The 57,671-nt window shown below is 69.1% G+C and carries 47 protein-coding genes, 1 tRNA gene and 1 pseudogene (1 of these 49 running past the window's edge); 22 read left to right on the forward strand and 27 right to left on the reverse strand.

Features of this window, described 5'->3' with window-relative positions; genetic code table 11:
* The 3 genes and pseudogenes from ACFU5V_RS37560 to prfB form a co-directional block, all read right to left on the reverse strand.
* Positions 1-266, reverse strand: a pseudogene (locus tag ACFU5V_RS37560) (hypothetical protein); the annotation flags it as partial.
* Positions 263-1,159 carry a mechanosensitive ion channel family protein gene (locus ACFU5V_RS37565; protein WP_378430568.1) on the reverse strand — a complete coding sequence of 299 codons (897 nt, stop codon included), beginning with the start codon at positions 1,157-1,159 and terminating at the stop codon, positions 263-265. The pseudogene ACFU5V_RS37560 and the gene ACFU5V_RS37565, both read right to left, overlap by 4 nt.
* A 5-nt stretch (positions 1,160-1,164) precedes the next feature.
* Complete coding sequence (gene prfB, locus ACFU5V_RS37570) at positions 1,165-2,271, reverse strand: peptide chain release factor 2 (protein WP_378430557.1); 1,107 nt, start codon at positions 2,269-2,271, stop codon at positions 1,165-1,167.
* Between the two features lie 166 nt (positions 2,272-2,437).
* Here prfB and ACFU5V_RS37575 point away from each other — a divergent pair, with 166 nt between their 5' ends.
* The 4 genes from ACFU5V_RS37575 (at position 2,438) to ACFU5V_RS37590 (ending at position 6,613) form a co-directional block, all read left to right on the forward strand.
* Complete coding sequence (locus ACFU5V_RS37575; protein ID WP_378705907.1) at positions 2,438-2,932, forward strand: beta-class carbonic anhydrase; 495 nt, start codon at positions 2,438-2,440, stop codon at positions 2,930-2,932.
* Between the two features lie 36 nt (positions 2,933-2,968).
* Entirely contained in the window at positions 2,969-3,751 is a 783-nt protein-coding gene (hisN, locus tag ACFU5V_RS37580) for a histidinol-phosphatase (protein ID WP_378430559.1), read from the forward strand.
* A 215-nt stretch (positions 3,752-3,966) separates the two neighbouring features.
* Complete coding sequence (locus tag ACFU5V_RS37585; protein ID WP_378430560.1) at positions 3,967-5,379, forward strand: acyl-CoA dehydrogenase family protein; 1,413 nt, start codon at positions 3,967-3,969, stop codon at positions 5,377-5,379.
* 28 nt (positions 5,380-5,407) lie between these two features.
* The gene (locus ACFU5V_RS37590; RefSeq protein WP_378430561.1) at positions 5,408-6,613 is read left to right on the forward strand and encodes an acyl-CoA dehydrogenase family protein; all 1,206 of its coding nucleotides are present in this window, start codon (positions 5,408-5,410) and stop codon (positions 6,611-6,613) included.
* 36 nt (positions 6,614-6,649) lie between these two features.
* On the opposite strand, the gene ACFU5V_RS37595 is transcribed toward ACFU5V_RS37590, so the two are convergent.
* Positions 6,650-8,641 (reverse strand): alkaline phosphatase family protein, encoded by a 1,992-nt coding sequence (locus ACFU5V_RS37595; protein ID WP_378705910.1) that lies wholly within the window; start codon positions 8,639-8,641, stop codon positions 6,650-6,652.
* Positions 8,642-8,738: 97 nt separating this feature from the next.
* Between ACFU5V_RS37595 and ACFU5V_RS37600 the strand changes: the two genes are divergently transcribed.
* Positions 8,739-9,500 carry an MBL fold metallo-hydrolase gene (locus tag ACFU5V_RS37600; RefSeq protein ID WP_378705912.1) on the forward strand — a complete coding sequence of 254 codons (762 nt, stop codon included), beginning with the start codon at positions 8,739-8,741 and terminating at the stop codon, positions 9,498-9,500.
* An 80-nt stretch (positions 9,501-9,580) separates the two neighbouring features.
* Positions 9,581-11,215 (forward strand): acyl-CoA synthetase, encoded by a 1,635-nt coding sequence (locus ACFU5V_RS37605; protein WP_378705914.1) that lies wholly within the window; start codon positions 9,581-9,583, stop codon positions 11,213-11,215.
* A gap of 103 nt (positions 11,216-11,318) precedes the next feature.
* Here ACFU5V_RS37605 and ACFU5V_RS37610 read toward each other — a convergent pair.
* Positions 11,319-11,395 (reverse strand) — tRNA-Met (locus ACFU5V_RS37610).
* A gap of 440 nt (positions 11,396-11,835) precedes the next feature.
* Here ACFU5V_RS37610 and ACFU5V_RS37615 point away from each other — a divergent pair.
* Entirely contained in the window at positions 11,836-12,168 is a 333-nt protein-coding gene (locus ACFU5V_RS37615) for a transglycosylase family protein (protein WP_378705916.1), read from the forward strand.
* Between the two features lie 478 nt (positions 12,169-12,646).
* A complete protein-coding gene (locus tag ACFU5V_RS37620; RefSeq protein WP_378705918.1) occupies positions 12,647-13,201 on the forward strand; it encodes a transglycosylase family protein in 555 nt (184 codons plus the stop codon).
* A 78-nt stretch (positions 13,202-13,279) separates the two neighbouring features.
* Here the strand turns inward: ACFU5V_RS37620 and ACFU5V_RS37625 are convergent, their stop codons facing one another.
* The gene (locus ACFU5V_RS37625) at positions 13,280-16,261 is read right to left on the reverse strand and encodes a UPF0182 family protein (protein ID WP_378705920.1); all 2,982 of its coding nucleotides are present in this window, start codon (positions 16,259-16,261) and stop codon (positions 13,280-13,282) included.
* A gap of 156 nt (positions 16,262-16,417) precedes the next feature.
* Between ACFU5V_RS37625 and ACFU5V_RS37630 the strand changes: the two genes are divergently transcribed.
* Complete coding sequence (locus tag ACFU5V_RS37630; RefSeq protein ID WP_015890149.1) at positions 16,418-17,029, forward strand: PPA1309 family protein; 612 nt, start codon at positions 16,418-16,420, stop codon at positions 17,027-17,029.
* A 30-nt stretch (positions 17,030-17,059) separates the two neighbouring features.
* Here ACFU5V_RS37630 and ACFU5V_RS37635 read toward each other — a convergent pair whose 3' ends face one another.
* Positions 17,060-18,082, reverse strand: a complete 1,023-nt coding sequence (locus ACFU5V_RS37635) for a PDZ domain-containing protein (RefSeq protein ID WP_378705922.1) — start codon at positions 18,080-18,082, stop codon at positions 17,060-17,062.
* 113 nt (positions 18,083-18,195) lie between these two features.
* Here ACFU5V_RS37635 and ACFU5V_RS37640 point away from each other — a divergent pair, with 113 nt between their 5' ends.
* The 3 genes from ACFU5V_RS37640 (at position 18,196) to ACFU5V_RS37650 (ending at position 21,970) form a co-directional block, all read left to right on the forward strand.
* A complete protein-coding gene (locus ACFU5V_RS37640) occupies positions 18,196-19,623 on the forward strand; it encodes a zinc-dependent metalloprotease (protein WP_378705924.1) in 1,428 nt (475 codons plus the stop codon).
* 119 nt (positions 19,624-19,742) lie between these two features.
* Positions 19,743-20,633 carry a hypothetical protein gene (locus tag ACFU5V_RS37645; RefSeq protein WP_378705926.1) on the forward strand — a complete coding sequence of 297 codons (891 nt, stop codon included), beginning with the start codon at positions 19,743-19,745 and terminating at the stop codon, positions 20,631-20,633.
* Positions 20,633-21,970 carry an ABC1 kinase family protein gene (locus tag ACFU5V_RS37650; RefSeq protein ID WP_378705978.1) on the forward strand — a complete coding sequence of 446 codons (1,338 nt, stop codon included), beginning with the start codon at positions 20,633-20,635 and terminating at the stop codon, positions 21,968-21,970. The genes ACFU5V_RS37645 and ACFU5V_RS37650 overlap by 1 nt, the downstream gene beginning before the upstream one ends.
* A 41-nt stretch (positions 21,971-22,011) precedes the next feature.
* Here the strand turns inward: ACFU5V_RS37650 and ACFU5V_RS37655 are convergent, their stop codons facing one another.
* Both ACFU5V_RS37655 and ACFU5V_RS37660 read right to left on the reverse strand, forming a co-directional pair.
* Entirely contained in the window at positions 22,012-22,353 is a 342-nt protein-coding gene (locus ACFU5V_RS37655; RefSeq protein ID WP_378430017.1) for a WhiB family transcriptional regulator, read from the reverse strand.
* Between the two features lie 451 nt (positions 22,354-22,804).
* A complete protein-coding gene (locus tag ACFU5V_RS37660; protein WP_378430065.1) occupies positions 22,805-24,943 on the reverse strand; it encodes an ATP-dependent DNA helicase UvrD2 in 2,139 nt (712 codons plus the stop codon).
* Between the two features lie 80 nt (positions 24,944-25,023).
* On the opposite strand from ACFU5V_RS37660, the gene ACFU5V_RS37665 reads away from it, so the two are divergent.
* Positions 25,024-25,278: a mycoredoxin gene (locus tag ACFU5V_RS37665; RefSeq protein WP_015890142.1), complete on the forward strand. Its 255-nt coding sequence runs from the start codon at positions 25,024-25,026 to the stop codon at positions 25,276-25,278.
* On the opposite strand, the gene nudC is transcribed toward ACFU5V_RS37665, so the two are convergent.
* Together nudC and ACFU5V_RS37675 are read right to left on the reverse strand one after the other, a co-directional pair.
* Positions 25,275-26,186, reverse strand: coding sequence for an NAD(+) diphosphatase (gene nudC, locus ACFU5V_RS37670; protein ID WP_378430018.1), 912 nt, complete (start codon positions 26,184-26,186; stop codon positions 25,275-25,277). The genes ACFU5V_RS37665 and nudC overlap by 4 nt on opposite strands.
* 20 nt (positions 26,187-26,206) lie before the next feature.
* Positions 26,207-27,274, reverse strand: coding sequence for a potassium channel family protein (locus ACFU5V_RS37675; RefSeq protein ID WP_378430019.1), 1,068 nt, complete (start codon positions 27,272-27,274; stop codon positions 26,207-26,209).
* Between the two features lie 121 nt (positions 27,275-27,395).
* Between ACFU5V_RS37675 and ACFU5V_RS37680 the strand changes: the two genes are divergently transcribed.
* Complete coding sequence (locus ACFU5V_RS37680; protein ID WP_378430020.1) at positions 27,396-27,794, forward strand: MauE/DoxX family redox-associated membrane protein; 399 nt, start codon at positions 27,396-27,398, stop codon at positions 27,792-27,794.
* On the opposite strand, the gene ACFU5V_RS37685 is transcribed toward ACFU5V_RS37680, so the two are convergent.
* A complete protein-coding gene (locus ACFU5V_RS37685; protein WP_378705928.1) occupies positions 27,772-31,134 on the reverse strand; it encodes an ATP-dependent helicase in 3,363 nt (1,120 codons plus the stop codon). The two genes, ACFU5V_RS37680 and ACFU5V_RS37685, sit on opposite strands and share 23 nt — an antisense overlap.
* On the reverse strand, positions 31,131-34,427 hold the full coding sequence (locus tag ACFU5V_RS37690; protein ID WP_378705930.1) for an ATP-dependent helicase: 3,297 nt from the start codon (positions 34,425-34,427) through the stop codon (positions 31,131-31,133). The genes ACFU5V_RS37685 and ACFU5V_RS37690 overlap by 4 nt, the downstream gene beginning before the upstream one ends.
* A 56-nt stretch (positions 34,428-34,483) precedes the next feature.
* Between ACFU5V_RS37690 and ACFU5V_RS37695 the strand changes: the two genes are divergently transcribed.
* Positions 34,484-35,269, forward strand: coding sequence for an alpha/beta fold hydrolase (locus tag ACFU5V_RS37695; protein ID WP_378430023.1), 786 nt, complete (start codon positions 34,484-34,486; stop codon positions 35,267-35,269).
* A complete protein-coding gene (locus ACFU5V_RS37700; protein WP_378430024.1) occupies positions 35,269-35,577 on the forward strand; it encodes an MGMT family protein in 309 nt (102 codons plus the stop codon). The genes ACFU5V_RS37695 and ACFU5V_RS37700 overlap by 1 nt, the downstream gene beginning before the upstream one ends.
* A 13-nt stretch (positions 35,578-35,590) precedes the next feature.
* On the opposite strand, the gene ACFU5V_RS37705 is transcribed toward ACFU5V_RS37700, so the two are convergent.
* Both ACFU5V_RS37705 and ACFU5V_RS37710 read right to left on the reverse strand, forming a co-directional pair.
* A complete protein-coding gene (locus ACFU5V_RS37705; RefSeq protein WP_378430025.1) occupies positions 35,591-36,850 on the reverse strand; it encodes a lipase family protein in 1,260 nt (419 codons plus the stop codon).
* 139 nt (positions 36,851-36,989) lie between these two features.
* Positions 36,990-38,435, reverse strand: a complete 1,446-nt coding sequence (locus tag ACFU5V_RS37710) for a PLP-dependent aminotransferase family protein (RefSeq protein WP_378430026.1) — start codon at positions 38,433-38,435, stop codon at positions 36,990-36,992.
* 61 nt (positions 38,436-38,496) lie between these two features.
* On the opposite strand from ACFU5V_RS37710, the gene ACFU5V_RS37715 reads away from it, so the two are divergent.
* Together ACFU5V_RS37715 and ACFU5V_RS37720 are read left to right on the forward strand one after the other, a co-directional pair.
* A complete protein-coding gene (locus tag ACFU5V_RS37715) occupies positions 38,497-38,622 on the forward strand; it encodes a hypothetical protein (RefSeq protein ID WP_257890675.1) in 126 nt (41 codons plus the stop codon).
* 22 nt (positions 38,623-38,644) lie between these two features.
* Positions 38,645-40,393 (forward strand): NTP transferase domain-containing protein, encoded by a 1,749-nt coding sequence (locus ACFU5V_RS37720; RefSeq protein WP_378430027.1) that lies wholly within the window; start codon positions 38,645-38,647, stop codon positions 40,391-40,393.
* A gap of 9 nt (positions 40,394-40,402) precedes the next feature.
* On the opposite strand, the gene ACFU5V_RS37725 is transcribed toward ACFU5V_RS37720, so the two are convergent.
* The 6 genes from ACFU5V_RS37725 to ACFU5V_RS37750 form a co-directional block, all read right to left on the reverse strand.
* A complete protein-coding gene (locus ACFU5V_RS37725; RefSeq protein ID WP_378430066.1) occupies positions 40,403-41,107 on the reverse strand; it encodes a sirohydrochlorin chelatase in 705 nt (234 codons plus the stop codon).
* Positions 41,104-42,261, reverse strand: a complete 1,158-nt coding sequence (locus ACFU5V_RS37730; protein ID WP_378705932.1) for a uroporphyrinogen-III synthase — start codon at positions 42,259-42,261, stop codon at positions 41,104-41,106. The genes ACFU5V_RS37725 and ACFU5V_RS37730 overlap by 4 nt, the downstream gene beginning before the upstream one ends.
* Positions 42,258-42,659, reverse strand: a complete 402-nt coding sequence (nirD, locus tag ACFU5V_RS37735; RefSeq protein WP_043825757.1) for a nitrite reductase small subunit NirD — start codon at positions 42,657-42,659, stop codon at positions 42,258-42,260. The genes ACFU5V_RS37730 and nirD overlap by 4 nt, the downstream gene beginning before the upstream one ends.
* Positions 42,660-42,740: 81 nt before the next feature.
* Positions 42,741-45,251 carry a nitrite reductase large subunit NirB gene (nirB, locus tag ACFU5V_RS37740; RefSeq protein WP_378430028.1) on the reverse strand — a complete coding sequence of 837 codons (2,511 nt, stop codon included), beginning with the start codon at positions 45,249-45,251 and terminating at the stop codon, positions 42,741-42,743.
* Positions 45,252-45,303: 52 nt separating this feature from the next.
* Positions 45,304-46,716 carry an MFS transporter gene (locus ACFU5V_RS37745; protein WP_378430029.1) on the reverse strand — a complete coding sequence of 471 codons (1,413 nt, stop codon included), beginning with the start codon at positions 46,714-46,716 and terminating at the stop codon, positions 45,304-45,306.
* Positions 46,717-46,847: 131 nt separating this feature from the next.
* Positions 46,848-48,098 carry a CynX/NimT family MFS transporter gene (locus ACFU5V_RS37750; protein WP_378430030.1) on the reverse strand — a complete coding sequence of 417 codons (1,251 nt, stop codon included), beginning with the start codon at positions 48,096-48,098 and terminating at the stop codon, positions 46,848-46,850.
* Positions 48,099-48,109: 11 nt separating this feature from the next.
* Here ACFU5V_RS37750 and ACFU5V_RS37755 point away from each other — a divergent pair, with 11 nt between their 5' ends.
* On the forward strand, positions 48,110-48,778 hold the full coding sequence (locus ACFU5V_RS37755; protein WP_378430031.1) for a FadR/GntR family transcriptional regulator: 669 nt from the start codon (positions 48,110-48,112) through the stop codon (positions 48,776-48,778).
* Here the strand turns inward: ACFU5V_RS37755 and ACFU5V_RS37760 are convergent.
* From ACFU5V_RS37760 to ACFU5V_RS37770, 3 genes are all read right to left on the reverse strand, one after another.
* The gene (locus ACFU5V_RS37760) at positions 48,775-49,629 is read right to left on the reverse strand and encodes a TIGR02569 family protein (RefSeq protein ID WP_378430032.1); all 855 of its coding nucleotides are present in this window, start codon (positions 49,627-49,629) and stop codon (positions 48,775-48,777) included. The genes ACFU5V_RS37755 and ACFU5V_RS37760 overlap by 4 nt on opposite strands.
* Positions 49,630-49,727: 98 nt before the next feature.
* Entirely contained in the window at positions 49,728-50,912 is a 1,185-nt protein-coding gene (gene moeZ, locus ACFU5V_RS37765; protein WP_378430067.1) for an adenylyltransferase/sulfurtransferase MoeZ, read from the reverse strand.
* Positions 50,913-51,047: 135 nt separating this feature from the next.
* Positions 51,048-52,184, reverse strand: a complete 1,137-nt coding sequence (locus ACFU5V_RS37770) for a DUF3152 domain-containing protein (protein ID WP_378705934.1) — start codon at positions 52,182-52,184, stop codon at positions 51,048-51,050.
* A gap of 224 nt (positions 52,185-52,408) precedes the next feature.
* On the opposite strand from ACFU5V_RS37770, the gene ACFU5V_RS37775 reads away from it, so the two are divergent.
* Positions 52,409-53,080, forward strand: a complete 672-nt coding sequence (locus ACFU5V_RS37775; protein WP_015890120.1) for a TetR/AcrR family transcriptional regulator — start codon at positions 52,409-52,411, stop codon at positions 53,078-53,080.
* Positions 53,081-53,164: 84 nt separating this feature from the next.
* Here ACFU5V_RS37775 and ACFU5V_RS37780 read toward each other — a convergent pair whose 3' ends face one another.
* Positions 53,165-53,395 carry a DUF3107 domain-containing protein gene (locus ACFU5V_RS37780; protein ID WP_276140738.1) on the reverse strand — a complete coding sequence of 77 codons (231 nt, stop codon included), beginning with the start codon at positions 53,393-53,395 and terminating at the stop codon, positions 53,165-53,167.
* A 145-nt stretch (positions 53,396-53,540) separates the two neighbouring features.
* Positions 53,541-54,221, reverse strand: a complete 681-nt coding sequence (locus tag ACFU5V_RS37785) for a ferritin-like fold-containing protein (protein ID WP_378430034.1) — start codon at positions 54,219-54,221, stop codon at positions 53,541-53,543.
* 322 nt (positions 54,222-54,543) lie between these two features.
* On the opposite strand from ACFU5V_RS37785, the gene ACFU5V_RS37790 reads away from it, so the two are divergent.
* Positions 54,544-56,151, forward strand: a complete 1,608-nt coding sequence (locus ACFU5V_RS37790) for a DEAD/DEAH box helicase (protein ID WP_378705935.1) — start codon at positions 54,544-54,546, stop codon at positions 56,149-56,151.
* 9 nt (positions 56,152-56,160) lie between these two features.
* Positions 56,161-57,375 (forward strand): hypothetical protein, encoded by a 1,215-nt coding sequence (locus tag ACFU5V_RS37795; RefSeq protein WP_378705937.1) that lies wholly within the window; start codon positions 56,161-56,163, stop codon positions 57,373-57,375.
* Positions 57,376-57,384: 9 nt separating this feature from the next.
* Here the strand turns inward: ACFU5V_RS37795 and ACFU5V_RS37800 are convergent, their stop codons facing one another.
* Positions 57,385-57,671 carry the 3' portion of a VOC family protein gene (locus ACFU5V_RS37800; RefSeq protein ID WP_378705939.1) on the reverse strand. 127 nt of this gene lie beyond the right edge of the window, so only the last 287 of its 414 coding nucleotides appear in the window; the start codon falls outside the window, past its right edge; its stop codon occupies positions 57,385-57,387.

Here is a 57,671-nt window from a genome sequence, read left to right on the forward strand (position 1 = left end):
GTCGTCGACTCGACCGTCGTCTCGTACTCCGACGTCGGCGGCGTGGTCTCCTGGATCGGCGCCTCCCGGGTGGGGACGACGGCTGGGGCGACCGGCCCCTGGACCATCTCTTCGGCGGGGTTGAGGTACGTGTACAGCGTGTACAGCACCACCCACAGGATGCACAGCACCAGCGTCGACGTCCGCACCCGGCCACCGAGGATCTTGGCGGGAAGGAACGAGGAGTTCAGAATCCGGTCCAGTCCGCGCCGGGGTTCGTCGGTCATCCCTCGCCCTCCGCTGCCCGGACCGTCTGGAGGTCCGGTTCGACGGTGATGCCCTGCCGTCTCATCGCGGTGGCGATGCGCACGCGCAGTGCGCGCCCGACCTGGAACTGTTTACCCGGCAAGGTCCGCGCCACGACGCGGACACTGACCTCGTCGACCGTCAGACTCTCCACTCCCATCACCGTCGGCTCGTCGAGCAGTAGCTTCTTCAGTCCCCGATCCGCGAAGGCCTCCACACCGACCTGGTGGAGCACCTCGTTGACACGGTTGATGTCGGAGGTGGCCGGGACGGGAACGTCGATCACGGCACGCGCCCAGTCCTTGGACAGGTTGATCGCCTTCACGATCTGGCCGTTGGGAACGGTGATGACCTCACCGTCCGAGTTCCGCATCCGGGTGACCCGGAGCGTGACGTCCTCGATCACACCCTCGGCGTCCTCCGAAGACCCCGTCACCGCGAGTTGCACCGTGTCACCGAACCCGTACTGGCGTTCGGTGATGATGAAGAAGCCGGCGAGAATGTCCTGCACGACGCGCTGCGCACCGAAACCGAGCGCCGCACCGAGCACGGTGGCCGGGGCCACCAGGCTGCCGATCGGCAGGCTCAGCTGGTCGAGAACCTTCATCGTCGCGATGACGTAGATGATGGTGATGATCACCCACGTGATCACCTGCGCCACGGAGTGCCGGTGCTTGGTCGCCTCGGACCGCACGAGGGCGTCGCCCTGCATGTAGTTGCTGTCGATCCGGTCGGTCACCTTGCGGCCGCCCCAATTGACGAACCGCGCCATCAGGATGGCTCCGAGGACGGTGAGGGACACCGCGAGCCCCGTCGACGAGAGCCAGTCGAGGAGGTTCTGGGTGGGAGCGAACACTGCCGCCGCCGCTTCCATGGAGATCAGGACGCCTGATTCTCGCGCATCCGCCACCGGATGCCGGATTCGAGGAAACCGTCGATGTCACCGTCGAGCACCGCCGACGGGTTGTTGACCTCGTACTCGGTGCGCAGATCCTTGACCATCTGGTACGGGTGCAGCACGTACGACCGCATCTGGTTGCCCCAGGAACTACCGCCGTCGCCCTTGAGCGCGTCCATCTCGGCGCGCTCCTCCTTGCGCTTGACCTCGAGCAGCTTGGCCTGCAGGACGCGCATCGCCGACACCTTGTTCTGCAGCTGCGACTTCTCGTTCTGACACGTCACGACGATGCCGGTCGGGATGTGCGTCAACCGGACCGCGGAGTCGGTGGTGTTCACGGACTGCCCGCCGGGACCCGACGAGCGGTACACGTCGACGCGGACGTCGTTCTCGTTGACGTCGATGTGGTCGGTGGTCTCGACCACGGGCAGGACCTCGACCTCGGCGAACGACGTCTGGCGGCGACCCTGGTTGTCGAACGGGCTGATCCGGACCAGCCGGTGTGTGCCCATCTCGACGGAGAGCGTCCCGTAGCTGTACGGCGCCTTGACCGCGAACGTCGCGCTCTTGATGCCGGCCTCTTCCGCGTAGGACGTGTCGTAGACCTCGACGCCGTAACCGTGCTTCTCGGCCCAGCGGATGTACATGCGCATCAGCATCTCGGCCCAGTCGGCGGCGTCGATGCCACCGGCGCCGGAGCGGATGTTGACCAGCGCGTCACGCTCGTCGTATTCACCGGAGAGCATCGTCTTGACTTCCATCGCCGCGATGTCCTCGCGCAGGCTGTGCCGCTCGGCGTCGGCGTCCGCGACGGCCTCCGCGCCCTCGTCCTCGGCGAGTTCGTAGAGCACCGGCATGTCGTCGAGCCGCGAGCGCAGTTCCTCGACGCGGCGCAGTTCGGCCTGGGAGTGCGACAGCTGGCTGGTGACCTGCTGGGCGTGCTCCTGGTCGTTCCACAGCTCCGGATCGGCGGCCTGGTGTTCGAGCTCGTCGATGCGGCGGCGCAACTCCTCCACGTCCAGCACCGATTCGACGGTGCGGAGGGTGGTGTCGAGCTCGCTGAGGTCTGCGGATACGTCGGGATGCACGGTTCCCAAGGTTACCGGGTGCGGACAGGTGCCCTGTCACCCCTTCGTTCCGGCCGAAGTCACCCCTTCCGATCACGGGGCGTGAAAGCCTTGCGGACCCCGGAAGCACCTTGTTGCATGCACGGGTACGCACTTGTTCGTGCCGCCATCCCGGACGGAGTCGACGATGACCGTGACCGACCAGTACCTGAAGAACAACGAGGAGTACGCCGCCGGATTCACCGGGCCGCTCCCGCTGCCCCCGAGCAAGCACGTCGCGGTCCTCGCCTGCATGGACGCCCGTCTGGACGTCTACCGGATCCTCGGCCTCCAGGACGGTGAGGCGCACGTCATCCGCAACGCGGGCGGGGTGGTGACGGACGACGAGATCCGCTCGCTCGCGATCAGCCAGCGGCTGCTCGGCACCACCGAGATCATCCTCATCCACCACACGGACTGCGGGATGCTCACGTTCACCGACGACGATTTCAAGAAGTCCATCCAGGACGAGGTCGGAATCAAACCGGCCTGGTCGGCCGAGGCGTTCCCCGATCTCGACGAGGACGTCCGGCAGTCGCTGCGCCGCATCCAGGCCAGTCCCTTCGTCGCGGCGACCACGTCCCTGCGTGGGTTCGTCTTCGACGTCGCCACCGGCAAGCTCGCCGAGGTGAAGATCGACTGACCTCGGGCCGGCGCGGTACGAGTAATCTGTGCGACCGTGACCGACCTCGACGCCGACCTGCAGCTTGCCCTCCGAATCGCCGACGAGGCGGACGCGATCACGAAGGCCCGTTTCGGGGCACTCGACCTGTCGGTGGACGACAAACCCGACCTCACCCCGGTCACGGACGCGGATCTCGCGGTGGAACGGGCGGTCCGGGCGACGCTGGAATCCGAGCGGCCCGCCGACGCCGTCCTCGGTGAGGAGTTCGGCGGCGACGCGCAGTTCTCGGGACGGCAGTGGGTGGTCGACCCGATCGACGGCACCAAGAACTTCGTGCGGGGCGTCCCCGTCTGGGCCACGCTGATCGCGCTGCTCGAGGACGGCGTTCCCACCGTCGGCGTCGTGAGCGCCCCGGCACTCGCGCGCCGCTGGTGGGCGGCATCGGGTCACGGCGCCTGGTCGACGTTCGACGGCTCCGAGCCCACTCGGATCACCGTCTCGGCCGTAGACCGGCTGGGTTCGGCCAGCCTCACGTTCTCGAGCCTGTCCGGGTGGAAGGAACTCGGTATCCGCGAGCAGTTCCTCGCCCTCACCGATGATGTGTGGCGGGTCCGCGGATTCGGTGACTTCTTCTCCTACTGCCTGCTCGCCGAGGGCGCCGTCGACATCGCCGCCGAGCCCGAGGTGTCGTTGTGGGATCTCGCACCTCTCGACGTCCTGGTGCGCGAGGCCGGTGGCCGGTTCACCAACCTCGCCGGCGCCGACGGCCCGCACGGCGGTAGCGCGCTGGCCACCAACACCCTTCTGCACGACGAGGCGCTGTCCCGACTGCGCTGACGCAGTACTACAGGCAGCAGTCCTCATACACCCCCGCCCTCCTCGGCTCCCGAGGAGGGCGGTTCTCGCATGCCTGCTGCCTGCACCTCCCGAGAATCGGGCTCGAACCCGATCGGTGGGAGCTCGCGGGCACCGGAACTTACTCGATAGTAGACACTCACCTTACTGCTGAGTAAGATACTTGGTGTCCACGCCCGAACACCGAGAAACAGCTGGTGATCATGAGCAAGCAAGACACTGTTGCCCCCAACGGCAGAGCGAAGCGGAACCCCCGCGACACGTCCGCCGTCGGACTGAATCCCGTCAAGCGCGACGCCATGGGTGCCGCGATGCGCGTGCTGACCAAGATCACCGGATCCGATCTGGCCGAGAAGTACAACCTGCGCCAGACGATCGACCGGGTGACCTACGAAGGCACCAAGACCGGCTTCAAGACACTCGGCGCCGCGACCCGCGGATTCCAGAAGGTGTCCGGCGGCGGCACACCGAAACGCCTCCCCGACAACCCGACCGCCAAAGCCGGCTACTTCGACCTCACGCCGAGCGACGAGCAGCAGATGATCGTCGAGACCGTGCGCGAGTTCGCCGCCGAGATCCTGCGGCCCGCCGGGCACGACGCCGACGCTGCCGCCTCCGCACCGGCGGATCTCGTGAAGCGCGCCGCCGAACTCGGCATCACCCTCATCAACGTCCCCGAGGAACTCGACGGGGCCGCCAGCGAGCGCGGCGCCGTCACCAACTCCCTCGTCGCCGAGGCCCTCGCCCACGGCGACATGGGGCTCGCACTGCCGATCCTCGCGCCGAGCGGCGTCGCCGTCGCCCTCACCCAATGGGGCACCGACTCCCAGCAGAAGACCTACCTGCCGTCGTTCACGGGCGAGCAGGTCCCGAATGCGGCCGTCGTCGTCAACGAGCCCCGCGCACTGTTCGATCCGTTCGCGTTGCAGACCAAGGCGGTCCGCTCCCCCAGCGGCTACAAGCTCAACGGCGTCAAGAGCCTCGTTCCCGCCGCCGCCTCGTCGGAACTGTTCATCGTGGCGGCCGAACTCGACGGCAAGCCGTCCTTCTTCATCATCGAGGCCGACACCAAGGGACTCGTCGTGGAGGCGGACCCGAGCATGGGCCTGCGCGCCGCGGGGCTCGGCCGGCTCAACCTCACCGACGTCGCCGTGCCCGAGTCGGGTCTGCTCGGCGCCGCCGACGCCGACGCGCGGAAGGCCGAGTACGCCGACGCGATCCGGCTGGCCCGCCTCGGCTGGGCGTCACTCGCGGTCGGCACCGGGCAAGCCGTTCTCGACTACGTGATCCCCTACGTCAACGAGCGGGTCGCGTTCGGTGAGCCGATCAGCAACCGTCAGGCGGTCGCGTTCATGGTCGCGAACATCGGCATCGAACTCGACGGCCTGCGCCTGGTCACGTTGCGCGGCGCCTCCCGCGCCGAGCAGGGGCTCTCCTTCGCACGCGAATCGGCCCTCGCCCGAAAGCTGGCGTCCGAGAAGGGCATGCAGATCGGTCTCGACGGCGTCCAGCTGCTCGGTGGCCACGGTTACACCAAGGAACATCCCGTGGAGCGCTGGTACCGCGATCTGCGCGCCATCGGCGTCGCCGAGGGCATCGTCCTGATCTGAGCGGCCGGATTCGAACTAAGGAAAAGTCATGATCAACCTCGAACTTCCCAAGAAGCTCAAAGCCTCCGCGAACCAGGCGCACCAGGTTGCGGCAGAAATCTTCCGGCCGATCTCCCGCAAGTACGATCTCGCGGAGCACGCCTACCCCAAGGAACTCGACACCATGGCCGCCATGGTGGAGGGCCTCAACGACTCCGGAAAGGGGGCGGCGGGAGCCGCCCTCGGACGCGGCGACGAACCGAAGGTCATCGGGAACGTCAACGGCGGCAACATGTCGTCGCTGATGAATGTCATCGAAACCTGCTGGGGCGACGTGGGTCTCACACTGGCGATCCCGTACCAGGGTCTCGGCAACTCGGCGATCGCGGCGGTCGCCACCGACGAGCAGCTCGAGCGTTTCGGCAAGGTGTGGGCGTCGATGGCGATCACCGAACCCGGTTTCGGTTCCGACTCCGCCGCCGTCACCACCACCGCGGTCCTCGACGGCGACGAATACGTCCTCAACGGTGAGAAAATCTTCGTCACCGCCGGCGAGCGTTCCACCCACATCGTCGTGTGGGCCACCGTCGACAAGACCAAGGGCCGCGCCGCGATCAAGTCGTTCGTCGTCCCGCGCGACGCCCCGGGCCTGAGCGTCGCCCGCCTCGAGCACAAGCTGGGCGTCAAGGCGTCGGACACCGCAGTGCTGCTGCTGCAGGATTGCCGGATCCCGAAGGACAACCTGCTCGGCACGCCGGAGGTCAACGTCGAGAAGGGCTTTGCCGGCGTCATGCAGACGTTCGACAACACCCGTCCGATCGTCGCCGGCATGGCGGTCGGCCTGGGCCGCGCCGCGCTCGAGGAACTGCGCAGCATCCTCTCCGACGCCGGTGTGGAGATCTCGTACGACACCCCCGCGTACAACCAGCACGCCGCCGCCGCCGAGTTCCTGCAACTCGAGGCCGACTGGGAAGCCGCCTACCTGCTCGCTCTGCGGGCAACGTGGATGGCGGACAACAAGAAGCCGAACTCACTCGAGGCGTCGATGTCGAAGGCGAAGGCCGGCCGCACCGGAACCGCCATCTCCCTCAAGGCCGTCGAGCTCGCCGGCACGTTGGGATACTCGGAGCGCCCGCTGCTCGAGAAGTGGGCACGCGACTCGAAGATCCTCGACATCTTCGAGGGCACACAGCAGATCCAGCAGCTGATCGTGGCCCGCCGTCTGCTCGGGAAGTCGTCGGCCGAGCTGAAGTAGCACCCGCGCACGGCCCATCCCGTCCGGGAACGGGATTCACTCGAGGTCGCGCCACCGGACCAGTACCTCGTGCACCGCTTCGGCGCCCTGCAGAGGGTTCGGTGGCGCGGGCAGGTCCGCGGGATACAGCAGGAACGGCGTGTTCTGAGGTCCACCGAGCCCGCCGTGCGATCCGACCTGGTCTTCGAATGCGGCGACCTCCCGGGTGTCCGGCCAGTACCGCCCGCCCACCATCAGGTCGGCGACGTTGTCGAACGTGTCCGTGCGGCGGACGCGGTCGAGGGCGCCGGGCCCGAAATCGGTGAGCGGATCGACACCGTCGACCGCACCGGTGGCGACGTCGATGCTGCCGCCAGGCCCGAGCACGACCGAGCCGCCGTCGTCGCGGGCCACGAGCACGAACCCGATGCCGGGATGTGTGACGAGCGCCGGAATCAGGTCCGGGTAACGGGCGTCGATCCATTCGCGGGTGGCCCGGCCCGGCAGCTGCGGGAAGCTGACCAGACCGAGATTGCCCGACGCGAGGACCACCGGATTCTCGCCCGGGGTGACGGCGACGTCGGGAGCCGCTTCCGACCTGAGGCTGGCCTCGGCATAGCCGAGGCCCTCGGCGCCGCGCCCACGGCTGCCGAGCGTGACGGAGGCACCCCCGCGGCGACCCGGTGCATGGCAGGCGTCGAGCACGATGTCCTCGACGCCCTTGCCGTAGCGGTCGCGGAACGTGGCCCCCTGACTCTGCCCGTGATCCGACAGCACGACGATGCGGTAGGGCCTGCCCGCCTGGGCGGCGACAGCGGCGATCAACCCGATCTCGGCGTCGAGTGTGCGCAGGACCTTACGCGTCTCGGGGCGTTCGACACCGGAGTGGTGGGCGACCTCGTCGTACCCGACCAGGTCGACGTACACGGGGCTGCGGCCCGCGATGAGATCGCCGACGACCGCGGCGACGACGACGTCCGTCTCGACGACCGTCGTGAACGCACGGACCAGCGGATACAGCCCACCCCGCCGGACGCGCGGGACGACGTCGGCGCGGCGTTGCCGGTACGCCTGCACGTTTTCCCGCAGCACCTCGGCGACGAGCCGGACCGCGGTGCGCACGGCGCTCGCCGGGTCGACGAAGTAGTCGGCGTATCCGGTTGCCCTGCCCCCCATCCGGGCGCCTCGCATCCGGCTGACCACGAGGACGTTGTCGTCGGCGCCGCCGGTGACCAGGTTGCCGCGGCTGGCTCCCCCGGTGAGAAGACCGGGCAGGTGCGCGCGCTCGAGTTCGCGGGCGGCGTTGTCGGCGGGATTGCTGAAGACGGCGACGGTGCCGCGGGTCTTGTCGTACCACCGGAACGCGGGCACGTTGTGGTTGTCACCGTGCAGGATCCCGAGCTGGCTCGCACCGGTCTGACTGCTCCAATCCGTGTGCCAGGACGCCAGGACGTGGGAGCCCCGGTGCACGAGCCCGGCGAGGTGCGGCGTGACGCCGTCGCGGATCGCGCGTTGCAGCACCGCGTGGCCGAGTCCGTCGATCTGGATGCAGAGCAGCCCGGGCTCCCCCGGCGCCGCGTCCGCACCCCCGCGACGTCGCAGCCGGGACCGGTTGCGGCGCACCAGCATCAAACGGTACGTGTCGTCACGCCTGGCCGCGATGGCTCCGGCGACACCGGAACCGACGACGGACATCACCAGGGCCAGCACCAGCACGTCGGCGACCCGTTCCGTGGTGGCGACCGGGACGACCCGCACGGCGAGCACCATGATCAGCCAGTTCCCGGCGAACACGCCCAGGAACAGCAGCGCGGGACCGACCCACAGCATCGCGCGCACGAGCAACGGCCACAGGGTGACCGACAGCAGTCCGTACACGAGGGCGAGGAACAATGCTGCCGGGATGGTGTCGAAGGGACCGCCCGCAGGTGTCGGCTGCAGCCGGACCCCCGGCAGGATCAGGTCGGTCAGGACCAGTGCGACGGCGGAGACGAGCCACAGCACGAGAAATTCGGTGATCGTCCTGGCCGCCGAGCCCAGAGAGCGCATCGCAGACCTCCCTTTTGGGGGATCGTAAGGTCTGACAGGGAGTGGCGCGGCGGAACTCACCGCAGCAGCGTCACCGCGACGAGCGAACGGGACCGCCATGACCGAGAACGCAGGGGTGCTCATCCGGTGGCGAGGGCATGCGACGGTCGAGATCACGGACACCGGCACGACGATCCTGACGGACCCGGTGCTGACGGCACGGGTGGCTCACCTGCGGCGTCGCCGCGGCCCCGACCCGATGGCCGACCCGGTGCGGCCCGACGCCGTGCTGCTGTCCCATCTGCACGCCGACCACACCCACCTGCCCTCGCTCACCCTGATCGGCAACGACGTTCCGATCGTCGTTCCCCGCGGCGCGGTGAACGCGTTTGCGGGACTGCGGGCGTTCGGCGACCGGCTGATCGAGTTGTCGCCCGGTCAGGACGTGCGACTCGGTTCGGTGACGGTGCGCGCGGTACCCGCCGTGCACGACGGCAGGCGGTGGCGCCGGGGCCCGCAGCGGGCGCAGGCGCTGGGTTACGTCGTCGACGGCGCGGCGTCCACGTATTTCGCCGGGGACACCGCGTTCGACCCCGCGATGGCGGAGTGGGTTCCGCGCTGCGACGTCGCACTGCTGCCGGTCGGAGGGTGGGGGCCGAATCTCGGACCGGGACACATGGATCCGGAATCGGCCGCCGCCGCGGCGAGGTCCGTGGCCGCCGCGGTGTCGATCCCGATCCACTTCGGCACGCTGTGGCCGATCGGAATGGACGCGGTCCGGCCCCGCCGATTCCACGGCCCCGGTGGCGAGTTCGTCCGTCACGCGGACGCGGACGGCCTGAAGGCAGTCGAACTGGAGCCGGGCGAGACATTGCGGTGACTGTCGGTTACGACCGGCACCGGTGCCGCTGTCCTCTACCCTGACTGGTGACACGGTCCCGCCTATCCGAAGGGTTCGACATGTCAGTGCAGCACGTGCTCACCAAGCTGACGGACGCCGTGGGAGCTGTGCGGGTGATGAACCGCGCAGGCCTCGTCCCGTTTCCCCGAGTCGACCAGGGCGTCCGATCGATTCTGGCGGTGCGGAAGTACGGTCCGTTCGCAGGACCCGTCCACGCGAACGCCGAGGCAGGCCTGGACGCGGTGGCCATCGTCGACGAGCGCGGCCCCCTCACCTACGCCGACATCGAGGAACAGTCCAACGCCCTGGTGCGTGCGTGGCAGGCCGACGGCATCACTGCGGGTTCCGTCATGGGATGCATGTGCCGCAATCATCGTGGCCTGGTGCTCACGATGCTCGCCGCCGCCAAGAACGGCACCAAGCTGGTGCTGATGAACACCGGTTTCGCCCGGCCGCAACTCGTCGACGTCGCTGCCCGCGAGCAGGTGCAGGCCTTCGTGTACGACGACGAATTCCACCAGGTCGCCGAGGCCCTCCCGGACGAGGTGCTCGTCTATCGTTCGTGGGCGGACGAGAATTCGTCGTCCCGGGTCCGCACGCTCGACGAGGCGATGCAGGGCCGGGACCGCGCTCCACTGCCCGCACCGTCCGCGCTGGGCGGATTCGTCCTCCTCACCAGTGGCACCACCGGCACGCCGAAGGGCGCTCCCCGCGGACACACGTCGCCGCTCGCGTCGGCACAGTTCCTCGACCGGGTTCCACTGCGGCGCGGCCAGACGATGATGATGGCTGCCCCCGCCTTCCACGGCACGGGAGTTTCCCAGTTCGCGCTCGCGCTGGCGCTGGGACAGACCGTGGTGATGCATCGGAAGTTCGATCCGGAGAACACGATTCGCCTGGTCGAGAAGCACCGGTGCGACACGCTCGTCGTCGTCCCCACCATGTTGCAGCGCATCATCGATCTCGGACCGGAGACCTTGGCGAAGTACGACACGTCGAGCCTGAAGATCATCTTCGCGGCCGGGTCCGCGCTCTCCCCCGACCTCTGCAAGCGCACCACCGCCGCGTTCGGCACGGTGCTCCACAACCTGTACGGCTCCACCGAGGTCGCCGTCGCCACCGTCGCGACACCCGCCGACCTCGAACTGGCGCCGGGTACCGCGGGCCGGGCTCCCGTCACGTGCCACGTGGAGCTGTACGACGAGTCGAGTCGACGGATCACCGAACCCGACACCGTCGGACGCATCTTCGTCGCCAATGGTCTCAGCTTCTCCGGATACACCGACGGTCGCGACAAGGAGCGCATCAACGGTCTGCTGTCGACCGGCGACGTCGGGCACTTCGACCGCAACGGCCTGCTCTTCGTGGACGGCCGCGACGACGACATGATCGTCTCCGGCGGCGAGAACGTCTACCCGCTCGAAGTCGAGAACCTGCTCGCCGACCGCGAGGACGTGCTCGAGGCCGCGGTGATCGGCGTCGAGGACTCCGAGTTCGGCCATCGTCTCAGGGCTTTCGTCGTGCTCGCTCCCGGGGCCGCGAAGGACGCCGAGGAAATGAAGGCTCACGTCAAGGCGAACCTGGCGCGGTACAAAGTGCCCCGCGAGATCATCTTCATCGAGGAACTCCCCCGCAATGCGACCGGCAAGTTGCTGCGCCGCGTCCTGATCGAGATGGACGTCTCGGAAAGCTGATCGACGGCCTGCACCCCGCTCGGCGTTCCGGCGCCGGTCACGACACCGAATACGGAGACAAAAAAGAACCGGTGTCCTGGAATCCAGGACACCGGTTCTTCGGTGGTAGCGGGGACAGGATTTGAACCTGCGACCTCTGGGTTATGAGCCCAGCGAGCTACCGAGCTGCTCCACCCCGCGCTGCATGAACAAAGTTACACGAGCGAACGAACGGATTGCAAATCGCCCGAAAAGAGGCCGACTAGCAATCTTTCAGCACCACCCGAGTCACATCCGTTACCTAAAAGTTATGACCTGTGTCACACTTTCGGGAAAATCTGTAACGTTTTCGGAACCCGCAACTCGTGGGTCGACCTGCGGAAACGCGGTGCGTTCATCCCAGTATTTGGACGCCCGTCACAGAAAATCGACCCGTGACCATTCCGTGATCGCCGCGTACGTTCGTTGCCAGCCCGAAACCAACGGGCAACGCCGACCCGCCGCAGCTCGACCTGCCCCAGCGGGATCCGGAATCCCGACACCTCGAGGGGCAGGACGAGGACAGATCGATCACCGGGTCGGCACACCAGCCGTCACTCACACGACCACCTCGTCGGCAGGCGCGGAGAGGAACCAACCACATGTTCAATTCCAGCATCGTCAAGCGGACCATGGGCGCAGTCGCACTCACCGGAGCAGTCATCGGAGTGCCGCTCGGCCTGAGCACCGGCACCGCTTCGGCCGCTTCCGGAGACTGGGACGCTGTCGCGGCGTGCGAGAGCAGCGGAAACTGGGCCGCCGACACCGGAAACGGCTTCTCGGGCGGCCTGCAGTTCACCGACAGCACCTGGGCCGCGAACGGCGGCTCCGGCTCGCCGGCGAACGCCTCGCGCGAGGAGCAGATCCGCGTTGCCGAGAACGTCCTGGCAACCCAGGGACCCGGCGCCTGGCCGGTCTGCGGACAGTACCTCTGATCCGCACCCCACACATGCCCGAGTGCCCTGCGCGCAGCACGACCGCGCGCAGGGCACTCGCGCGTTGCAGGGCATCGGCATACATCATCACGAGCCGTTTCCCCGCCATTTCCGCGTGAGCCGCTCCACAAATTCGTCGTGATACCCGTCACATAACAGCAGTGTAACGAATCAACTCCGAAACGATATCGACAGCATTTGACCTGCAAAAACAGGCCGAATTCCCACTCGGTACCGGACAACTGTCCACCAATTTCGCCAGGTGAACTGCGGGCGAAGCTCCCGTACGGTCGCTCTCGGCCCGAAACAACCGGGCGAAAGCCGGCCCGCCGCTGCTAGCTCTGCCCCGCGGGTTCGGAATCCCCGAAACCTTCGAGGGGCAGGGACGCGGCACAGAAATCGCAGCCCGGTGCGACGACGCGAACGTCGTCGCCCGCAGGCCGGCCACGCCAGCAAGCGCGGAGAGGATTGACCCCGCATGACCCATCACAGCATCAGCAAGCGTGCCCTCGGCTGGATCGCCGTCACCGGAGCCGTCGTCGCCGTCCCGCTCGGACTGAGCGCCGGCACCGCCTCCGCCGCCTCCCACAACTGGGACGGCGTCGCAGCGTGCGAGAGCGGCGGCAACTGGGGAATCAACACCGGAAACGGCTACTACGGCGGCCTGCAGTTCTCGCAGAGCACCTGGGAGGCCAACGGCGGCAGCGGCTCGGCATCGAACGCCAGCAAGGCCGAGCAGGTCCGGGTGGCCGAGAATGTTCTCGCGACGCAGGGCCAGGGCGCCTGGCCCGTGTGCGGCCAGTACCTGACCACCGGTGGCGGCGACGTCGCCGAGGCCCCCGCGCCCGCGCCGGAGCCCACCCCGGCCCCCGCCCCCGCGGCACCGGCACAGGTCCAGGCGCCCGCCCCGGTCCAGCCCGCCGCGCAGCAGGCCCTGGACGCCGCACGTCAGGTCGCCGAGCAGAACGGCTACGGACAGCAGTTCCAGCAGCTGGTGGACGCCAACCCGCAGCTGGTCGACGCACTGCGCTGATCTTCCGCTCGCATACGACGAGGCCCTGTCATCCGGTTCGGATGACAGGGCCTCGTTCGCTTTCCCGGTGAAACGCCTCTACTTCGGGATCGCCTCGTACGCGGCGACCGCCTTCTGCACCCGGGCGAGGGCCGCGCCGTATGCCGCGAAGTCACCGCTGCGCTGCGCCGACGTCAACGCGTCGAGCGACGCGTCCAGCTCCGCCACCGCCGCCGAGACGTCCGTACCGGACGGCGGGGTCGCCGGTGCGGTGGGCGCCGGCTGTGCCGCACCCTGGTCGACGGGCGGCGTCGTACCAGTGTCCGGAGGTGTCCCCTCCTCGGCGCTGGGCGCCGTCGCCACCGAGCCCGTGCCGGCACCGAACACCTGGTCGAGCGCCTGTGCCAGAGTCGGGGCGTACCCGACGCGCACACTGTTACTCGGCGGCGGCTCGCGGTAGCTCACCAGCACTCGGGACAGCTGCGGGAACGTCGACGTGTTCGGGCCCGTCGAACTTCGCTCCGTATACATCGGTTCGACGTACAGGATTCCGCCGTTCGCGATCGGCAGTGTCAGCAGGTTGCCGTACTGAATCTTGTTCGATCTCTCGAGCAGCGTTCGCTCCGACGCCACGCGCGGATCCGAGATCATCGAGTTCTGCGTCTGCTGCGGACCCTGGGTCTGGGTGTCCGTCGGCAATTGGAGCACCGTGAACTTGCCGTAGTTCTCCGGGTCCGATTTCACCGACAGATAGGCGGACAGGAACTCGCGGCTGTACCCCACCATCGCACTGGTCAGGTTGAAGGACGGTTTCCCGGTCTCGGGATCACCGACCAGCACGTAATACGGCGGCTGGTTCGCGCTCGTGTCGATCGTGGGATCGCTCGGCACCGACCAGAACGCGTTGTTGGTGAAGAACTCCTTCGGATCGTCCACGTGGTACTTGGCGAGCATCTCGCGCTGCACCTTGAACAGGTCCTCGGGATAACGGAAGTGCGCGCGCAATTCGTCCGGAATCGAGTCCGCAGGCTGCACGGCGTCGGGGAACACACCCATCCACGCATCGAGCACGGGATCGTTCTGGTCCACCTGGTAGAGCTTCACGGTGCCGTCGTACGCGTCGACGGTGGCCTTCACCGAGTTGCGGATGTAGGACACCTCCTTGCGCGGCAGGAGGCGGCCGGTGTTCTGGTCGATGCTGTCCTCGACGAGTCCGTCGAGCGAACTGCGCTGCGCGTACGGGTAGTCCTGCAGTGTGGTGTAGGCGTCCACGATCCACACGACCTTGCCGTCGACGACGGCCGGGTACGAGTCGCCGTCCGCGGTCAGCCACGGTGCTACGTGGGTGACCCGGTCCCGCGGGTCCCGGTTGTAGATGATCTTCGAATCCGAACCGATCGCTCCGGAGAACAGGATGTTGCGTTCGGTGTACTTCGCCGCGAACGCCAGCCGGTTGAACCAGTTGCCGATCGGCACACCACCCGAACCGGTGTACGTGTAGCGCGAGGTGTCGGTGTCGTACTCCCGCGGATCCGAACCCTCGGAGCCGCCGACGATCGCGTAGTCGGCATCGGTGTCGGCGATGACCTCGCCGTAGTAGATGCGCGGCTGCTCGACCGGGATGACCTGGTTGCCCGCCGCCTGTGAGGCGATGTCGCTGACCATGTAGACGGGGTAACCGCTGTTGCTGTTCGCGGCTTCCTCCGCGGACTCGCCCGCGGCGGCGTTCACCCGGTTCGCGGGGGCCGCGACCAGTCCGTTGCCGTGCGTGTAGACGGTGTGCTTGTTGATCCAGTCCGTCTGGTTGCCTGTCAGGCTCTTCGACGACAACTCGCGGGCCGCGACGATGTAGTCACGCATCTCCCCGTCGATGTCGTAGCGGTCGATGTCGAGCGTCGGCGGGAAACCGTAGAAGTTCTTCAGCTGCTGCTGCTGGGTGAACGTCCGCGACAGGATGTTCGGGTCCAGCAGTCGCGTGTTCGCGATCGTCGTGACGTCGGCGGGCACGTCGCGCGGCGGCGTCGTCCCGTACCCCTGGTAGTCCTGGTACTCGACCTTGTCGTCGGTGATGCCGTACGCCTGCCGGGTGGCGGCGATGTTCCGCTCGATGTAGGCGCTCTCCTTGTCGGCGGCGTTGGGACGCACCGAGAACTGCTCCACGACGAGCGGCCACACCGCGCCGACCAGGATCGACGAGAGCACGAGAAGGGCTGTGGCCATTGCGGGAATCCGCAGATCTCGCAGGAAGATCGCCGCGAAGAACGCGCCCGCGCAGATGACCGCGATGGCCAGCAGGATCAGCTTCGCCTGCAGCACCGCGTTCATGTCGGTGTAGCTACCACCGGTGAACGTGGGCTCCTTGCGGCTGCTCGACAGCAGGGAATACCGGTCGAACCAGTACGCGACGGCCTTGAGGAGAATGAACGTTCCCGCCAGCACTGCCAACTGGACTCGCGCCGCGTTGGTCAGCGCGCCGCCCCGGCCTGCCAGCTTGAGTCCACCGAAGATGTAGTGCGTCACCAGGCTCGCGAAGAACGCCAGCAGCACCGCCACGAACAGCCAGTTGAGGACGAAACGGTAGAACGGCAGATCGAACGTGTAGAAGCCGACGTCGAGGCCGAATTCGGGATCGGCGACGCCGAACGCGCCGCCGTTGACGAACAGCTGCACCGTCACCCAACTGGACTGCGCGATCAGACCGGCCAGCAGTCCCACCGCGATCGGAATCGCGAGGCCGAACAGGCGCAGCCGGGTCATCACAGTGGTGCGGTACCGCGCCACCGGATCGTTGGGACCCGACACGGGCACGAACACCGGCCGCGAACGGTACGCGAGCAGCAGTGCCAGCCAGACGATTCCGCCGACCACCACCCCCACCACGAGGAAGAGCAGCAGACGGGTGATCAGGACCGTGGTGAAGACACCACGGAATCCGACCTCACCGAACCACAACCAGTCCGTGTACGTGCTGATCAGCCGAGGACCCACCAGCAGCAGGGCCGCGACGACAAGCGCCAGCACCAGCAGCACTCGACTGCGTTTGGACAACGACGGTAAACCTGCGGGGGGCCGCATGCCCACGTGCCACACTCCAAGAACTCGGCGACGCTCTCACGCCGCGGTCAACTGCACCGTTCGGTGGTCCACACCCCCAAACAGCGAGGGCGTGACCGTTTCGTCCCACTCTACGTAACAACCGAGAGTTGCCGCCGTCGGTCCTGTTCCGGGGGTGCGAAGATGGGTCCTGTGAGTGAAGAGAATGTGAACCGAGAGACGGACGCCCTCGCCCGCTGCGTGCGTGAGGTGGTCGAATTCGTCGATGCCGGAGGGTGGGATCAGCCGCCCCAGATGTTCGCACTCGTCCCGACCGAACTCCTCGCGGCCGCCGAACCGAGCCTGCTCGACCAACTCGCCGACGGTGCGGAATTGACCCCGGTGGAACAGGATCCGTTCCCCGGCGACATCGACGGCGGGTCACGCGCACTCGACGAATTCCTCGCCACCACCAGCTGGCCCGAGTCCGTGGTCGGATGCGCCCTCGTCCAGGAGATCGTCGTCCTGCCGCCCGAGGCGGAATCCGATCTCGACGACGCGCTCGTCCCCCTCCTGTCCGACCGCGACGCCGCCGACGACGCCGCACGGGCCGCGGCCGAGTCGCATCCCGACCGCCGGTCCGCCCGGCTCATCGCCGCCGTGCTGCGCGACGGACCGTCGCTGTGCCTGATGCAGTTGCGCCCCGACGAGGACGCCGACCCGTACGCCGGGATCGAACTGCTCACCTACGAGGACCTGGCACCGAATCTCGTCAGCGCGCTGTACGCCACCCTCGACGCGACCGAAGACGACTGACCGCGTCGACCGGAACCGGCCGCGCCGCAATCAGCAGTGCGGCGCGTCGGCTCCGGAGTTGACGGCCTCGAGTGCGTCGACGGCGCCGTCGAGGTTCTCGACCCTCACCAGCCGGAGCCCGTCGGGTGCGCCCTGGCGGGCCTCGTCGCAGTTCTTCGCCGGCACGAGGAACGTCTCGGCGCCCGCCTCGGACGCGGCGATCAACTTGTACTTGATCCCGCCGATGGGGCCGACGTCGCCGTCGGAGTCGATCGTGCCGGTGCCTGCGACGAACTTGCCACCGTTGAGTTCACCCGGGCTGAGTTTGTCGATCACCGCGAGCGTGAACATGAGTCCCGCCGAGGGGCCGCCCACGTCGGCGAGGTGGAAGTCGATCGTGAACGGGACGTCCGGGACCTCCTCCGGTGTGATCCCCAGGTAGCCCTTGGCCTCGTCGTCCGGGCGGGCACCGAGCACCACCCGCACCGTGGTCTCGGCGCCGTCACGCCGGATCACGATCGGCACCTCGGTGTTCGGGGGCACGTCGGCCACCGCCTCCTGCACGCCGCCGACCGTCGACACCGGCTTTCCGTCGACACTGACCAGCACGTCGCCTTCGCGCAGCAGCCCCTGGGAGGGGCCGTCCTCACCGACCTTGGCGATCCGCAGGTCCACCGGCTCGTCCAGGAAGTGCAGCGCCGCGAGTTCGGCGCTGTCCTCCGACTGCTGGAAGTCGGCGTCGTTCTCCTGCTTGACCTCGTCCTTCGACTTGTCCGGCGGGTAGACCTCCTCGCGGGGCACGATGCCCTGGCGTCCGCTGGCCCACAGTCCGAACGCTTCGAACACGTTGAGGTCGTCGCGCACGGCGACCGTCGTCATGTTGAGGTGGCCGGTGGTCTCGTCCACGTCCGTTCCCTCGATGGCGACGACCTGTTCACCACCGACTTCGCCGAGGGTGTTGAACGTGGGTCCCGGCCCGAGCGCCACGTACGGCACCTTGATCACCGTTCCGAGAATGCCGAGTACCACGATCGGGGCCAGCGCAGCCAGAAGCGTCACGATCCGTCGATTCACCTGGACCAGCGTAGAGCGCGAACCGGCGGGCACCGCTGTCGGCCGTCCGCGTGTTCGCCGTCAGCGTGACGCGGTCGGCAGCCACCGGACCATGCGCCTTGTACCGTTGAGTCATGAGCAATCCGCCCTTCGGCTTCTCCAAACCCGACGACGATCCCGATCGTGACAAGAACACGGGGGATCAGAACGGGCCCGACCGCGACAAGAACGCGGGCGGTTCCGGCGACTTCGGTTTCGGGGCGGGTGGTTTCCCCGCCGGGGGGTTCGACCCGGCCGCCCTCGGCCAGATGCTCACCCAGTTCGGTCAGATGCTGAGCGGGATGGGCACGTCGATGGGGTCCGGGGAGCAGACCGGCCCGGTCAACTACGAGATCGCGAAGAAGCTCGCCCGCCAGCAGATGGGATCGGTCGCTCCGATCACCCAGGGCAACTCCGAGGCGATCGCCGACGCCTCACGGCTCGCCGAACTGTGGCTCGACGCCGCGACGACGCTGCCTGCGGGCGCGTCGAAGACCGTCGCGTGGACGCCCAACGACTGGCTCGACAATACCCTCGACACCTGGAAGCGGCTGTGCGATCCGGTGGCCGAGAAGGTCTCGGGCATGTGGGTGCAGGGCCTGCCCGAAGAGGCACAGCAGATGGCAGGTCCCATGCTCGGCATGATGAGCCAGATGGGTGGCCTCGCGTTCGGCTCCCAGCTCGGCCAGGCGCTGGGCCAGCTGTCGAAGGAGGTGCTCACCTCCACCGACATCGGTCTCCCCCTCGGTCCGGCCGGCACGGGCGCACTGCTTCCCGCCGCGGTCGAGCGGTTCAGCAAGGGGCTCGAACAGCCCGACCGGGAGATCCTCGTCTTCCTCGCCGCACGTGAGGCCGCCTACCAGCGCCTGTACAGCCACGTCCCGTGGCTGCGTCAGCGTCTCCTCGCCACCGTCGAGGAGTACGCCCGCGGCATCACCATGGACTTCTCCGCCATCGAGGACATGGCGAAGGGGCTCGATCCGTCCGCGCTGACCGATCCGTCGCAGCTCGAGAACATCCTGCAGCAGGGTGCGTTCGAACCGCAGACCACACCCGAGCAGAAGCAGGCCCTCGAGCGACTCGAGACGCTGCTCGCCCTCATCGAGGGCTGGGTCGAGGTCGTCGTCGCGTCGGCGCTGAACGACCGCCTCCCCGGCGTCGCGGCCCTCAGCGAGACGCTCCGCCGCAGGCGCGCGACCGGGGGACCCGCCGAGCAGACGTTCGCGACGCTCGTCGGACTCGAACTGCGTCCGCGCAAGGTCCGGGAAGCCGCGCAGCTGTGGACCCGCCTGACGTCCGAGTCGACCGTCGACGCCCGTGACGGCGTGTGGGCCCACCCCGACCTGCTCCCCGACTCGTCCGACCTCGACAGTCCGGACGCGTTCGTCGAGCGGGTTCTCGGCGGCGGCGACGGCGGCGACTTCGACAATCCGATGGCGCAGCTGGAGGCGACGGAGGCCCGCGAGCGGGCCGAGGAGGCCGAACGCGGCAAGTCCGGCAAGGACGACGAACCGGAGTTGTGACCCCCTGATCGCACCACTTTGTCGGTAGCGGGAAGTCCGCAGATCGGAGCACGTTTCGGCCTGTGGACAACTCGTCTTTTCCGGGCCGGCGACCGGTCGTGGGCTGGAATCCTCGGTGCGTGACCATCTCGCACCCGCACCCCGTCGGTGTCACTCTCGATCCCCGGATCGCCGTGCTCGTCCGTCCCGACGGGCGGGTGCAGTTCGGCTGGGATCCCGAGCGCGCACTCGTCCTCTCCCCGCCGCCCGGAATACGGACCGAGCAACTCCTCGCCGTCATCCGACTGCTCGACGGCAAGAACACGCGGCCGCACATCCTGTGGACGGCCGTCGGGTACGGCCTGGCGCCGACGGATGTGTCGAAGCTGCTCGGCGATCTGGATCGCGCCGGTCTGATCGACGTCGCAGGCACGTCGCCTGACGCGGACACGATCACCATCCGCGTGCACGGGCGCGGACCGCTGTCGGATGCGGTGTCCGCCGGGCTCACCGACGGCGGCGTCCGGGTCTCCCGCTCGTTCCGCTACTCCGCCGACGGCGACGTCCGGCGGTGGAACGCCCTGTGTGTCGTGCTCGCGGACGACCTGGTGGCAGACCCTCGTCTCGCTGCGGACCTGGTCCAGAACGGGATACCGCACCTGCAGGTCCGGCTGCGGGACGGCCGCGGTGTGGTCGGTCCGCTCGTCCTGCCGGGCCACACGAGTTGCCTGCGCTGCGCCGATCTCCTCCGCTCCGCGTACGACGAGGACTGGCCGCACCTGTCCGCTCAGCTCCTCGGCACGGTCGGGCACGCGAGTCCGGCCGTGATCATGGCCACGGCCGCGGTCGCGCTCGGCCAACTCGAGGCCGTGCTCTCCGCCCCGCGCGGCGCTCCGCCCAGCAGTCTCGACGCCACGCTCGAAATCGACCTGGGGGCGCATCGGCTGGTGACGCGGCACTGGCCGAGGCAGGCGAGTTGCAGCTGCACGTATCTGGCGCCCGCCGTGGGCGAATCGAACCGGCATCGGTGATGATGCATGATGGTGGGGTGCCCGACATCCCCCGCAGGAGTTCTGCCCGCACCGCGAAACTCGCGAGCATCCCGTTGGGGATCGCGGGACGTGCCGCGATGGGGTTCGGCCGGAAACTCACCGGGGGCGACAGGGACGAGATCGACGCCCAGCTGAGCGCGAAGGCCGCCGAGCAGTTGTTCGCCGTACTCGGCGAACTCAAGGGCGGCGCCATGAAACTGGGCCAGGCGCTCAGTGTCATGGAGGCGGCGATCCCCGAGGAGTTCGCGGAACCGTACCGTGAATCGCTGAACAAGCTGCAGGCGCAGGCACCTCCGCTGCCCGCGAAGGCCGTCCACCGGATGCTCGACCAGCAGTTGGGCACCAAGTGGCGGGAGCGGTTCCAGTCGTTCGACGACACCCCGACCGCCTCGGCCAGCATCGGCCAGGTTCATCGCGCCGTGTGGGCCGACGGCCGCGACGTGGCCGTCAAGGTCCAGTACCCCGGCGCCGACGAAGCGCTGCGCGCCGACCTGAAGACACTGGGACGGTTCGCGGGTCTGTTCGCCTCGGTCATGCCGGGGGTCGACGTGCGGCCGGTCATCGACGAATTCACCGCCCGCACCGAGGAAGAACTCGACTACCGGATCGAGGCGAACAATCAGCGCCGCTTCGCGAAGGTGTACGACGGCGACCCGCAGTTCGCGATTCCGCACGTCGTCGCCAGCGCACCCAAGGTGGTGGTCACCGAATGGATGTCGGCGAAACCGCTGTCGGCCATCATCGCCGACGGCACCGCAGAGGAACGCAACACCGCCGGCGCACTGCTCGCCGAGTTCCACTTCGCGTCCCCCGCTCGCGTCGGCCTGCTCCACTGCGACCCGCATCCGGGTAACTTCATGCTGCACAGCGACGGTCGCCTCGGGGTCATCGATTTCGGTGCCGCGGCACCGTTTCCGCACGGACTCCCACCGGTGCTCGGGGCAATGGTCCGGCTGGCTCTCCACGAACAGTTCGACGAACTGACGGAGTTGCTGCACGCCAACGGATTCGTCCTGCCGGGCAGAACGGTGACCGACAAGGAGATCGCCGACTATCTGCGTCCCGTCACCGATCCGATCCGTACCGAATCGTTCCACTTCACCCGCGCCTGGCTGCAGAAGGCGGCGGGTTCCGCAACCGACTTCAACAGCGCGCAGTTCCGCACCGCCCGGGCACTGAATCTGCCCGCCGAGTATCTGATGATCTTCCGGGTTCTCGTCGGCTCGGTGGGGATCTGCGCCCAACTGGACGCGTACGCGCCGTACATGGCGATCCTCACCCGGTGGCTCCCCGGGTTCGTGGCCCCCGACCTGTGAGTACTTGTCAACCGCGGGCGGTTGACAAGTACTCACAGGTGCTACGCACACACCAGAGCCGGCGTCTTGCGGGGACGTCCACGGGGACGCTTGCGGGCGATCACGACACCCTGGTCGAAGATCTCCCCACCCCACACGCCCCACGGCTCACCTCGATCGAGGGCGGCGTCGAGGCAGCGGGAGCGGATCGGGCACGACGCGCACAGCGCCTTCGCCTGCTCCAGCTCGGTGGGAGAGTCCGCAAACCACAGGTCGGGGTCGTCGACCCGGCACGGCAGGTCACCACGCGCAGTCACTATCTGAACAAATCCGCTTGTGGCGGTTGAGGTTTCGGATACCCCTCGGCATGTCACGGTAGACACGTCGTTCTCCTCTGCTCTCATTGCGACGGTTATTCTCTTCGGTTCGTTGAAATGGGTGCGAACCAGAGCCGAGGCTGCGAGCGGGAAAGGTGCTCGAACTACGAAGGCCACGGTCCGCGATGCGGGTCCGTGGCCTTGAAAAGACGGTGGGAGTTGATCTATCGAGGAATTCCTCGACAACTCCGATACACGGACTCGACTGCTGTTGCGGGACGACGACGGGCTGCCGACCAGACGATCGCCGGTGCCGGTTCCGCCGCGTTCATGCCGAACAACGCGGAGGCAGCAGCGACTGCCGTCTCATGTGCTTGGAACTTCGTCATTTCACTGCCACCTCCATTTCTTCTCGATCCGATGTGAACCACACGGGTCTCCCCGCGCACTGAAACCACAGTAGGCAATTCTCCAGAACCGCACAACCTATTTTTGACCTGCGGTGATGCGTGCTATGTCGCCCGCGTGCGGGAGTCGTTCAGCGAGTAGCGCTTCCCTTGATCACACCGAGGACGTCTTCGCCGAACTGCTCGAGCTTCTTCGCACCGATCCCGGGGATCGCGACGAGCCCGCGATCGTCCTGCGGGCGCTGCTCGGCGAGAGCCGTCAACGTGTTGTCGCTGAACACCACGTACGCCGGGACCTTCAGTTCCCTCGACTTCTCGAGCCGCCACGACCGCAGCGATTCGAGCAGTTCCACGTCGACGTTGGACGGGCATCCCTCGCAGCGACCGAGCATGGTCGCGGTCGTCCCGATCAGTTGTTTTCCGCACAGCCGGCACCGGGGACGCTTCTTGTTGCTCTTGACCGGCGCCGCGATCCGCGAAGCCGGTGAGTCTTCGGGAATGAGTCCGTGCAGGAACCGCGAACGGCGCCGCGACTTGCGGCCGCCCTCGTTCCGGGACAGCGCCCACGACATCTGCAGGTGCTCGCGGGCACGGGTGACGCCGACGTACAGCAACCGGCGTTCCTCCTCGACGGCCGCGTCGTCGGGTGCCGAGTTGGCGTCGCCGAGCACGTGCTGGATGGGCAGCGTTCCGTCGGTGAGGCCGACGAGGAACACGGCGTCCCATTCGAGACCCTTCGCGGCGTGCAGCGACGCGAGGGTCACACCCTGCACGACGGGTGGGTGCCGCGCCTCCGCCCGCAGACTCAACTCGCGCAGCAGTGCGTCGAGGGTCAGCTCCGGGTCCTGGGTCAGCTGTTCCTCGGTGAGCGCGACGAGCGCCGACAGGGAGGCCCACCGCTCGCGGGCCTGCGCACCCGCCGGTTCGGCGTCCGTCAGCCCCAGCGGGACGAGGACGGCGCGGACGAGCGTGACGAGGTCGGCGCCGACCGCGTCGGGCAGGTCGTCGCGGCCCGCGGCCTGGCGCAGCGCCGCCACGGCCTGACGCACCTCGGTGCGGGTGAAGAAACCTTCACCGCCGCGCACCTGGTACGGGATGTCGAGTTTCGTCAGCGCCTGCTCGTGCACCTCGGACTGGGCATTGATCCGGTACAGGACCGCGATCTCTGCCGCCGGCGTGCCGGACGCGATGAGCCGCTTGATCGTGCGCGCCACCCCGGCGGCCTCGGCCGGTTCGTCGTCGAACTCGACGAAACTGGGTTCCGGCCCGGAGTCGCGCTGCCCGATCAGTTGCAGACGGGTGCCCGCGATCCGGCCGCGCGCCGCGCCGATCACCCGGTTCGCCATCGATACGACCTCGGGGGTCGAACGGTAGTCGCGCTCGAGACGCACGACGGTGGCCTCGGGGAACCGGCGCGAGAAGTCGAGCAGGTAATTCGGTGTGGCGCCGGTGAACGAGTAGATGGTCTGGTTGGCGTCGCCGACGACGGTGAGGTCGTCCCGCTCCCCGAGCCAGGCGTCGAGGACACGCTGCTGCAACGGGGTGACGTCCTGGTATTCGTCGACGACGAAGCAGCGGTAGCGGTCGCGGAACTCCTCCGCGACGGCCGAATGCTCTTCGAGTGCCGCCGCCGTGTGGAGCAGGAGGTCGTCGAAATCGAGGAGCATCCCGTCCTGGCCGCGGGCCTTGAGCTGTTCGTAGCCGTGATACACCTCGGCGACCTTGGCGGCGTCGACCGGCGCCTCCCGGCGTAACTTCGCCACCGCACGCGGGTAGTCCTCGGGCGCGATCAGCGAGGCCTTGGCCCACTCGATCTCACTCGCCAGGTCTCGGATGCTCTCCGTGCTGGTGGACAGGCCGACCCGTCCGGCGGCGGACGACACGACCGCGAACTTGCGGTCCAGCAGCCGCCATTCCGTGTCGCCGACCACCTGCGGCCAGAAGTACCTCAGCTGCCGCAGCGCGGCGGCGTGAAACGTGCGTGCCTGGACCTGCGCTCCCCCGTCGCCGATGCCGAGGCCGCGCAGCCGTCCGCGCATCTCGCCCGCCGCGCGCGCCGTGAACGTCACCGCCAGCACCTGCCCCGCGGCGACGTGCCCACTGGCCACGAGGTGCGCGATCCGCCGGGTGATGGTCCGGGTCTTGCCTGTTCCGGCACCCGCCAGCACACACACCGGGCCCCGGGGAGCGAGGACCGCTGCGGACTGTTCGGGATCGAGACCGGTAGTCGTCACCTCTGCTGCGCCGGCTGCTGACATGGCGTCCATCATGACAGGGGCGACCGACACGGCGCGAAGCGGACGAACACCGCAGTGGGAACACACGGCGAGCTCGTGGTGTTATATCCGCCGTGACTGCTACCGACACCCCGGCCCTGACCATCTACTCCACCACCTGGTGCGGCTACTGCCGGCGCCTGAAGACGCAGCTGGACGAATCCGGCATCGGCTACGTGGAGATCGACATCGAGGACGATCCGGCGTCGGCGGAGTTCGTCGGCAGCGTCAACGGCGGCAACCACGTCGTGCCCACCGTCAAGTTCGCCGACGGCAGCACCGCCACCAACCCGTCGTTGGCGCAGGTCAAGCAGCTTCTCGGCGTCTAGGACTCCGTCGCTGCCGCAGCCCAGGACTCGATGATTCCGCGCGCGATGGAAATCGAGCCCGGGAGCAGCAGCGTGGCGTCGGTGTCCGACGCCCAGTCGCCGAGTTCGAGTGCCGTGCGCACCTCGTCCCGGGTGAACCACCGGGCCTCGGCGATCTCGCCGTCCGCGAACGTCAGCGGGGCGTCGGGATCACCGACGGCCGCGAACCCGATCATCACCGAACGGGGGAACGGCCACGGCTGGCTACCGAGGTAACGCACGTCACGAACATCGACACCCACCTCTTCCCTGATCTCCCGGACGACGCACGTCTCGAGGGATTCACCGGCCTCGACGAATCCGGCCAGGATCGAGAACCGCCGCGGCGGCCACGTGGGCTGCCTGGCCAGGAGCACACGATCCCCGCCGTCGTGCACGAGGCAGATGACCGCCGGATCGGTGCGGGGAAACTCCTCGTGACCGGTGCTCGTCGAGATCCGCGACCACCCCGACATCGTCGGTTCCGATGCCGCGCCGTCGAGCGCACTGAAGCCCGCGCTGTCGTGCCAGTTGAGCATGGCGAGGGCGCCGGTGAGCACACCGGCGTCGGCGTCGTCCAGCGTGCCGCCCAGAATCCGGAGATCGGCCAGCTCGCCGGTGAGCGCCTGCACCCGCACCGCCCACACGTGCCGGTCCTTGCGGACGCCGAGGAACACCGCCCCCGGTTTCGGTTCGGGGCCGAGTTCGGTGGCGTCCGCGAAGACCAGACCGTCGTCCCCCACCCGCACCTGTCCGCGGTGATTGACCCGCAGCAGCAGCGCATCCCGCCAGCCCGCACGCAGCGCGTCCGTGTCCGAACGCAATTCCTCGGCCCGCCCGACGGCGGAGCGGGACAGGAGCGGGGTGTCGTTGAGCCGGAATGCAGTCACGCCGTCGACACTACTGCCGATCAGTTGGCGACCCGACGGATGTACAGCAGTCGGTCGTTCTCCTCGATCGAATCGACCTCCGGCGAGCCGACCCGGATCAACCGGCCGTCCCGCACCACACCGAGCACGATGTCCGCGAGGTGACGTGGGGAGCCGCCGATCTCGTCGCGCTCCACGAGGCGCTCCGCGATCGCGAAACCCGCCTCCGGAGTCAGGAGGTCCTCCATCATCTCGACGACGCTCGGCGTCTTCGTGGCGATGCCGAGGAGCCTGCCCGCGGTCTCGGAGGACACGACCACCGAATCGGCGCCGGACTGCCGGAGCAGGTGCGTGTTCTCGGATTCGCGGATCGCGGCAACGATCTTCGCCTTCGGTGCGATCTCTCGCGCCGTCAGCGTCACCAGCACCGCGGTGTCGTCGCGGTTGGCGGCGACGATGATCGCCGACGCGTTCTGCGCGCCCGCCAATCGGAGCACGTCCGATTTGGTGGCGGATCCGTGGACCGTGACCAGGCCCTTGCTGGCCGCCGAGTCGAGCACGGCGTGGTCGGTGTCCACGACCACGATCTCCGACGGCGGAACGTCGTCGCCGAGCATCGCGTCGATCGCGGTGCGTCCCTTGGTTCCGTAGCCGATCACCACGGTGTGATTGCGCACGTGCTGCCTCCAACGCTGAATTTTGAACGCCTGCCGGGAGCTCTCCGTGAGCGCGGAGAGAGTCGTACCGACCAGGACGATGAGGAAGAAGATTCGAAGAGGCGTGATCAGGAGGACGTTGACGAGCCGTGCCGACGGTGTGAACGGCGTGATGTCTCCGTATCCCGTCGTCGACAACGACACCGTCGCGTAGTAGATGCAGTCGAGCAACGACAGTTCGTTGTCCTGCGCGTCGCGGTAGCCCGCCCGGTCGATGTAGACGATGAGAACCGCCAACGCCAACGCCGCCAGGGCGATCCCCACCCGGCGGTAGATCGCCCTCGCCGGACTGGTCTGCAACTCCGGAATCCGGAGCACACCCACCAACGCGAAGTCCGGCCGGTCGGTGAGGGTGTCCGACCTGCTCAATCTCTCACGCAGCCTACCGGCCATATGTTCGTCTCCACGTTGCACTGAACTCCGACATCGGCTGGCAGCCTAACCCCGATTGTCCCACCGGACACACGTCGGAGCCTCGTTGTCGCGAACCGGGTGGTTCGGGCAAGCTGGCGTCATGCAACGAGAGAGCATCACACCACGACCGAGCCAGAAGCCCGCACTCCGTCTCGCCGCACTGCTGCTGGGCGCGGGCACGATGCACTTCGCCGCCCCGAAATTCTTCGATTCCACGGTCCCCACACAGTTACCGGGCGACGCCCGCACCTACACCTACGTGTCCGGGGTCGCCGAACTCGCGATCGGCACCGCGCTGGCCGTGCCGCGCACCCGCAGGCTCGGTGGCGGACTCGCCGCTCTGCTGTTCGTCGCCGTCTTCCCCGCCAACATCAACATGGCAGTGGACTGGCTGAAGAGCCCGAAGACGACGACCGTGCAGAAAACCGGTGCGCTGCTGCGTCTTCCACTGCAGATCCCCTTGGTCACCGAGGCCCTCAAAGCTCGGCGTCACGCCTGAATTCGTCTCCGGAACCATCGTCGGCGGGATCCGGTTCGCCGGCGCCGGCGGTGCTGAGGAGTCGGGCGAGCGCGTCGGCGCCGGGGAGTCGGTCCGGTGCGATCGTCCGTCCGGTCCGCACGTAGTGGAATGCGGCGCGCACCCGCTCGATCGGAACGTCCATCAGCTCGGCCCACGCCAGCCGGTACGCGGCGAGCTGCATCACGACGGCCTTCTCGTTGGCCGCGCTCGGTTCGGCGCCGGTCTTCCAGTCGATCACCGTCCACCCGCCGTCGGGGTCGCTGAACACCGCGTCGATCCGTCCCCTCAGCACCGTCCCCGCCACCGAGGTCTCGAACGGCACCTCGACCTCCGTCGGGTTGCGGTCGGCCCACGGCGAGCGCAGGAACGCGTCCTGCAACGTCGCGAGATCGGTGTCCGGGCCCGCCCCCGCGTCGGCGGCGCCGGGCAGCTCGTCGAGATCGAGCAGCCGGGTGGCTCCGAAGCGGCGTTCCACCCAGGCGTGGAACGCGGTACCGCGCCGGGCGAGCGGGTTCGGCGGGAACGGCAGCGGCCGCCGCAGCCGGGCGGCCAGGGCGTCCGGGTCGGCCTCCAGTTCGACGAGCTGGCTCACCGACAGCTGGCCGGGTAACACGATCTCGGTGCGGGCGTTCGCACGCGCTTCCCGCTCCGCGAGGAGGGCGTCGACGTCGGCCGCCCAGTTCTCGGGATCCTCGTCCTCGTCCGCCGGCGCCTGCTTGCCGACGTTCTTCAGCGCCGCGACGACCAGCGCCGCACCACGCTCGACCGCCTCCCGGCGGAGACCGAGCGGATCCCGCGGCCACACAGCCGACTTGGGCGTGCTGGTCAGCGGGTTCTGCTCCTCGGGTTCGGGCGCGGGCGCCCAGAGATCGACGATCCCGATCCCCTCGTGGGCCTCGTCCGTCACCGTGTCGCGCAGTTCGGTGAGGAACTCCGACGGCCCCTTCGGCTCGGTTCCCGATTCTGCCCAGTGGTGACCCGAAGCGAACAGCACCCGCTCGGTGCGGGTGAGGGCGACGTAGAACAACCGGCGGTCCTCGTCCAGTCGGCGGGCCGCCAGCGCCGACTTGTGCGCCTTCACGGCCTCCTCGAGGTCTTTCCGGTCGTACAGGTTCTCGAGTTCGAGGACGGGTACGCCGTCGGCCGACTCGCCCGGCCGCGCCCGGTCTCCGCGCAGCGACGGGGGCAGTTCGCCGAGCGCACCGAGCCAGGACCCGGACGCGGTCCGCGACGGAAAGACGCCGGCCGTGAGGTGCGGCACCGCCACCACTTCCCACTCCAGCCCCTTCGCGGAGTGCACGGTCAGCACCTGGACGCGGTGCGGGTCCACTTCGACTTCGCCGGGCGCCAGGCCTTTTTCGACCGATTCCGCGGCGGACAGGAAGGCGAGCAGTCCGGTGACGGTGGCCGACGTGCGGTTCGCGTAACCGGCGACGACGTCGGCGAAGGCGTCGAGATGTTCACGGCCCGCGCTCCCCCGCGCAGACTGCCGTGTCCGGGCCTGCGCTTCGATGCCGATCCCCAGTACCCGTTCGACCTCGGCCACCAGTTCGGTGAGCGGTTGCCCGATCCGCTCGCGCAGCGACGCCAACTCGGCCGCCACCGCGGTGATCCGCGCGTAGCCGACCTGCGAATAGCGTTCGGCGGGTCCGGGATCCGCCAGCGCGTCCGCCAGCCCCGCCTGCTCCGCGTGTTCACCGGGCAGCGCCTCGCCGACAGCGTCGGCGAGAGCGGCCGAATCCGTGACGGCGCCGGCGGTGCCGTAGCCGGTTCCGATGGCGAGTTCGGACGCTCGCCGCGACAGCGCCGTCAGGTCGGCCGCCCCGATCTGCCATCTCGCTCCGGTCAGCATCCGCACGGCGGCACTGCCCGCCATGGGGTCGGCGACGACCCGGAGCATCGCGATGACGTCGGCCACCTCGGGTGTGTGGAGCAGACCGCCGAGACCGACCACCTCGACCGGCAGACCCCGCGACCGCAGTACCTCCGCGATCGGTGCCGCGTCGGCGTTGCGCCGGATCAGCACGGCGGCGGTCGGCGGATCCTCGCCCCGATTCGCGGCGTCCGCGTACTGTTCGGCGATGCGGTCGGCCACCCATTCGCGTTCCTGCACGACATCACCGGTGAGGGCCAGGCGCACGTCCCCGGGTACGGCCTGCGGTCGCGCCCGCAGCATGCTGACCGCCACGCCCCGCTCCCGCAGGGACGCCGACGCCATGTTGGCCAGCGCCAGGGCCTCCGGCGGGTTGCGCCAGCTGGTGAGCAACTCCAGGGTCGGCGCCGGATCCCCGTTCGTCAGCGGGAAATCCGTGGCGAAGCGGGGCAGGTTGGCCGCCGACGCACCGCGCCAGCCGTAGATCGACTGCATGGGGTCGCCCACCGCGGTGAGCGCCAGTTCACCGTCGAGTCCGCCGCCGAACAGCGAGGACAGCAGCACCCGCTGTGAGTGCCCGGTGTCCTGGTACTCGTCGAGCAGCACCACCCGGAAACGGGTGCGCTCGGCGAGGCCGACCTCGGGGTGGTCCGCGGCAACGCGTGCCGCCAGCGACATCTGGCTGCCGAAGTCGAGTGCGCCTTCCCGTCGCAGGGTGTCCGACAGTCGCTGCACGAGTGGCAGGAGTTCGACCCGGCGGTGCTGGGTGTCGAGGATGTCGAGCAGTTCCTTACCGGGACCGCCGCGCTGCCGCGGTCCGGCGGGCAGGGTGTGGACGAGCTTGTCGAGTTCGGTGTGCGCCTCCCGCAGGTCGTCCGGTTCGACGAGGTGCTCGGCGAGCTGCCCGGCCAGCGCGAGCACGGCCTCGGTGACGGACGCCGGATTTCTGTCGGTGTCGAGGTCGCCGTCCCACGAACTGACCACCCGGTGCGCCAGCTGCCACAGTTCCGTCTCCGACAGCAGCGTCGCCGACGGTTCGATGGGCAGCAGGAGCCCGTGCTCGGACAGCAATCGCCCGGCGTAGGAGTGGTACGTGCTGACCTCCGGTTCGCCGGCGAGGATGCGCGACCGGAGGTCACCGCTCGGGTCGACCCGGCGGAGCAGGTCCGAACCCGCAAGCCGGGCAAGGCGTTTTCTGATCCGGGCGGTCAGCTGCTGCGCCGCTTTGCGGGTGAACGTCAGACCCAGCACCGCCTCGGGGTCGACGACCCCGTTGGCCACCAGCCACACGACGCGGGCGGCCATCGTCTCGGTCTTGCCCGCGCCTGCCCCCGCGACGACGAGGGTCGGGCCGAGGGGGGCCGCGATGACGGCGGCCTGTTCCGGGGTCGGCGGATGCTGTCCCAGTCCGATCGCGAGTTCCACCGGGTCGATTCGGATGGTCATTCCGACGTCACCTGCCGTCCCTCGTCGTGCGCGGGACAACTCGTCCGCACCGGGCAGTGCCTGCATCCGTCGTTGACGCGGGCGAGGAACTCCGGACCCCTGGTGGCGGCCGCCGCCGCATGGATGACCGCGAGCCACGTCTCGAGGTCCTCCTCCGACAGCGGTGCCTGCACCCGCTGCGTCGCGCCTTCCTTCTTGTGCGGTTTGGCGACGAAGACCAGCCGCGCCCCACCGGGTTTCGACGCCGGCTCCCCGTCGATCGCACCGGTGGCCGCCGCCACCTGGTAGGCCGCCAGCTGGGCGTGCTGCTGGGCGTCGTCCTTGGTGACGGGTGAGCGGGCGGTCTTCACGTCGACGATCACGGGCCTGCCCTCGGCGTCGCGTTCGAGCCGGTCGATCCGCCCCCGCAGCCGGATCTTCGGGGAACCCTCCTCGCGCGGCTCGAGGACGCCGTCGACGGCCACCTCGACGCCGACCTCGGTGAGTTCGGACCGGGTGTTCCCGAGCCAGGCGGTGAACGTGGCGAGCATGTCCCGGGTGCGGTCGAGTTCGCGCCGCGAGTACCACTGGGAGCCGAGATCGATCGATTCCCAGGCGTTCTCGAGCGCACGTTCCACCTGATCGGGTGGGATGCGGCCTGCGAGCGCCTGCACCAGCGTGTGCACGAGCGTTCCGGCGATGGCGTGGGTGTTGTCGCCGTCCCGGCCGCCGTGGCGTTCGAGCAGCCACCGCAACGGGCAGGTGTTGAGCAGGTCGACGGTGGACGGCGACAGCGACACCGGCCCGTCCTCCGCATTCCACAACGCCACCCCGGTGCTCGGTTCGGCGGTGCCGTACCACTGGTCCGGGTGTGCGCCGCGCACCCCGGCCTCGGCGAGCCGGGCGAGTTGGCGGGCGGCGCGGTCCTGGCGGGCAGGGTCGGATTCGGCGACGTCCGGATCGCAGACCACGCTGCGCAGTTCGGCGACGAGGGCGGGCAGGGCCAGGACCCGGGTCGCCGGATCCTCCGCGGGCACGACCGCCTCCTCGACGTCCGAATCCTGTTCTCCGGCGAGCAGTTCGTCGACGAAACGGGAGTGGACGAGGTCGGCGTCGCCGCTGGCCGAGTCGACCGCGGTGACGAGCAGACTCCGCCGCGCCCGGCTACAGGCCACCAGGAACAGCCGACGTTCCTCGGCCAGCAGCGGTGCGGTGCGCGACATCCGGTCGGCGGCAGTTTCGCTGCCGTCGGACACGCCGCCCGTGAGGTCGATCAGCGCCTCGGTGCCGAGCAGGCTTCCGCGCGCCCGCAGGCTCGGCCACAGCCCTTCCTGCACCCCCGCGACCGCGACGACGTCCCATTCACGGCCGGCGGCGGAGTGGGCGCTGAGCACCGACACGGCGTCGCCCGGAACGACGGAGACGGTGCGCGCGGTGGGAATCGCCTGTCCGGTCAGGTAGTCGACGAACCCGGCGAGTTGCGCGCGCGGGAGGCGGTCGACGTAACTCGCCGCGGCGTCGAACAGGGCGACCACGGCGTCGAGGTCGCGATCGGCCTGCGCCCCGATCGGACCGCCGCGAGCGGAGGCCGCCGACCAGCGACGTTCGAGTCCGGTGGCCTGCCAGGCCGCCCACAGCACGTCCTCGATGCCGCGCCCGCGCCCCAGCGGAACCCTCGCCTTGCGCAGCACGGACAGCACCCGGTTCAGGGACGCCGCTTCGACGTCGGTCAGCTTCGCCGTGACCCTGCGGGTGCTGTCCGTCTCGCCGACCAGCAGGAGACGGAGCAGTTCCGCGGAGTCGCGGTCGCCGCCGGAGGCCAGCTCGGCGCGCCGCAGACCCCGGCGAAGACGCCGGAGCGCCACGGGTTCCGCGCCGCCGACCGGGCCGGCGAGCAGGGCGAGCGCATCCTCGCCCGTGAATTCCTGCCCCGACAGTGCCCGCAGCACCAGCATCAGCCCCGACACCCCGTGCTGACGGGCCAGCGGCAACTCGGACGCCGCGGTGGTGACGGGCACGCCCGCGCTCAGCAGTGCCCGCCGGAGCGGCGCCAGCGCCCGCGGAACCGAGCGCACGATCACCGCCATCTCCGTCCACGGCACGCCGTCGAGGAGGTGGGCGCGGCGCAGGGTGTCGGCGATCAGCGCGGCCTCCTTCGCCGCGGTGCCGAGGACCCGGACCGACGTCCTGCCGCCGTCCTGCGACGGGGCCCAGATCCGGTGGGGCAGGTGCCCGGGAAGGCGGGACGTGATGCGGGCCGCGGTGGCCGCGACCTCCGCTGAACTGCGAAAGTTGACCGGGAGCAGCACCTGTCGGGAATCGCCCTTGTCGGCCAGGCCGGTGAGGAACGTGGGGTCGGCCCCGCGGAAGCCGTAGATCGACTGGTCCGGGTCGCCGGCCACGACCGTGGTGCGGGTACCGGTGCCGACGAGCCGGACCAGTTCCGCGGCCTGCGGATCGAGGTGCTGGGCGTCGTCGACGAGCAGGTGCCGCACCCGGGTCCGTTCCGCGCTCAGCAGGTCCGGATCGGTGGCGAACGCGGTGAGGGCCGCACCGATGAGTTCGGCCGCGTCCAGCGCCGGCGCCGTGGCCTCGGGGGCCTCGACACCCACCGCTCCGCGCAGCAGCATGCCGTGCTCGTACCGGGCGGCGAACATGCCCGCCGCCACCCACTCGGAGCGGTTGTGCCGCCGGCCCAGCTTGATCAGATCTTCCGGGCCGAGTCCCCGCTCGCTCGAGCGCAACATGAGATCGCGCAGTTCGACGGCGAAGCCGCCCAGCGCCAGTGCGGGACGCAGACGTTCGGGCCACATCTCGCCGCCGTCCGCAATGTCGCCCTGCAACATCTCGCGGAGCACGGCGTCCTGTTCGGCGCCGGTGATGAGGCGCGGCGGCGGATTGCCGTGGGCGGCGGCCTGCAACCGCAGCACCGCGAACGCGTAGGAGTGGACGGTGCGGACGAGCGGTTCGCGCGTGGCCCGGGGCCCGTGGTGCTCGTCGTGGCCGATGAGGGCGGCGGTCACCTCTTCGCGCACCCGGCCCGCCGCTCGCTTCGACTGCGTCAGGACGAGCACCGACTCCGGGTCTTCGCCGCCCGCGATCCGGTCCACCGCGACGTCGACGAGCAGCGACGTCTTGCCGGTTCCCGGGCCGCCGAGCACCTGCCACGGATTCCAGCCCATGCCGAGGGGCGGTGCGGTGAGGACCCGCTGCGTTGAGTCGTCCCACACCCGGGCCGGGCGGTCGGGGCTCGGGCGGTGCACGAGCCGGGCCCGGGGAGCCGACGTCCTGGTGCGCACCGCCGATTCCGTCATGGGCAGCATTCCACCAGAACGGTCCGACATCTCCTGCGGCGCCCCGATCCGGCATCATGGGTCACGTGTCAGCTCTGAATACGTACCTGTTCGGCGCCGAGGACGGCACGGAGATCCTCGCCCTGCACGGACTCACCGGTCACGGCAGACGGTGGGAGGCGCTGGCCACCGACCAGTTGCCCGACGCCCGGTGGATCTCCCCCGACCTGCTCGGGCACGGCCGCTCGACGTGGTCGCCGCCGTGGAACCTGGAGGCCCACGTCGCGAGCCTCGTCGACACCCTCGACGCGCACGCCCGGGGACCGGTCCTGGTGGTGGGCCACTCGTTCGGTTGCGCCCTCGCGCTGCACCTGGCGCGCGCGGTCCCCGACCGGGTCCGCGGCCTCGTGCTGCTCGACCCGGCGATCGGGCTCGATCCCGCGCAGATGCAGTCGGTGGCCGATCTCACCATCTCCTCCCCCGACTACACCGACGTCGAGGAGGCCCGGTCCGACAAGCTTCACGGCTCGTGGGGCGAGGTGGCCCGCGACGTCCTCGAGGACGAGATCGCCGAACACCTGGTGCCCCTCGAGAACGGCCGGGTCAACTGGCGACTGTCCACCCCGGCCGTCGTCACGGCGTGGGGCGAACTCGCCCGCGAGGCTGTTCTTCCGCCCGCGCACCTGCCGACCGTGCTCGTGCAGGCATCGAAGGTGCAGCCGCCGTACGTCACACCCGAGTTCCGCACGGCCCTCGTCGGCCACCTGGGCGACAACCTCACCGCCGTCGACCTCGACTGCGACCACATGGTGCCGCAGGCCCGGCCCGACGAGGTGGCCGCGCTCATCCGCACACTCCTCTGATGGTCGCGACGACGGAGGAACAGGTCGAGGCGGTCCGCGCGCTCGTCGCGTCGATTCCGCCCGGCCGGGTGGCCACCTACGGTGACATCGCGTCGGCGGCCGGGCTGTCGAGTGCGCGGACGGTGGGTTGGATCATGCGCACCGACTCCGCCGACCTGCCCTGGCACCGCGTGCTGGGCGCCTCGGGGCGGCCGGCGCCGCACCTCGCGCACAAGCAGATCGCGAAGCTCGAACTCGAGGGCGTGCCCATCCGGGACGGCCGCGTGGATCTCGCGGCGGCGCGGTACCGGTTCGATCCGCCCGGCTGACGGTCCACCCGCCTCAGCAGGTGCTCGGCGCGGGGTCGCCGCGGAACCGGGCGTCCATCCAGTCCAGCCCCTGGGGCAGTCCCAGCGCCGCCGCCGACAGATGGTCGGGTGTCGGCGTGAGCAGCGTCTGCACCGGTGTGCCCGCGTCGCAGTACCGCCGCAGCGTGGTGTCGATCGAATCGACCGGGATCAGCGCGTCCGTCGGGCTGTGCCATTCGAAGATCGGCGTGGTGGGCACGCCCGGATACAGTTCCAGGCTGTTCTCCTCCATCACTTTCCACGCTTCCGGATCGTCCATGAAGTTCGTGTTGTCCGTCATCTGGGAGGCGCTTCGCCCGAGCCCGAACAGCATGATCTCGTTGGTGCATCCGTTGCCGATCATCTGCTTCATCCAGCGGCCCTCGTCGTTGAGTTGGCCGCTGACGTCGATGCGATCCGGATATTCGCGCTCGAGCCCGAGCGCGGCGGCCATCGCGAGACCGAACGCGGGGTGCGGGTTCGTGCCCAGCGCCTCCGCCATCTTCACCAGGTTCATCGGGGTGCCGCCTGCGGCGGCGCCGACGATGTTCAGGTCGGGGGCGTAGCTCGGGGCCAGCGCCGCCGCCCATGCCGTCGCCATGCCGCCACCGGAGTACCCGCCCAGTCCGACCTTGCTGTTCTGAACCTGCAGTTCGGGAACCCGCTGGACGGCACGGATGCCGTCCAGCGTGATCTGGCCACCGAGTTTGGCTGCGCCGTACGCCATCCGCGGTCCCAGATGGTCGGGCAGCGCCACCGCCCACCCGCGCGCGAGAGCGATGTTGAGTCCTGCGGCCTCCCGGATCTGGTGCAGCGGGTCGGTGGTGTACAGCTCGGTGACGATCTTGCACTTGTTGCCCAGCGAATTGATGATGTGCTGATACGACACCAGCGGGCCGTCCGGGACGTGGTTCGGGGGCAGCACGTACGTGGTGTTCGCCGCGATCGGTCTGCCCTCGGAGTCGGTGGTCCGGAACAGCAACTCCCACATCGCACTACCGGGGAAGTAGTACGACGGCGGCAACTGGCGGATCTTCAGCACGTCGCCCGGGGCGTGGTCGGCGATGTCCGCGGGCTGAATGTAGAAGGGGTCCGGGTCGGCGACCGGGAAGATCGCGTCGGCGGCAGGTGGTGTCGGCAGGGGCGCCAACGGTACCAGTGGTTGTGCCGCGGAGGTTCCGGCGCCGAACAGGGCGGCGGTCAGTGCGAGGACCGAACCGACTGTGCCGAAGGATCTGCGGAACAACGAGCCCATGACATACCCCACATTTCAGCGACGGGTCGACGGCATCACTATGCCAGAGCGTCGATAAAGATCCGCCCCTTTCCCGGTACCGAACAGGTCTCTGACCGATACTTCGATTCACAGATACATTTCCGTGACCCACCCCGCGTCACACGACGAGCGTCGGCGCCGCGGACATCGCGGCGTCGACGGACACGACCAGCGTGGCAAGGACATTCACGGCGGCGGTCAATTCGGACATCGGCCGCGTGAACGGCATCCGCTGATGGTCGTCGAACAGATGGCCGGTGCCGAACCGCGGCCCCGGCGCCAGCAGCAGCCCCCGCGACCGCGCGGCCGCGACGAGGTCCGTCGAACTCGTACCGGCAGGCAGCCGGCACCACAGGGACAGTCCCCCGGCGGGCAGCACGTAGCTCCACCCGGGCAACCGCTCGTCGATCGCCGCCGCGAGCGCGTCCCGCTGCACCCGGAGATCGTGGCGGCGCTGTGCGACCAGTCGGTCGTGCCAGGCGAACAGGCGCACGGCCGCAAGCTGATCCAGCACCGAGACCGACAGTTGCCTGCGCGCCATGATCTTGGCCATCTGCGCGGTGCGGGCAGCCTCCGCACGCACCCAGCCGATGCGGATACCACCCCACACGGTCTTGCTGAGGCTGCCGATCGCCACGGTCGCCGATTCCGGGACCGGGACGCCGAACGGCTCGAGGTCGTCCGGACCGTCCAGCACGATGTCGGCCGCCACCTCGTCCACGACGGTCACCACTCCGTGCCGGGCGAGGGTCGCGGCCAGCCGCCGTCTGCCCTCGGCGGTGGCCCGGGCTCCCGACGGATTGGAGAAGTCCGGCATCACGTACGCCACCGTGGGGGCACTCTGCCGGGCGGCCCGGTCCACTTCGGCGACGAATGCGTCGGGGTCGGTCGCGTCGATCGGCACCGGAACGGGTCTGCCGCCGGCCGCCTGCACGGATTCGACCGCGCCGGGGTAGGTCGGGTGCTCGATCAGGACCCGGTCGCCCGCCTCGACCAGTGCCTCGAACACCACCTCGGTGGCGTCGCCCGCGCCCCCGGTGACGAGGATCTGGTCTGCAGTGGTCGGGCGACCGCGGCGCGTGTAGCGGTCTGCTATCGCCGCCCGGAGTGTGGTCAGCCCGCCGGGGTGGTAGCCGTGCTGGAGCATGAAGCGGGGCAACTCGTCGACGGCGTCGAGGTATGCCTCCCGGAGTTCGGGAGCGGCCGCCGGTGCGGCGTTGACGAGGTCGATCACGCCGTCGACCGGCGCCCCGACCATGCTCCCCCAGGCGGGCGGACCCGACGGCATCGCCACGAACGTCCCCGATCCGTGCCGCGCCGACGCCCAACCCGCCTCCCTCAGTTCGCGATAGGCGGCGCTGACGGTTACCCGGCTGAGCCGGAGTTCCTCCGCGAGGGCCCGCTCGGCGGGCAGCCGGACTCCGACGGCCAGGGATCCGTCGGCGACCCTCTCGCGGAGGGCGTCGGCGAGACCGCGGTACAGCGGCTGCCTGCCTGCGGGTGCCGCGCCGAGCAGCACCGCCAACTCGGCCGCGGAGACGGTTCGGACCGGTTCACTGCTCATACAGGCCACTTTTCCACAGAGGACTGGAAATCACGGTCCATTTTGGGCCGACAATTGATTCATGTTGGTAATTGGAATCCTCCTCGCCCTCAGTCTGGCGTCGGTGGCCTGGCTCTGCGTCAGCACGGCGCAGGGCGGACGGTCCGGGCTCGCCGGCCCTCCGCGCAGCCACCTGCACAGCGACTGAGGGTGTGCGGCAGCATGAGGGAATGAACTCTGCCGCGCCCGTTCACGCGATAGTCCTCGCCGGTGGACGAGCCACTCGGATGGGCGGCGTCGACAAACCGGCCGTGGTGGTCGGCGGACGCCGGATGCTCGACACCGCTCTCGACGCCGTCGACGACTGTGAGCGCATCGTCGTCGTGGGACCTCGCCGCACCGACCTCGATTCGACAGTGCTCCAGACGCAGGAGACGCCGCCGGGCGCCGGCCCGGTCGCAGGAGTGGCGGCCGGGCTGGCCGTGCTCGACGCCGACCCGGGCGACCGGGTGATCCTGCTCGCGTCGGACCTGCCGTTCGCGGAACCGGCGATGGCCGAGGCCCTCGCCACCGCCGTGCAGGACGCCGACACGGTGTTCGCGGTCGACGAGTCGGGCCGACTGCAGTTCCTGTTGTCCGCCTGGCGCGTCAGCGCGCTCACCGACCGGCTCCGCGCGCTCGGCTCGGCCGTGAATCAGCCGATGAAGGCCCTCGTCCCGGAATCGTTCGACACGGTGCTCTTCCGGGGCGTCACCGACTGCGACACACCGGAGGACGTCGAGCGGGCCCGCAGCACGGCCGCGGCGGTGCCCGTCACCGTCGCCGAGGCCCGCACCGCGATCCTGACCGCGGTCCCCCCACTGCCACCGCGCGCCGCGACGCTCGGCGCATCGCTCGGCGCCACGCTGGCCGAGCCGCTGCTCGCCGCCGAAGCCCTGCCGCGTATCGCCGTGTCCGCCATGGACGGATACGCCGTCGCGGGCGACGGTCCGTGGGTGCTGCGCGACGCCATCCGGTACGCCGGCAGTGACGAGGAACTCGAGCTGGCGGAGGGCGAGGCGGCGCGGATCGCGACGGGGGCACACCTGCCCAACGGTGCCTCCACCGTCGTGCGGGACGAATTCGCTGTGACGACAGACACTTCCGACGGACGGCGACTGTCCCGCAGGACCGACGCCCCCGTGCGCGACGACGCGCGGCGCCGCGGCGAGGACTGGCACGAAGGGTATCGGCTCGCGGCGGAGGGGACAGCCGTCACGCCCGCGCTCGTCTCCGCGGCCGCGAGCGCGGAGGTGACCACCGCCGGGGTCCGCGGACCCGTGCGCGCGCACGTGGTGGTGACGGGAGACGAGATCCGGCGCGACGGCCCACTGCGGCACGGGCAGACGCGGGATGCCCTGGGCCCCGTTCTCCCCCAGTTCCTCTCGTGGTGCGGCATCCACACCGTCGCCGACACGCACCTGAGGGACACGTCCGACAGCTTCGACGAGCTGTTCCGGGAAGTCCGCCGGCCCGACCTGATCGTGATCGTGGGGGCCACCGGCGGCGGCGCGGCCGACCAGCTGCGTGCGTCGCTCGACCGGGCGGGCGCCCGGATCGTGGTGGGGCGGGTGCGGTGCCGGCCGGGCGGTTCACAGGTGACCGCCCTGCTACCCGACGGCCGGGTGGTCCTCGGGCTGCCCGGCAACCCGTACGCCGCGGTCGTGACACTGCTGACCACGGTTCCGTCCATCGCGGCCGCGCTCACCGGTCGCACCCCGGCCCCGATTCAGCTGGGGCGCATCGCGAATGCGTCGGAGGTCAGCGGCGACGCGACCCGCATCCTGCCTGCCGTCCCGCAACCGGACGGCACGTGGCGCGTCGACGCCGGAATCCGGACGGCGCATCTCGCGGCCCTGATCGACCGCGAAGCGCTGGCTCTGGTCCCGGCGGGGGCCGCCGACGGTGATCTCGCCGAGCTGGTGCCGCTGCCGCGCTGACCGGGCGGTTCAGCGCTGGTACGACAGGGCGCGGACCGCGGCCGGGATTCCGCTGCGGTAGCGGTCCGCGACGAGATCGACGATCGCCGGATCGACGCCCAGCGGCTCGGCCACCCCGTCCGCACCGGCATCGGCGAGGCGGGCGTGGAACAGTCCGTGAGCCAGGAGATACGACGCGACGAACACCCGCTGCTCGCCGTCGGCCCGCAACCCGGCGACCACGTCGGGGACGCGCGGCTGCGCGGTCGCGACGTAGCCGATCCGGACCCGCGACTCGACGAGTTCCGACAGCATCGCCGCGGCGCGCCGGACGTCGCGCAGCGCCCGGGGGTCGGACGAGCCGGCCGCGGCGAGCACGACCGCGTCGCCGGGCCGCCAGCCCGCATCGACGAGACGCCGCAGCAGGACGTCCGCGAGAACGGGGTCCGGTCCCAGGGCCCGGGTCACGGCCACGGAGGGATGGCCGCTGTCGGCGACCTCCCGCGGAACGTCGGTGTGGACGTGGTAGCCCGACGCGAGGAACGCCGGCACCACGACGGCGGGCCCGGTGATGTCTCGGAGCACCTCGGCGGGTGACGGCCCGAGCACGTCCACGAAGGACACCCGGGTGGGTCCGACCTGCTCGGCGACGGCGTCGGCGAGCGCGGCGATCATTTCCACGCCCCGGGGACTCCGCGTTCCGTGTGCCACCAGTACCAGTGCTGTCTCGTTCATTGCTGTCCCTCCTCATGTGAATCGGCGCAGTCGACGGGATCGAGCGCGAGGCGGTATCCCCGCTTGACCACCGTCTGGACTGCTTTCGGTGCGCCCAGGGACGCGCGCAGTCTGGCCACCGCCGTTTCCACGGCGTGGGTGTCGCCGCCGCCTCCGGGCAGTGCGGCGAGCAGTTCGTCCCGGGGGACGACCCGGCCGGGCCGGGCGCCGAGCGTGCGCATCAGCGACATCGCGGCGGGCGGCAACTGGCGCACCTCGCCGTCGACGACGACGCATCCGCCGCGGATGCTCAGCTCGTGTCCGGCGGTGTGGATCTTGTTCGCCCGCCGCGGCAGCTCGTCGGCGATGTGCCGGGCGAGCGCACCCAATCGTGAGCGTGCCGGCATGGTCGTCGGGACCTCGAGCTCGCGGAGTGGTCCGGCGGTGACCGGTCCGACGCAGGCAGCGAGAACCCGGTGCCGGAACGAGTGCAGCACCATCTCGATCATTCCGGTCTCCTTGGCGCGGGTCAGCAGCGAGGCGACCGCCGGTGCGCTGGTGAAGCTGACCGCGTCGAGACCGCCGGAGGCGATCAGTTCGATCATCCGGTCCATCGGGGCCTGGTCCTCGAGCGGTGTCCACCGGTAGACGGGGACGGCGATCACGTCGGCGCCCGCGCAGCGGAGCACCTCGCAGAAGTCCGCGACCGGCTCCCATTCGGTGGTGGCCCCGTGCAGCTGGACCGCGATGCGCTTGCCTTCGACGCCCTCGCCGAGCAGGTGATCGAGCACTTCGGCCGACGACTCCGACGCGGGTGACCACTCTTCCCGCAGGTCCGCCGCCCGGATCGCGCCCTTCGCCTTGGGTCCGCGGGCCAGCAGCCGGCTGGCGGCCAACGCGCGCCCGAGCTCCTCCGCTTCACCCCAGCCGTCCGCGGCCTCCATCCAGCCGCGGAAACCGATCCCGGTGGTCGCGACGACGATCTCCGGCGGGTTGTCGATGATCTGGCGCGTGACGCGCTCGAGTTCCGTGTCGTCGGCCAACGGGATGATGCGGATGGCCGGAGCGTGCACCACGGTGGCACCGCGCCGCGTCAGCAGTGTGGCGAACTCTTCCGCACGCCGGGACGCCGTGATCCCGATCGTGAACCCGCACAGCGGCGCCGCGTCGTTCACGCGTGCGTGCTGTGGACCTGGACGACGCCGGCCCACACCCGCACGTCGTACACGGGCAGCCGCACCGATTCGTCGTCCAGGCAGCGACCGTCGACCAGCGAGAACACCTGCTTGAGCAGGGGCGACGCCACGGTGGGCTCCCCTGCCCGGTCCCCCACGAGGCCCCGGGACATCACGGCAGCGCGCCCGAACGGGTCGATGTTGCCGACGGCGTGCAGGGATCCGTCCTCGAGAAGGAACAGTGCCACCTGCTCTCCGCCCCGCAGCAGCACCGCCACCCCGAGACCGGGGATCAGCTGGCTGAGCGGACACGCGGACGTCCATTCGAGACGGCCTGACTTGACGCTTTCGAACCTGGTTCCACTGGCACTGTGGACGTTCATGTCGACGACGGTCATCACAGTCCTCCTTCGGGCTGGTGTGTATCCGTGCTTGGATACATAGTTCGTGGTGGGTGTTTCCGCTGCGTTAAGCGGGGATTACTCCGATGTAGAAGCTGCGAATTTCGGCATTCCCATCAACACCGGGACCTTCCGGACACCCGTGTCGTCGAACGCGACGGTCGGATCGGCCTCTTCGGGTGCGTTGACGAACGACACGAACCGCGACAGCTTCTCGGGGTCCTCGAGCACACCCGCCCACTCGTCCTTGTACCCCAGAACGTGCTTGGCCATGGCCGCCTCGAGTTCGGCGGCGATGCCCAGGCTGTCCTCGCACACCACGGCCTTGAGATGGTCGAGTCCGCCGTCGAGGGACTCGACCCACGGCGCGGTGCGCTGAAGCCGGTCCGCGGTGCGGATGTAGAACATCAGGTACCGGTCGATGTACCGGATGAGGGTCTCGTCGTCGAGCCCGCCCGCGAGCAGCTGGGCGTGCTTCGGCGACTGGCCGCCGTTGCCGCCGACGTACAGATTCCAGCCGTTCTCGGTGGCGATGACGCCGACGTCCTTGCCGCGCGCCTCGGCGCATTCGCGGGCACAGCCCGACACACCGAACTTGATCTTGTGCGGGGACCGCAGACCGCGGTAGCGGTTCTCCAGGTCGACCGCCATACCCACGGAGTCCTGCACGCCGTACCGGCACCAGGTGGATCCGACGCAGCTCTTCACGGTGCGCAGCGACTTGCCGTACGCCTGACCCGACTCCATGCCGGCATCGACGAGACGCTTCCAGATCGCGGGCAGCTGCTCGACGCGCGCGCCGAACAGGTCGATGCGCTGACCGCCGGTGACCTTCGTGTAGAGACCGAAGTCGCGGGCCACCTCACCGATGACGATGAGCTGTTCGGGCGTGCACTCGCCGCCGGGCATCCGCGGCACCACCGAGTAGGTGCCGTTCTTCTGGATGTTGGCCAGGAAGTGGTCGTTCGTGTCCTGCAGTCCCGCCTGGTTGCGGTGCAGAATGTGGTCCGAGTCGGTGGACGCCAGGATCGACGCGACGACGGGCTTGCAGATGTCGCAGCCCGAGCCCGTCCCGTACTTCGAGATCAGGGCGGAGAACGTGCGTGTGTCGGTGGCCTGCACGATCTCGAACAGCTCGGCGCGCGACTGCTCGAAGTGCTCGCACAGCGCCTTCGACATCACCACTCCGGACGAGGCGAGCAGCTGCTTGATGGTCGGCAGGCAGCCGCCGCACGTGGTGCCGGCGTTGGTGCAGCTCTTGACCTGCGCGATGTCACAGGCGCCGGCAGCGATGGCGCCGCAGATCGAACCCTTGGTGACGCCGTTGCACGAGCACACCTCGGCGTCGTCGGGCAGCGATCCGGCGCCGGGCTTCTCCCCCGCGGGCGAGATGAGCGAGGCCGGATCGCCGGGCAGTTCGCGGCCGACGAGGGGACGCAGCGACGCGTACGCGGACGCGTCGCCGACGAGGATGCCGCCGAGCAGCGTCTTCGCGTCGTCGGACACGACGAGCTTGGCGTAGGTGCCCTTGGCGGCGTCGCTGAGAACCACCTCCAGCGCGCCGGGGGTCTGAGCGTGGGCGTCGCCGAAGCTGGCGACGTCCACACCCATCAGCTTGAGCTTGGTGGACAGATCGGCGCCGGGGAACTCCGCCGCCCCGCCGAGCAACCGGTCCGCGACGATCTCCGCGGTGGTGTACCCGGGAGCGACGAGGCCGTAGCACCGGCCCTCCACCGCGGCGCACTCGCCGACCGCGTAGATGTTCTCGTCCGACGTGCGGCAGCCGAGGTCGGTGATGATCCCACCCCGCTCGCCGACCTCGAGTCCGGCGTCGCGGGCCAGCTGGTCCTGCGGCCGCACACCCGCGGAGAACACCAGCAGCGCGGCCTCGATCACCGAGCCGTCGGACAGTTCGACGCTGATCCCGTCCGGGCCCTCGGTGATGCCTGCGGTGCCGACACCCGTGTGGACGGTGAGACCCAGGTCGGTGACGAGGTTGGCCAGCAGCGCGCCGCCGCCCTCGTCCACCTGCAGCGGCATCAGCCGGGGAGCGAACTCGACCACGTGCGGGGTCATGCCCATCAACTTGAGGGCGTTCGCGGCCTCGAGTCCGAGCAGACCGCCGCCGACGACGACACCGACGGCGCCGGGACCGGCCTCGTCGGCCCGCTTCCGGATGCCGTCGAGGTCGGCGAGCGTGCGGTAGACGAAGCACTCCGGGCGGTCGTGGCCGGGGATCGGCGGTACGAACGGATACGAACCGGTGGCCATCACGAGGGCGTCGTACCCGACGACCTCACCCGAATCGGTGGTGACCTTGCGGGCCTCCCGGTCGATGGTCGCGGCCCGGCGGCCGACCCGCAGGTCGACGAGCGCGTCGTCCGGGTAGTCGTTACCCGCGAGCGCAAGCTCCTTGGGGTCCCACGCCCCCACGTAGGAGGACAGTCCCACCCGGTCGTACGCGGGGAGGGGCTCCTCGCAGAGCACCGTCACCGACCAGTCGTCCGACTCGTCGCGTGCCCGCAACGCCTCGACGAATCGATGTCCGACCATTCCGTGTCCGATGACCACTGCTGACTTGCGGCTCATGCCGTCGCTCCTTCTAGCTGAATTTCTCGGGTTCGTGCGGTACTGCGCGGGGTCAGGCCGAGACCGACACCTTTTCGTCGTCGCCGTCGGAGACGGGGAGGCCACGCGTGACGGACGGGCGGCGCAGGAAGACGAACCAGGTGACGAGGATGCAGGCGAGGTAGAAGGCGAGGAACACCCAGAACGCCATGGTCGCCGACTTCGCGGCGCCGCCGTAGGACGCGCGGAGCACCAGGTTGATTCCGACGCCGCCGAGGCCGCCGATGGCACCGGCGAAACCGATGAGAGCGCCGGACATCGCCCGCGACCACGCGGCCTTGGCGTCGCGGCTCAGTCCTTCGAGCCCCTGCGCCTTGGCCTCGAAGATCGACGGGATCATCTTGTAGACCGAGCCGTTGCCGATGCCGGCCAGCAGGATCAGGGTGATGAAGCCGAACACGAACGCCACCAGCACTCCGGCGGTGGCCGCACCCGGCGCGCCGTCATCGACGGTGCCCGCGGTCACCAGCACTGCGGCGGCGAGCGCCATGGCGACGAAGGTGTACAGCGTGATCTTGCCGCCGCCGATGCGGTCGGCGAGCTTGCCGCCCATCGGCCGGGCGATGGAGCCGAGCAGCGGTCCGATGAACGCGATCTGCGCGGCGTGCAGGGCGGCCTCCGCGGGAGTGGCGCCACCGGCGAGGAAGTTGATCTGCAGCACCTGGCCGAACGCGAAGCTGAATCCGATGAACGAACCGAACGTGCCGATGTAGAGGAAGCTGATGACCCACGAGTCGGAGAACTTCAGCGCCTTCGCCATCGACCGGAGATCGGACTTCTGGTTGCCGAGGTTGTCCATGAACAGGGAAGCCCCGACCGCGGCGACGGCGATGAAGACCAGGTAGACGGCGCACACGATCCAGGGGTCCGTGTTGCCGAGGGTGGCGATCACGAGCAGACCGACGACCTGGATCACCGGGACACCGATGTTGCCGCCACCCGCGTTGAGACCGAGCGCCCAGCCTTTGAGCCGCTGCGGGTAGAACGCGTTGATGTTGGTCATCGACGAGGCGAAGTTGCCGCCCCCGACGCCGGCGAGTGCCGCGACGAGGATGAACGTCGTGTACGACGCTCCCGGGTTCATCATCAGGTAGAGAGTGAACAGCGTCGGGACGAGCAGGACGAGGGCGCTGAAGACGGTCCAGTTGCGACCACCGAAGCGGGCCGTCGCGACCGTGTAGGGGATCCGCAGGATCGAGCCGACGAGGGTCGGGACGGCGACGAGGAAGAACTTGCCCGCCGCGTCGATCCCGTAGATGTCGGTCGGCATGAACAGGACCATGACGGACCAGATCGACCAGACGGAGAAGCCGACGTGCTCAGCGACTACCGACCAGATCAGGTTCCGCTTCGCGATGTCCTTGCCGCCCGCCTCCCAGGCGTCGACGTCTTCCGCGTCCCAGTGCTCGATGTAGTGCTTCTTCACCCGGGCCTCCTCGTTGTGTGGGAGACCCAAAGGTAGAAAACCGGTGTTGCGGCGGTGCTGCGGTCGGTGACCGGGGCGTCAACGGATCCTCACTTTTCGACTGGGCCGATGTGAGGTTTCCTGCATGTTTCCTAGACGTGTCGAAGAGCGTCCACGGGCTCATTTTCGACGTGCCAGCTGTCCTCGAGCATGCGCGGCTTGCATGCCTGGTACGCCGCTATGAGGAGGATCACCACGCCGAACGTCAGGAATCCGAACGACACGGTCCAGCCGCCCGAGGCGTCGTGGAACACCCCGAACAGTAGCGGACCGAGGCACGCGACGGCGTAGCCCACACCCTGCGTGAAACCGGACAGCGTCGCCGAGCCGAGGTGGCTGCGCGTGCGCAGATTGATGAGCGTCAGCGACATCGGGAACGTGCTCGGTCCGAGCCCCAGCAGCACGATCCACAGGATCGGTGCGCTCATCGGAGCGAACAGCAGCCCGCTGAAGGCGACCAGGTAGCAGACCGCGCATCCGATCACGACCGGGAACGGATTGCGCATGCGGGCGCACAACGTGGGGGCGCCGAACGCGGCGACGAGGCCCATGAACGAGAACAGTCCCACCATGGCGCCGCCGAACGCCTCGCTCGCGCCGGCGTCGGACAAGATGTCGGGAATCCAGGTGAACATCGAGTACGTGATCATCGACGTCATCCCGAACATGCCGGCCATCCCCCAGCCGACGGGCGAACGCCAGGCCTTCCCGCGCGGGCGATCGGCCTGCGCTCCCGTCGGCTGATCCGTCGCGACGACCACGGCGCGACGTCGCTCGCGGGTGAGCAGGAAGATCCACGGCACGGCCGCGGCGAAGCCGAGGAGCGCCCAGACTCCGATCGAAAACCGCCAGCCGAGCGCCTCGGCGAGCGGGACGGCCACGAAGGCGGGCGCGATGGTGCCGATCTGCACCCCGACGATGTACACCGAACTCATCACGGCCAGCCGGTCGGAGAAGTAGCGCTTGACCAGCGGCGGAATCACCACGTTGCCAATTCCCATGCCGGCCAGCGCGAGCGACGACAGCGCCAGCAACGACCAGGTGTCGCTCATCAGCGCTCTCGTGAGCATGCCGACTCCGGCCATCAGCATCGCCACGAGCGCGGTCCGTTCCAGGCCCCATCGCTTGGCGATGAGCGGGGTTCCCAGGCCGAACAGCGCGAACATCGCCGTCGGCACCATCCCGAACACCCCGACGACCGTCGGCGAGAATCCGATGTCCTCCCGGATCTGCGAGGCCAGCGGGGTGAACGAGGTGACCGCGAGCCTCAGGACGAGAGCAGACATGGCGATCGCGCAGAAGACGAGGAGGCGGCCGCGTAGAAGAGTCACGAGAGAAATCATAGGATGACAGGATGACCTTTGGAAAACCCGTGCGCCGCTCGAGTCTCATCTCACAGGTGACCGAGCAGCTACGCGACGAGATCTGCAGCGGCCGGTGGGCGGTGGGCGCGAAGATTCCCACCGAAACCGCACTGTCCGAACTCACCGGAACGGGACGCAACACCGTCCGTGAAGCAGTCCAGGCCCTCGTCCACACCGGGCTTCTGGAACGGCGGCAGGGATCGGGCACGTACGTCGTCGCCACCTCCGACGTCGGCGGAACACTCGGCAAATACTTCGCAGGCGCGCACGAACGGGACGTCACGGAACTGCGGCAGGCACTCGACGTCACCGCGGCCGCCCTCGCCGCCCGGCGACGCACCCCGGACGACGTCGCCCGACTGCAGAATCTGCTCGACGAGCGGTTCCGGTGCTGGGCCGAATCCGACACCGAGGCCGCCGTCGCAGCCGACGTCACCCTGCACCGCGCGATCGTCGAGGCGAGCCACAACGCCGTGTACCTCGAGTTCTACGACTCGCTGCTGCCCTCGATCGCCCAGACCGTCGACCGGCACGTGCACGCGACGGGGGCGGGGTTCCACGACGAGCACCGGAACCTGATCGGGGCGATCGTCGACGGCGACGAGTCCGCGGCGACCGCCGCCGCCCGCGACCTGTTCGCCGAACTGCTCACCACCTAGAGCAGGAGACGCACCACGTCGGCGGTGCGAGCGAGCCCGGGGAACGCCTCCGCGGTCGAGCGCGGGTGCAGCGCGTGGACGGCGAGCCGGAACAACACCGCCCGCAGCAGCATCTGCGGCCACTCGGGCAGGTCTTCCCACCTCCCGATGAGGGCCTCGTCGGCTCCACCCCAGGAGATGGCGTCCACCACCGCCACCGCCGCCGCCCAGGACGCGGGGCGCCAGTACGGCGTGATGTCGGTGATCCCGGGCGCGAGGGCACCGGCGAAGAGGACGGTGCCGAACAGGTCTCCGTGGACGAGCTGATCCGGACACGTGACGGGCTTGCGCAACGTCGCCAGCCCGGTGATCAGCTCGAGACTCTTGCGACCGTCCGGGGACGGGGTCTCGAGCTGTTCGGCGCCCTTCGCACTGCGGAGCGGAATCTTCTCCCAGGCCGCCCGGTCCGCCGCGACGAACACGTCGACCTCCGCCCACGGCGCGACCGGGGGCTGCACCAGGAACCGGGGACGGTCGAGTTGCGAGGTGGCGGCGTGCAGCCGCCCCGACATCGACACGACCTCGTCGTGACGCGGTTCGGGTGTGCCCTCGATGAACGTGTCGGCGCGCCACCCGGACACCACGTACCGGCCGTCGGTGGACCGCACGGGACGGGCGAGCCGCACGCCGTCCACCTCGAGCGTCTCGCGGACCTTGGCGGACCACGCGGCGCGCGCGTGGTCGGCGACGGCTGACAGGACTACGTCTCCACAGAGCCACCCGCCGTCCCAGTCCGCACCGAGCGGGATGGGCTCGACTTCCCGGAGGCCGAACGTGGAGCACACGTGCTGAGGGGGTTGGCCGGTGCTCACGTCCTCAACGCTACCGCCGGGTGGGCCGGTGACAGCGCAAGGCGCGCTGGCCCGGAGACGTCAAACACGCCGCGACCGGGCCGGTGGGCAGGCAGTGGTCAGTAGACGGGCAGGCTCGTGTCCACCTGCCTGGCCCACGCGATGACCCCACCCTGCAGATGGGTGGCGTCGGAGAACCCGGCCTTCTTCAGCGCGGCCAGCGCCTCCGCCGACCGAACCCCGGTCTTGCAGTGCAGCACGATCGGCTTGTTCTGCGGAAGCTCCGACAGCGCCTCCCCCGACAGGATCCGGTCCTTGGGGATGAGCACCGCACCGGGCAGGTGGACGATGTCCCATTCCACGGGCTCGCGCACGTCGACGAGTTCGATCTCCTTGCCGGAGTCGAGGAGGTCGCGCAGCTCCGTGGCCGTGATCGTCGAACCGGCCGCCGCGGCCTGCCCCTCGTCGGACACCACACCGCAGAACGCGTCGTAGTCGATCAGTTCGGTGACCGGAGTCCGCGCCGGATCCCGGCGCAGCGCGATCGTGCGGTACGTCATGTCGAGCGCGTCGTAGACCATCAGCCGTCCGAGCAGTGATTCGCCGATGCCGGTGATCAGCTTCACCGCCTCGGTGGCCATGATCGAACCGATCGACGCGCAGAGCACACCGAGCACGCCGCCCTCCGCGCACGACGGCACCATGCCCGGCGGGGGCGCCTCCGGGTACAGGTCGCGGTAGTTGAGTCCGCGGCCGTTCGGCGCGTCCTCCCAGAACACGGACGCCTGGCCTTCGAAGCGGTAGATCGAGCCCCACACGTACGGCTTGTGCGCGAGGACGGCGGCGTCGTTGACGAGGTACCGGGTGGCGAAGTTGTCGGTGCCGTCGAGGATCAGGTCGTACTGCTCGAATAGTTCGACGGCGTTGTCGGGCTCGAGTCGGAACTCGTGCAACCGGACGTCGACGTTGTCGTTGATCTCGCGGATCGAATCGCGCGCGCTCTCACCCTTGGGCCGGCCCACGTCGGAGCGGCCATGGATCACCTGTCGTTGCAGGTTCGACATGTCGACCTCGTCGAACTCGACGATGCCGAGCGTCCCGACCCCCGCGGCCGCCAGGTAGAGCAGGGCCGGTGAGCCGAGGCCGCCGGCGCCGATGACGAGGACCTTCGCGTTCTTCAGGCGCTTCTGCCCCGCCATACCGACGTCGGGGATGATCAGGTGCCTGCTGTACCGCGCCACCTCGTCGCGGGAAAGTTCGGCGTCCGGTTCGACCAGCGGCGGCAGCGCCCCGGTTGTCTTCACAGAACGGTCAAGCGACACGGCCCACTCCTGACGATTGCGCGACGGCTTCCGATGTGTCGGACAGCATTGCTTTCAACGCCCCGACGAGGTCCATTCTTCCCCTCTCGCCCGCAGTCGCGCGGGACCGGTCCAGACTCACGCCCGCGGGAAGGGCCAGGGATTGAAATGGCAGGTCAGCCCGTTCATCGGCACGACACCCTCGGGGTCGAGCTGCGCGATGTCGTTGTTGGCGGTCCCGAACGTCTGCTGCATCATCACCGGCGCGAGACCGCCTTCGGTCTCGCACGGCTGGTGGTCCTGATAGCCGATGGCGTGCCCGACCTCGTGGTTGATCTGGTACTGCCGGTACGACCCGATGTCGCCCTGGAACGCGATGGCGCCGCGGACCCAGCGGGGCTCGTTGAGGACGACGCGGTCGATGCCCGGGTTGTAGCAGGACACCTCCAGCTGGATGTCGTAGCCACACGCCTCGCGGATCGTCATCTGCGACGTCAGCGACACCCGGAAGTCGGGGTCCCCCTGGTCGACGCGGCGGAACGCGAACCGCGGGTCCTTCGTCCAGCTCTTCGGATTCGACAGCGTCTGGTCGACCATCCGGCCGAACGACTCGTCGCCGCCGAATCCGGACGTGTCGACGCCGTCCTCGATCTCGACGCTGTACGTGAATTCGCGTTCGGTGCCCTGCCCCACCTTGGTTCCGTTGCCGGGAACGACGTGCCAGGTGCCTGCGCCCACCGCCGTGAACGGACCCCCCTCGGGCAACGCGCCGGAGGGAAGTTCGGCGGCGAAGTTCCCGTCGGCCTCCGGCGGGACCCCGATGACGCTCGAACCGTCGGTGTCGCGCGACAGGGTGCCGAATCCGGGGGTGTCGGTCTCGGCCGTCGTCTCGCCGCCACCGGTGTCGCGGACCGCGTCGACCACCACGAGCACGGTGACCACCAGCAGGATCGGGATCGCGTACGCGCGCCAGCCGTAGGTGGAGACGAACCGGCCGATGCGGCTCTGTTTCCGGGCCTGCCGCTCGGGGCGCGGGTTGCGGGGACGGCCGACGTCGCGGCTGGTCGGGTCCCATTGCGCGCGGAGCGGTTGATGCGACTGCGCCTGCGGTGCCGACTGCGAGGCGCGGGGACGGACGTCACGCTGGTCGATGCTTCGCGATCGTCGCTCCCCGTCCTCGGAACTCTGGGGAGCCCGGCCGCGAACACGCGGTCCTCCTCGGTCAGTCACGCAGCCCAGAATCTCACAGTCCGGCACCGCCTCGTCCCAGTGCACCGTCCGCAGGTCATTCGGCGTGTCACGGGAACGCGACCCGCAACGTCGCGGCTACCCGGGTCACCAGGTGTCCCGAACCCCTGCGGTACCCCAGCTATCGGACAGGCAATATCCTTGACCGGGCGAGTCCTGCGAGTCCACCATGAACGGTTCACTACGCGCGGGTATCGTTCACACAGTTACACAGAATGTGACGCGGAATACTTGTGCAGATTGGAAGCGCTATGACTGAACTCGCGGATCGGACGAACTCCGATCGCGATGCCAACACCGGAAAGGGCACCGGGGCCCGTCGCAGCACGCGACTCCCCCGCGACGCCCGGCGACTGCAGCTACTCGCCGCAGCCAGCGAGGTCTTCGTCACACGCGGATACCACGCTGCCGGTATGGACGAGATCGCCGAGTGCGCCGGTGTGAGCAAGCCCGTCCTCTACCAGCACTTCCCCGGCAAGCTCGAGCTGTACGTGGCCGTGCTGCAGAGCTATGTCGACAGCCTGATCTCGGGTGTCCGGCAGGCGCTGCGCTCGACCACCGACAACAAGCAGCGTGTCCGTGCCGCGGTGCAGGCGTTCTTCGACTTCGTCGACAACGACTCGCAGGGCTTCCGGCTCGTGTTCGAGTCCGACCTCATGGGCGAGCCGCAGGTGCAGAGCCGCGTCGAGCAGGCCACCGAGGCGTGCGTCGACGCCGTGTTCGACCTCGTCAGCCACGACTCCGGTCTCGACCCCTACCGGGCCCGCATCCTCGCCGTCGGCCTCGTCGGCGCCAGCCAGTTCACCGCGCGGTACTGGCTCGAGGCGGCGCGCCCGATCCCGAAGGAAGAAGCGGTCGACACGACGGTCACGCTCGCGTGGGGCGGTCTGTCCCGCGTGCCGCTGCATCCCGAACAGCGCTGACACTCACGAGAAAGGGCCCGACAGTCGATGCGACTGCGGGCCCTTTCTCGTGTGATCACGTGGTCGGAGCGAATCCGACTGCGTTCACTTCGCCGGTGCGAATCCGACCTTGCGGATATCGGACGGGCCGATCTCCACGTAGGCGATCTTGCTGGACTGAATGAGGTACTTACGCCCCTTGTCGTCCTCCAGGGACAGGATCCCGTCGCCACCGGTGAGGGCGCCCGAGACCAATGTCTCGACCTCGTCCGGGGTCTGCTCGCTGCTGACGATGAGCTCACGCGGGCTGTCGATTACACCGATCTTGACCTCCACGGTCAACCTCCGAACTCTCCGAGAAACATCAGCTGTCCTGGCCAGGCTAATGCAGTGGCCGCCGCCGGTGCGCGTCTGCGGGCTGTGCCCTGAGCGAACACGCCCGACGGCGGTGCCGTCCAGACCAGGCCCGACGTGGTGCCGTCTAGACCAGGCCCAGCACGGCCATGCGTTCGGCGTGCATCTCCTGCATGCGGTCGAACAGTGCGACGACGCCGTTGAGGTCGCCGGACGCGGAGATGACGAGTTCGGTCAGCGCTTCCCGCTGCGCCAGGACGAACTGGGCCTGGGTGATGGCCTCGCCGAGCAGTCGTCTGCCCCACAGCATGAGGCGGTCCTTGTCGCGGTTGCTGGCCTTGATCGCCTGCTGCACCTCGTGGACGACGAACTCGGAGTGACCGGTCTGTGAGAGCACCTCCTCGACGGTTCGCGACACCTCGGCGGGCAGCGAGTGCCCGATCTCGCGGTAGAAGTCCGCGGCGATCCCGTCACCGACGTACGCCTTGACCAGCGCCTCGAGCCACGTCGAGGGAGTGGTGGACGCATGGTAGTTGTCGAGGGCGCGGACGAACGGATCCATTGCCTCGAAGATGTCGAACCCACGGGCGGTCAGCGCCTTCTCGAGCATCTCGAAGTGGCCCATCTCGGCGGCCGCCATGCTCGCGAGCGCCACTTTGCCCTGCAGGGTCCGCGCCATCTGCGCGTCCTCGGACAGCCGGTAGAACGCGGAGATCTCGCCGTACGCGAGGACCGCGAAGAGTTCACCGACGCCGGGGTGATCAGCGGGAATCGTGGAATCAGAGGATGCAGGGGTGTTGGGCTCCATGGCGCCACAGCCTAGTGCGTCGGGCAGTGATGTTTGCCATGCGTAACCAGTTGCGGAGCGTTCTCCGGCTACAATGATCGTGGGCAACCGCTCGTCACCACGTTCGTCTCCACAGAGAACGCGGTTCGAGTGATGAGAGATCACGATCCGATCGGCGGTTCCCACCGATAATGTGCGCGCACCTGATCGACGGTCCCAGCCGCGCCTCGCCGAAATCTTCGATTTCTGCGCTGAGGCAGAGGCAGGATCGACTCGGAAGAGGACATCGACGAGCGTCGACTGGGAAATCGGGCCGACCAGCGGCCTGGCCCTTACCTCGTGCGTGCGTGCAGCTACGAGGAAGGCCAGACCCCTGAGCAAGATCACTGTCGACCATGAAGACGACGCCACCGAGACCACGCTGTCGGCGCAACTCGACTCCACACACGTCGCCCCCACGTTCGCCGAACTGGGGGTTCGTGACGAGATCGTCCGCGCTCTCGACGAGATCGGCATCGAGCGCACATTCGCCATCCAGGAGCTGACGCTCCCCCTCGCCCTCGCCGGCGACGACCTGATCGGTCAGGCCCGCACGGGCATGGGCAAGACGTTCGGTTTCGGCGTCCCGCTGCTCCACCGCATCTCCACCGGCACCACGGGGACGGCCGCGCTCGACGGCACTCCCCGCGCGCTGGTCATCGTCCCCACCCGCGAGCTGTGCATCCAGGTCACCAAGGACCTCGAGGGCGCCGCGAAGTACCTGAAGGGCGAGAAGAACAAGCCCCTCGAGGTCCTCGCCATCTACGGTGGCCGCCCGTACGAGACCCAGATCGCGACGCTCCAGAAGGGCGCCGACGTCGTCGTGGGCACCCCCGGCCGCCTGCTCGACCTCGCCAACCAGGGCCATCTGATCCTCGGCAAGGTGGAGGTGCTCGTTCTCGACGAGGCCGACGAGATGCTCGACCTCGGCTTCCTGCCCGACATCGAGCGCATCCTGAACATGGTTCCGGACAAGCGCCAGACGATGCTGTTCTCGGCGACCATGCCGGGCCCGATCATCACGCTCGCCCGCACGTTCCTCACCCAGCCGACGCACATCCGCGCCGAGCAGGCCGACGACTCGGCGGTCCACGACCGCACGAGCCAGCACATCTACCGGGCGCACGCGCTCGACAAGGCGGAGATGGTGGCCCGCGTGCTGCAGGCCGACGGCCGCGGCGCGACGATGATCTTCACCCGCACCAAGCGGACCGCGCAGAAGGTGTCCGACGAACTCGCCGAGCGCGGTTTCGCCGTCGGTTCCGTGCACGGCGACCTCAACCAGGTCGCCCGCGAGAAGGCGCTCAAGGCGTTCCGCTCGGGCAAGATCGACGTGCTCGTCGCGACGGACGTCGCGGCCCGCGGCATCGACATCGACGACGTCACGCACGTCATCAACTACCAGTGCCCGGAGGACGAGAAGACGTACGTCCACCGGATCGGCCGCACCGGCCGCGCGGGCCGCACCGGCATCGCCGTGACGCTCGTGGACTGGGACGACATCCCCCGCTGGCAGCTCATCGACAAGGCTCTCGGCCTCGGTATCCCGGATCCGGTCGAGACGTACTCGAGCTCCCCGCACCTGTACGAGGAACTGTCGATCCCGGCCGAGGCGACCGGCACGATCAAGCGTCCCCGGGTCGAGAAGGCCGCACCCGCGCAGAGCGAGAACACCGAGCAGGCCGAGAAGGCCGAACGCACGGAGCGTCCGGCCCGCACCCGCACCCGCCGCCGCACCCGCGGCGGCCGTCCCACGGACTCGGTGGGGCCGAAGTCCGTGTCGCCGGAGCCGACGGCACCGGAATCCGCAGCGCCGAGCGCGGACGCCGACGGCGACGGCGCCTCCAAGCCCCGGCGGCGCCGTCGCCGCCGGACCACGAAGGTCGGCGCCGCCGCGACGAACGCGGAGTAAACAACCGCCGTGCTCGCACCTGAGCGGCGCTCGCGCGCCGATCTCGTCGTCGCTGCCGGAATCGCCGTCACGATCGTGGTCGCCCTCACCGTTGTGTGGTTCCGCAGCGATGCCCGGGGCACCACCTCGGTCACCGCCGCCGAGCCGCCGGCTGCGCTCGTCACCGCCCTGACGGTCCCCGAGACACTGAGCCCGATCTGGGACTCCGCCAGTTCCGCCACCACGGCGCCTCTCGTGGCCGGTGGTGCCGCCGTCACCGCCGAGGGCGGCGTCGTCGTGGGCCGGGACCGGATGTCGGGCGCCGAGCTGTGGCGGTACGAGCGTGAACTCGACCTGTGCGGTGTCACGGCGTCCTGGGAGAAGGTGGTGGCCGTCTACCGCGATGACCGCGGATGCTCCCAGGTCACCGAACTCGACGGCGGCACCGGTGAGCGTGTGGCGCAGCGGAACAGCGACGCCGATCCCGCGGTGACGCTGACGGCCGACGGAACCTATGTGGCGTCCCTCGGCGACCGCCGCCTGGAACTGTGGCGCTCGGACCTGGTGCGCACCGTCGAGTACGGGCGGGTGGACGCGCCGGTGAATCCCAAGAAGCAGCCCCGCAGCGGATGCACGCTGATCGACGCCGGTTCGAGCAGCAGCAGGCTGTCCGTGCTCGAACGCTGCCCCGGCGAGGTGGCCGATCGGCTGACGGTCATGAACCCCTCACCGAAAGACAATCAGGAACCCGAGGAATACGGGTCGAGCGTCCTGGCGGGTGTCGACGCCGGCGTCGAGGGTGCCCGCATCCTGGGGGTGTCGGGTGAGACCACAGCCGTCTACCTTCCCGCGGGCAGGACGACCGGGCCGCGGATCGGCCTGTTCGACGGCACCGGCAACGCCGTGTCCGAATACGCGCTCGCCCTGAAGATCGGACCGGATCCGGTCACGTCCGCGAGCAGTTCGGTGGTCACCTGGTGGACCGGTTCGGATGTCGTCTCGCTCGGCGCGTCCGATCTCGTTCCCCGCTGGACCTTCCCGGGCGCTCTCGGCCCCGGTGCCGTGATGGCCGGAAACCTGCTGGTTCCGGTGGAATCCGGGATCGCCGTGCTCGATCTGTCGAACGGGGCGTTGCTGCGCACGATCCCGGTCGCGCGGGACACCTCGACCGGGCCGATCACCACGACGGTGGCCGGCGACGTCGTGCTCGAACAGCGCGGCGACGGCGTGGTGGCGCTGCGCTGAGGTCGCCGCTCAGGCGGGTTCGGCGAACACCACGAGGTAGCCGTCGAGATCGCGGAGCCAGATCTCGCGATGTCCCGCATTGGGATTGACGTGCACGTCCGTGACCACGTCGGCTCCCGCCTCCCGTGCCCGCGCGACGGTGCCGTCGAAGTCGGTCGTCTCGAACCAGATCGCCACCCCGTTTCCTCGCGCGAGTGACGGATCGCCGAGGGGGCCGTGGTGGTGGCCCTCGTCGAGTCGGTGCAGTTGCAGGATCATGTGCCCGTCGACGAGGAGTTGCTCGTAGTCCTGCCCAC

The sequence above is a fragment of the Rhodococcus sp. NPDC057529 genome (assembly GCF_042802055.1).
Lineage (GTDB): Bacteria > Actinomycetota > Actinomycetes > Mycobacteriales > Mycobacteriaceae > Rhodococcus_F.

Excerpts from the sequence above, each read along its gene's own strand:
- ACFU5V_RS37695 (WP_378430023.1), top strand. The coding sequence starts at position 34,484 with ATGGGTCACGTGTCAGCTCTGAATACGTACCTGTTCGGCGCCGAGGAC.
- ACFU5V_RS37565 (WP_378430568.1), bottom strand. The coding sequence starts at position 1,159 with ATGGAAGCGGCGGCGGCAGTGTTCGCTCCCACCCAGAACCTCCTCGAC.
- ACFU5V_RS37755 (WP_378430031.1), top strand. The coding sequence starts at position 48,110 with ATGACCTTTGGAAAACCCGTGCGCCGCTCGAGTCTCATCTCACAGGTG.
- ACFU5V_RS37615 (WP_378705916.1), top strand. The coding sequence starts at position 11,836 with ATGTTCAATTCCAGCATCGTCAAGCGGACCATGGGCGCAGTCGCACTC.
- ACFU5V_RS37690 (WP_378705930.1), bottom strand. The coding sequence starts at position 34,427 with ATGACGGAATCGGCGGTGCGCACCAGGACGTCGGCTCCCCGGGCCCGG.
- ACFU5V_RS37710 (WP_378430026.1), bottom strand. The coding sequence starts at position 38,435 with ATGAGCAGTGAACCGGTCCGAACCGTCTCCGCGGCCGAGTTGGCGGTG.
- nirD (WP_043825757.1), bottom strand. The coding sequence starts at position 42,659 with ATGACCGTCGTCGACATGAACGTCCACAGTGCCAGTGGAACCAGGTTC.
- ACFU5V_RS37640 (WP_378705924.1), top strand. The coding sequence starts at position 18,196 with ATGAGCAATCCGCCCTTCGGCTTCTCCAAACCCGACGACGATCCCGAT.
- ACFU5V_RS37595 (WP_378705910.1), bottom strand. The coding sequence starts at position 8,641 with ATGCGCTCTCTGGGCTCGGCGGCCAGGACGATCACCGAATTTCTCGTG.
- ACFU5V_RS37630 (WP_015890149.1), top strand. The coding sequence starts at position 16,418 with ATGGGTCCTGTGAGTGAAGAGAATGTGAACCGAGAGACGGACGCCCTC.
- ACFU5V_RS37725 (WP_378430066.1), bottom strand. The coding sequence starts at position 41,107 with ATGAACGAGACAGCACTGGTACTGGTGGCACACGGAACGCGGAGTCCC.
- ACFU5V_RS37720 (WP_378430027.1), top strand. The coding sequence starts at position 38,645 with ATGAACTCTGCCGCGCCCGTTCACGCGATAGTCCTCGCCGGTGGACGA.
- ACFU5V_RS37750 (WP_378430030.1), bottom strand. The coding sequence starts at position 48,098 with ATGATTTCTCTCGTGACTCTTCTACGCGGCCGCCTCCTCGTCTTCTGC.
- ACFU5V_RS37660 (WP_378430065.1), bottom strand. The coding sequence starts at position 24,943 with ATGATGGACGCCATGTCAGCAGCCGGCGCAGCAGAGGTGACGACTACC.
- ACFU5V_RS37590 (WP_378430561.1), top strand. The coding sequence starts at position 5,408 with ATGATCAACCTCGAACTTCCCAAGAAGCTCAAAGCCTCCGCGAACCAG.
- ACFU5V_RS37785 (WP_378430034.1), bottom strand. The coding sequence starts at position 54,221 with ATGGAGCCCAACACCCCTGCATCCTCTGATTCCACGATTCCCGCTGAT.
- ACFU5V_RS37680 (WP_378430020.1), top strand. The coding sequence starts at position 27,396 with ATGCAACGAGAGAGCATCACACCACGACCGAGCCAGAAGCCCGCACTC.
- ACFU5V_RS37605 (WP_378705914.1), top strand. The coding sequence starts at position 9,581 with ATGTCAGTGCAGCACGTGCTCACCAAGCTGACGGACGCCGTGGGAGCT.
- ACFU5V_RS37705 (WP_378430025.1), bottom strand. The coding sequence starts at position 36,850 with ATGGGCTCGTTGTTCCGCAGATCCTTCGGCACAGTCGGTTCGGTCCTC.
- ACFU5V_RS37600 (WP_378705912.1), top strand. The coding sequence starts at position 8,739 with ATGACCGAGAACGCAGGGGTGCTCATCCGGTGGCGAGGGCATGCGACG.
- ACFU5V_RS37620 (WP_378705918.1), top strand. The coding sequence starts at position 12,647 with ATGACCCATCACAGCATCAGCAAGCGTGCCCTCGGCTGGATCGCCGTC.
- ACFU5V_RS37775 (WP_015890120.1), top strand. The coding sequence starts at position 52,409 with ATGACTGAACTCGCGGATCGGACGAACTCCGATCGCGATGCCAACACC.
- nirB (WP_378430028.1), bottom strand. The coding sequence starts at position 45,251 with ATGAGCCGCAAGTCAGCAGTGGTCATCGGACACGGAATGGTCGGACAT.
- ACFU5V_RS37685 (WP_378705928.1), bottom strand. The coding sequence starts at position 31,134 with ATGACCATCCGAATCGACCCGGTGGAACTCGCGATCGGACTGGGACAG.
- ACFU5V_RS37655 (WP_378430017.1), bottom strand. The coding sequence starts at position 22,353 with ATGAGAGCAGAGGAGAACGACGTGTCTACCGTGACATGCCGAGGGGTA.
- ACFU5V_RS37650 (WP_378705978.1), top strand. The coding sequence starts at position 20,633 with ATGATGCATGATGGTGGGGTGCCCGACATCCCCCGCAGGAGTTCTGCC.
- ACFU5V_RS37575 (WP_378705907.1), top strand. The coding sequence starts at position 2,438 with ATGACCGTGACCGACCAGTACCTGAAGAACAACGAGGAGTACGCCGCC.
- ACFU5V_RS37715 (WP_257890675.1), top strand. The coding sequence starts at position 38,497 with ATGTTGGTAATTGGAATCCTCCTCGCCCTCAGTCTGGCGTCGGTGGCC.
- ACFU5V_RS37675 (WP_378430019.1), bottom strand. The coding sequence starts at position 27,274 with ATGGCCGGTAGGCTGCGTGAGAGATTGAGCAGGTCGGACACCCTCACC.
- ACFU5V_RS37700 (WP_378430024.1), top strand. The coding sequence starts at position 35,269 with ATGGTCGCGACGACGGAGGAACAGGTCGAGGCGGTCCGCGCGCTCGTC.